The sequence below is a fragment of the Sorangium sp. So ce128 genome (assembly GCF_051525245.1).
Classification (GTDB): Bacteria; Myxococcota_A; Polyangia; order Polyangiales; family Polyangiaceae; genus Sorangium; species Sorangium cellulosum_B.
Map to the genome: position 1 here is coordinate 5231958 of NZ_CP150313.1, position 57671 is coordinate 5289628.

Sequence of the window (57671 nt, forward strand, 5' to 3'; positions counted from 1 at the left end):
TGCTCCCGGCCGTCGACGCCCACCGCGCCTACCTGAAGGGGCTCATCGAGCAGGGACTGGTGCTCGTGTCAGGGCCGCTCGATCCCCGCTACGGCGGGGCGCTCCTGCTCCGGGTGCCCGACGAGGCGGCCGCGGCGACGCTGGATCGGATCCGGGACGGCGATCCCTTCACGGCGAAGGGGCTGGCGCAGTACGAGCTCCTGCCCTGGGCGCCGGTGTTCGGAAAGGAGGAGCTCGACAGGGTGTTCGCCTCGAAGCCCTGACGGGAGCGCCGCGCCGTTCATCGCACCGGCGCCGTCCGCGCCGCCGACCGCGCCGCCCGCTACGGCGTGTCGAACGAGAGCACGCCCGAGTCGTCCGTCGTGTAGCGCCCGCCCGGCGTGATGCGCATCGCGAGCTCCGGCTCCCGGGAGACGACGGCCACGTCGTATCCGCCCTTCGGCACGAGACCGGTGATCACGTGCCTGCGCGTCGCGCGAGGCACCTGATAGGACAGCGACCCCGAGCTCGGTCGCGGTTCCGAGCGCAGATCCGAGCGGAAGAGGACGACCGTGCCCGCCACGAGCGCGCCGTCGAAGCCGGAGCCCTGCGCGCTGTCGATCCGCGTCGCCGCATCCATCGCCGCGCCCGCGTCCGCGCCTTGCAGTACGTGCAGGAAGCGGACGTCCGTCGGAGCGGCCTGATCCTCCACGACGAGGCGGTGGGTCGTCGGCTCCATCGCCGCCGGCTTGTCGACGTTCTCGATCGGCACGGCCGCCATGCGGGCGCTCCGCGGCAAGAGGCTCTGGATGAACAGCGTCTGCCCCCGCGGGGTCACGGCGCTGGCCGTCCGGCCGGCGATCCGCGGCGCCGAGGTGGTCATCAGGTTGAACCGCTTGAACCGACCGGCGGTGCGGGACGTCGCGCGGTCGTAGACGACCACGTGATCCGGCTGCAGCCAGACGACCGACCGGCTCGCATGGACCATGTCGCGGGCGGCGTCCGTGGGCACCCAGACGTTCTCGCGGGTGTTGTACAGATCCGTCGCTATCCCCTCGGCGAACACGTAGCCGGCGCCGCGGGTCATGCGCGTGATCGGATCGCCGGCAGCGCGCCCCTCGCGCCACTGGCCGCCTCGCGCGACGATCTCCTTCTCGTACCAGCGGATATTCGACGGCTTGTCGTTCTGCAGGGAGAGGGTGTTGTGGTAGTCGGTCGTGGCCCCGATCAGGTTGTTCGAGTAACTCGTGTGCTCCTTCGTCAACCACTCTCCCTTCCGGTAGAGCTCGATCTGATTGCAATCGCCGATCTGGTGGTTGATGGTGACCCAGCCGCACCGCCAGGTGAACCACGTCGCGCCCGCCGTCCAGTCCGAGCGCGCGCGGAGGGAGCCGCGTCCCTGCGCCCGCTCGAAGAAGGCTGTGGGCATCACCGGGCGAGGATCCGCCGGGAGCGGCGCGGCCGGGTCGAAGAGCATGAAGCTCAGGATCGCCCGGCTCGGGGCGGGTGAGCCCCAGATCTTGGACGTGCGCGCGTAGAGCTCGGGCGCGCCGCCCGCGATCGTGTTGGCCACGATCCAGCGCGATCTCTGCAAGCGCGCGGTGTTGCCCGTGAGCTGGTCGTAGACGCCAAGCGAGCCGAACAGCTCCGCGAAGCGCGGCTCGACCCAGACCTGCAGCGTGTCGCCGTAGTTCGCCATCTCGTAGACCGGCCCGAGGTCGCGCCTCGACGGGTACGTGACCGGGCCCGGCGCGATCGAGTGCAGGAACCCGTCCGTGAAGCGGTCCCAGTATCCGCTGCGCAGCAGCCCGATCTGAGGTCCTGACTGGGCCTGGGTGCCGTAGCCGGCCGTGTAGAGCCCGAGCAGCGCGTGGTGGAGGGTCGCGACGCCGCCGCCGTAGAGAAAGCCCTCCACGGGCAGGCCGCCGCTGGCCACGCCGAGCCCGTCGGACGGGACCCCGAGCTGCTTGGCCGCGGTCTCGGAGGCCTCGAAGATGGCAAAGGCCTGGTAGAGCCACGCGCCCGTCGCGTCCGCGCGATAGCTGCGCAGCGTGTTGCCGAGCGTCCCCGCCGGCGCGCTCGGATCGAGCGGAGGGTCGTCCGCGTCGTCCATCGAGAGCGACATCAGCGTGACCTGGCGCAGATGGCCGAGATAGTAGTTGTTCGCAGCCCACCTGAGCTGGAGCGGATCGCGGAGCAGCGCCGGATCGTTCATGACGCCGACGGGGTGGGGGTGCTCGTTGCCCGCCGTCGAGGCGTGGAGGTTGTCGTCAATCCACCTGAGAAAGACCTGCCGTATCTTGGCCTTGTCGCCGGCGGAGAGCACCGGGCGGCCGCCGCTGTCGGTCGCGTTATAGATCCAATCGACCGTCAGCGGGAACCCTTCACCCCACCAGCGCGAACGATCGCCGGTCGCGAACCCCGGGCGGCGGAAGGGCTGGCCGTCGGCTCTCCCCTTGCTCGCCTCCTCGATGGCGACCATCAAGAGATTGCGCGCCCTGACGGCGTGGGTGGGGCGGGCCGCGACGTCGGCATCGATGAGCGACATGAATGCGAAAAACTCGGCATACGCCTCGGTCGGATACTGCTCGTAGGCGTTGGTGCCGCCGTCCGGCCACGTCGGGTTCGGCCGCCCATTCGGGTAGAACCGGCCTTCGTAAGCTGCGATCGCACCCCGGAGCGCGGGCAACAGGGCTTCCCTGTACATGCGGTTTCGGCTGTCCGCGGCCCACCCGCGCAGCCTTGGGAGGTGTTCGTTCGTGAGCCAGAGTCGCGGGTGACCGGTGACAGGCTGCGCGGCGGCGCGCCCCGGCGCCCCGACAAGGCCCAGGGAGAGCACCGCGGCGGTGAGGATGTGGTGAATCGGTCGCATGCTGGTTCTCGGTATCGCTGGGCGCGAACAGCCGCGCCGGCCAGCGTTGACCCACGCTGAACAGCACGCGTCGTGCCGAGTATTTGCGTGCGCGTCGCGCGTCACGAGGAATGAGCAGTGTGCGTCCGTGTCACATGGCCAACATCGACGGCGCCGCCGAGCGGCTCGCGCGTGGCGACCTCATCAACCCTCGGGCGGAGACGCGCGCATCATCCCTGTGCTCGACCGTCGGAGGACGGCGCCATGCACGTCGCGCAGGTGGTAATACTGCGTACCATTCACCTGGTAAGGCGACGCCATCGCGGCCGAGCTGGCGCTCGCGCTTCGCGGGGCAGGACGGCGGCGACGTAGAAATAGCGAGCGCAATCGAAATGCCGAGCGGAGTGAGCCCTCGCCTCCGCGCCCCTCCGCGGCCCCGGAAGACTCGGACACCTCGGAACGTCAGAACGTCGGAGGACACGCGCCTCGAGGCTCGAGGACACATGACGCGAATCCGCCGCACCTCCGCGCGGATCTGTCGCTATACTCGGCGAAGATAGGAGCGCTCTGCAGCATGCCGACGCCAGACTCCTCCCAGTTCCTTGGCGATCCTCGGGTCCTGCGCGAGGGGAATCTCGTGAAGGGCACCCTGATCGGCTCCCGCGCCGAGGCCCTGCGGCAGAGCTATGGCGATCGGGCCGTGGCGGATCTGAGCCGTCAGCTCTCGCCGCAGGCGGCCCGCTACCTCGACGATCCGCCGATGCCTCTGGCCTGGCACGACATGGCGCCGCTCCTCGAGATCGACTGCGCGCTCCTGCACGGGCTCTTCGGCGGCAGGATGGAGAAGATGCGCTTCTTCGGCGCGGAGATCGCCCGGAAGGACCTGACGACGACCTACAAGACGATGGCGGTGGTGGGCTCGCCGTCGGTGCTCTTCAAGCGCTTCGGCCTCATGTACAAGACCTACTTCAAGTACGGCGACTTCAGCGTGACGGCCACCAGCGACGCCGCGGGGAGGGCCACGCTCTCGGGCGGCGGCCTGCCGCTCTACATGTGCGGCCATGCCATCTTGGGCTGGGTCGAGGCGGGCCTCGCGCTCCTGGGCAGCAAGCGCAGCTCGGTCGAGCATACGGCGTGCAGGCACCGCGGGGCGCCGCGGTGCACCTGGTCGATCTACTGGTGATCCGCCGCTGGTTCCTCGGGGCTTCGCCCCGAACCCCTGCGTCCGCTTCGCGGCCGCGCCAGTTCCATGTCAGCAATCCCCGGCGGGATTTCTGACATGGAACTAGGCGGCGGCCCGCCCGTCGTCCCCGAACGCCGCCCGCGCGAGCAGCCGCTGCAGCGCCTCGGCGCTCTCCTCCCACGACGGGGGCGCCGCCTCGGCGAACGCGTCCTCGTCCCAGGTTCGCGCGAGCGCCTCGCGGAGCGCCCGGCCGAGCGCCCCGGCATCGCGCGACGGGACGAGAAGCCCGGTGCGCCCCGGCGTCACCACATCCGGGATGCCCCCGACGCGCGTGGCCACCACAGGCCGCGCAGCCGCGAGCGCCTCGAGCACCACGTTCGGCGTTCCTTCCGCCCAGCTCGGAAGCGCCAGAAGATCCGTCGCGGCGAGGTGGCGGGCAACCGCGGAGAGCGGCCTTGCCCCGACCGCGATGATCCGCCCGCGCCCCTCGCCCAGATCGGCGGGCTCGCGATCGCGCCGCGCGGCGGCCTGCTCGACCGCAGCCCGCTCCGGACCGTCGCCGACGATCACGAGATGGACAGGCTCGCTTCCGTCGTGGCCGTCCCTGCCGAGCGCCTCGAACGCGTGCAGCAGCTCGTGGATCCCTTTCTCCCGGCTGACGTGCCCGACGAAGGTGACGATGCGCCCGCGCGCCGGGAGCCCGAGCTCGCGCCGGGCAGCGCGCCGGTCGGCAGGGCGGAAGAGCGCGCGGTCGACCCCGTTGCGGACCAGGACCGCGCGCTCCTTCGGCGCGCCGAGGGCCACGAGCGCCTCGACCATCGGCCGGCTCACGCCGATGGCGCATGCGGCGGACCGGAGCGCGCTGCCGACGAGCGGCCGCACCGATCGCCAGCGCGCCACGACGTTCACGTCCGTGCCGTGGGCCTTCACCGCATAAGGGAGGCCGAGCATCCGGGCGAGCAGCGCCGCAGCGCAGGCGTCGGGGTAGAGCCACGCCCCCAGCACGACGTCGAACCGCCCCCGCAGCCGCGGGACGTACGGCAGGAGCCCCGCCAGGTAGAGCGGCGCGTTCACGGGCGCCAGCACCCGACCCGCCCCGGGGAGGTACGGCGCGCGCGCGTGGACCACGGGAACGCCGTCGATCTCGTCGCGCGCGGGCACCGCCACCAGCCGGCCCGGGCGTGTGCGATCGCCCAGGAGCGATACGCCCGGGTGGTACGGGATCGCCGCGAGCACCTCCACCGCGCACAGGCGCGACAGCGCCGCGAGCTGCTGCCGCTGGAACGCGCACGACAGCGGCTCAACCCGGTTCGGAAAGATGCGCGTCACCCAGAGGACGCGCAGCGGCCTCGGCCAGCCCGCCTCCTTCATGCCCACGTTCACACCCGACTTCATGATGTAATATTTGTTACATTCGATGGGTCCGCCCTCAGCGGGGCAGCGATGGACTCCGGGGTACGTCCTGCCCTGTCGGCGCACGTCCACACCGCGAGCGCACGCCTTGCACGGCCTGGCCCGCTCTCCGGAGTGTCCCCGGCGGCGCTGCGCAGCCCCTCGCCCGGCACGCCGTAGCACGCGCACGCCGAGGCCAGATTTGTAATGTTGCAAACATCATCGAACGTGGGACGCTCCGGGCGCCGGGCGTGCTGCCGGGGAGGGGAGGGCGGCCGATTCGGGTCGCTCCGTGCCGCGGGGCTTGCCGCTCGACAGCGAGGGGGCGCGTGTTCTCGTTCGTCTTGCCGATGTGGGACTCCGACGTGACGGCGCGGGCGGCGCTGGAGCAGAGCGTGGCGTCGAACGTCGGGGACGTGGGCTCGGGAGCGCTGATGGCTGGCGTCGTGGGCTCGCTCGAGGGGTCTCTCCGGGGCGAGGTGTCTCGTTATGGACTGAGCGTCGATGGAAGCTACGAGCGGGTATTTCAGGTCTCGCTCGACCCGGCTCGACTCACGCCCTCCGACAGCGCCTCGGCGCGGCTCGGCGGGGGAGCGGGCTGGGCGCTCTCGCCGCTCGCGGATCTCTCCATGGCCGCGGCCGGCTACCTCGCGACCCGCCTCGGCGTGCGCGCCGACGACGCGCTCGCCGCGCGCGATCCCTTCCTGTCCGGCGATCGCCTGCAATACACCCTCTCCGCCGCGCCGGCCCTCTCCATCACGGCGTCGCGGCGCTCCTCGGTGCGCGTCGGCGTCGGCTACGAGCAGGCGGGCGCGCTCTCGGCCGACGACCCTGCCGCGGTCGGGATCGACGCGCACACGGGGCGCGCCGAGGTGAGCACCTCGTTCGATCTCGGCGCGCTGGACACGCTGACACCCGAGCTCCGGTACGAGGTCACCCAGTACCATCACGCGCTGCTCGACACCGATCTCACGCGCGGCGCGGCCCGCGTCCACGCCGGCGCCGCGCTCCTCTCCGAGTCTCACGAGCTCACGCGGAACCTCTCGACGCGCGTCGCCGGCGGCGTGACCGTCGCGAGCCCGCCGCCCGTGCTGTCGTCGCGCGACGCGGTGCTCTCGCCGGCGGCGCGGATCGGGCTCACCTACGTGGAGGAGCGCTATCGGCTGACGGCGGGTTATGCCTATGCCTACACGTCGCTCGGGCCGAGGATCGGATTCGGACACGAGCACGAGGCGTCCCTCGAAGCGAGCTTTCGGCCCGCCCGGGGCGGCGCGACCCGCGACCTCATCGTGACCGGGGTCGCCCGCTTCTCGACCGGCAGCGCCCACGTCGCCGCCAATCCCCCGCTCCATCTCACCCCCGGCGCGGCGGCGCCCTCCAGGGAAGGGTCGCTGTCCACCACCACCGCGCTCGCGGGCGCGGAGATCTCCTATCCCCTCTGGCGCGGGCTCGCGCTGAGCGGCGGCGTCGATCTGGAGTACACGCGCGCCGCGCTCGATCCAGCCCCGAACGCAGGCGAGGCCGGCGGCTCGCTGAGGAGCATCGTCAGCGCCGGCATCTCGGGGACGCTATCGACGGATCGACACCGGACGCTCCGCCGCGATCCCGACGGCGCATGGGACGACGAGCGCCGCGGCGCGATGATCCAGGGGATGCCCTCCGGCCGCTGGCAGGCGCCCGAGCCAGGCCGCGAGCCCGACGACGGCGGCGACACCTCCGGCGAGGCCCCACCCGCGCGCGCCGCGCAAGCCGGCCCGCGCGCCACGCGCGACGCGCGATAAGCCCCTCGACACGCCAATCGCTCCCCCCGCAGGGAGCGGCGCGCCCACCCGCGCGACGGCTCAGCCGCAGGAGAGCCGGCGAGACAACCGTGCACCGGGCGGCGCACGCCTGGCGTGGCGCGTGGCGCGTGGCGCGCGGAGGCTCAGCCTCGGTCCACGGGACGCTAAGGACTCGACGTAGGCAATCCGTCGACGGCGTTCTCGCGCCGCGACTCCCCACGACAGCCCGCACGTCATCGGCGCGACCCGGCCGCGAAAGCGCCAATTTCGCCGCGCCCGACCTCGCGCACGGCGGCTCAGTCCGCCGTCATGAAATGAGATTCGTCGGAGGCATCTGGCAGTCTGCCCCGGTCTGCTCTAGTGTAGGTTCAACTACAACCGTAGGTGCCCCGTCAGAGGCGACGCGCCGTGATGTGCGACCGCCCGGGGCCGACGAGTGGAGGGAAGATGCTGGAGCTGTTCCGGTCGCCGCGCCGGGCCATGGTGTGGTTTGTCGAGGCCAGCCTGCTCTCGCTCCTGGTGTGCTGCGCGCCGGGCGTGATCGTGGGCTGGGAGCATACGCTCGATGGGGAGCGCTTCGGACGGACAGCGAGCATCTCGTTGGTGGCGCTGACGTCGCTCTACTATCACGGCCTGTACGGGCCCGAGCCTCCCAGGGCACGGGCGCTGGTCCTGACGACGTTCCGGGCGCTCGGCCTGGCGGCGGCTGTGCTGTGGCTCGCGTTCTGGCTCGTGCCGGACGCGCAGATCAGCGACCGGGTGCTCCTGACGTCGCTCGGGGCGGCGGCGCTCGTGCTCCCCGCGTGGCGCGCGGCGTGTGATCGGGTGATGAGGAGCGAGAGCTTCTCCAAGCGCGCGGTCGTGCTGGGCTCAGGCGAGCTCGCCCGCTCGTGCGCGGCCCTCATCCGGAAGGATGGACAGGTCCTCGGGCTGCGCCTCGCCGGCCGGCTCGTCAGAGACGAGGAGCCGATCGACGAGGCCGAGATCGCGGGGAGGTACCGCGACCTCCGCCGCCTCGTCGAGCAGCGCGGCGTCGCGGCGGTGATCGTGGCGACGTCCGATCGCCGCGCCGCCTTCCCGCTGGAAGAGTTGCTCGATCTGAAGCTCCGCGGCGTCGAGATCGAGGAGGGCATGGATTTCTACGAGCGGGTGACCGGCAAGATCTGCGTGCGCGAGCTGAGGCCGAGCCAGATCATCTTCTCTCACGGGTTCAGCGTGCGGCGGCGGACGCTGATCGCGAAGCGGATCTTCGACGTCGCGTGCGCGACCGCCGGGCTCGTCCTCGCGCTGCCGCTGATGGCGCTCACGGCCGCCCTCGTGAAGCTCGACTCCAGGGGGCCGGCGCTCTATTCGCAGATCCGGACAGGCGCTCTCGGGAAGCCGTTCAGGATCCACAAGTTCCGCTCGATGAGGACCGACGCCGAGAAGGACGGGGCGGCGTGGGCGACCGAGAACGATCCGCGCGTGACCCGCGTCGGGCGGTTCATCCGGAAGACGCGGCTCGACGAGCTGCCGCAGCTCTGGAATGTGCTCGTCGGCGAGATGAGCATGGTGGGGCCGCGGCCCGAGCGCCCCGAGTTCATCGACGCCCTGGAGAAGCAAATCCCCTTCTTCCGGCAGCGGCTCTTCGTGAAGCCGGGAGTGACGGGGCACGCACAGGTGCGCTGCCGTTACGGCGCGTCCGCCGAGGACGCGCTGGAGAAGCTCCAGTATGATCTCTATTATATGAAGAGCTTCTCGCTCTGGTTCGATATCTCCATCCTCATCGACACCGTGAAGGTCGTGCTCTGGCGCATCGGCGCACGGTGAATCGTCCAGCGGCCGCTCCGTGCAATGGCTGCGCTCTTTACCGCCGGGCTCGGTGGCGCGCCCTCTGCAGAGCACGCGCGAGAGATCGGCGGTCGTCGGTCTACGGGGGGTTCGGCGATGAAGACGTGGATGAGGGCGAGCGTCGTGAGCTCGGTGCTTCTGGTCCAGGGCTGCGCGGAGCTCGACCCGGCGCCGGGAGAGAGCGTCGCCGTCGCGGCGAGCAGCCTGAACGTCTCGGCCTTCCGCTTCATGGAAGGCGGAGAGCTGCCGTATGTGCTCGGCTTCTCGCCCGAGATCGGCCAGATCCTCGGCGGCGCGCACCAGCTCCTCATCCCGCGAGCCGGCGGCCGCGAGGCGCTCGACGGCGCCAACCTGCCCTCGCACCTGCACCCCGAGCTCCGGGGCTCCCTGCTCCAGCTCAACTCGACGCTCCGGGAAGGCGAGGCGCAGTCGACCGCGTTCGCCTCGAACTGGTGGCCGCAGCGGCAGAACGGCATCGCCGATCGCTGGAACTCGACCAACAAGAACTACTCCGACCGGATCTCCGACCCGGACAACATCTCTCCCGTCGAGAAATACGATGTCCTGTTCCACTCGGGGCAGATGGAGACGCTCGGGGCCATCGCCTCGTGGAGCATGGACGACCTCAGGAGGCCTCCCTACCTGCGCAATCCTCCGTATATCCAGCCGACGGTGGTCGTCGCCGGCCCGGCCACGCGCTGGGAGCTACAGCATCACGGGCTCTACCAGGGTGTCTACCCGGAGTACTGGTGGGGGCACTGCAACGGGTGGTCGGCCTACGTCGCCGCCGAGGGGGCCGGGCCGCGCCGCGACGTCCGGGTGAAGCTCTCCGGCGCGAAGGTGACCGAGTGCGCCGCGGCGGAGACCGGCTGCGTCCTGTTCCGCATGGCGGACATCGAGGCGCTGATGAGCGAGCTCTACTTCAGCGACTCGGTGACCTTCTCGGGACGTCGCTGCGAGACGCGGGCGGATCGGACGATGCGCGACGTCTACGGCAGGCCCATCGACCCCGCCTGCCGCGACCTGAACCCGGCCACGATGCACGTGGCCATGACCGGGCTGCTCGGGGTCGGAGCAAAGCCGCTCCACGGCGACTCGACCCAGCGACAGAAGCTCATGTTCGTCGTCGACCACACCTGGGACGTCGAGGTGTGGAGCTTCCCCGTCAAGCAGTTCTCGATCGATGTCATCGAGCAGGTGGACGTCCGGCAGGCCGCGCGGCTCCTGTGCGGCGGCGCGTATGCGGGCGCCGACTGCTACAATTACAGGTTCAACCCGGGCGCGACGCGCTTCGTCCGCGTCGCCGCGCGCTTCTGGATGATCTCCGATTCGGTCACCGGCGAGACGCTGCTCACGCCGCCCGAGCAGCGCACCGTGCCGCTCTCCGTGTCGGAGCTGCACTACGTGCTCGAGCTCGACGAGAACCTCACCATCCTGGGCGGCGAGTGGATCAAGAACCCCTCGATCGTGAACGGGGTCAACGGCAAGGAGCTCCACCCGGATTATCTCTGGATCCCGGTGCGGGCCCAGGGCGCGGGCGAGGACGCCGACGATCTCGGGGGCGCCGAGGACAACCCCTACATCTCGTACGCGAAGGTCAAGGCGCTGCTCACGCTCTCGCAGCGCGACGACTGAGGCGCAATGCCGTGCGCGCCGCGCGCGCCGCGCCCGAAGCGCCCGGCCTGTCAGAAGAGCGACGGCGGGCGGCGGCGCGGCGGAGATTCAAGAAGCGTTGGCGGGGTGGACGGGACTCGAACCCGCGGCCTCCGGCGTGACAGGCCGGCGTTATAACCAACTTAACTACCACCCCAGACGTCAGGGATACGACCGCTCGGCGAGCGCCGAGCCAGCTCGGCTTTGCTTCCCATGAGCAAGCTCGCCATGAGCCAGACCTCCTCGCCTGGCCTGCACCGAGCGATGCAAGCCAACCGAGGGAGGCTCAGGCGAGCATCGACTCAGATGACAGGGAAGAAAGCTGGCGGGGTGGACGGGACTCGAACCCGCGGCCTCCGGCGTGACAGGCCGGCGTTATAACCAACTTAACTACCACCCCAGACTGACATCACTACAGATCACCCAGGCCCCTAGACCCAGGAAGTGGGCGGGACAGGGGTCGAACCTGCGACCATCGGCTTGTAAGGCCGACGCTCTGCCGCTGAGCTACCCGCCCCGTCGGAGAGGTGCGCGACTGTACTCGCCGAACGGAGTCCGTCAAGATTTATTTCTCGCGGCCTCCGTCCCTGGCTGATCGAGCCCGCGCCTGCCCTTCGATCTCCGTGGCTTTCGCCGCGCGCCGCCGCACGCGCCCGCACCGGTCCCGCCGCCACCCTCGCGATCCGCGTCCGCGCCTCGCGTCGCTCGTTTGCTGCGATTGCAAGCGCTGTCACGAACGCGCCGGGCGGACGTGCGAACAGAGCTGTTGGATCGTGTGACAACCTGACTCATCGACACACTTCCAGCGTAAATTTCCCATGTGTCCGCGCTACGCTGTGCGTCAGCGGCGCCAGCCGCGTGTACGCGTAGTGGAGGAGCAAGCAACGTATGGCGGAGAAGATCGGCATCCTCGTCGGCTGGGAACAGTCGTTCCCCCAGGCCTTCCTCGAGAGGTGCAACAAGGTGCCGGGCATCCGGGCGGAGATCGCGAAGCTCGGCGGGACGCCCGAGCGGTTCGAGAGCCCGTACCGGGTGCTCATCGACCGGATCAGCCAGGAGGTGAAGCACTACCGCTTCTACTTGAAGGCCGCCGCGCTCGGCGGGGCGTTCGTGATCAACGACCCGTTCTGGTGGAGCGCGGACGACAAGTTCTTCGGCTACTCGCTGGCGTCGCAGATCGGCATCGCGACGCCGCGCACCGTCATGCTGCCCCAGCGCGACTACATCCCGGCGATCGTCAAGGAGCGCAGCCTCCGCAACCTCGAGTATCCGCTCAACTGGGAGGCGATCATCGACTACGTGCGCTTCCCGGCCATCCTCAAGCCCGCGGACGGCGGCGGGTGGAAGGACGTGTCGGTGGTGCGGAGCCAGGAGGAGCTGCTCGCCGCCTACAACGCCTCGGGGCAGAACGTCATGACCCTGCAGGAGTTCATCGACTTCGACGACTACGTCCGCTGCATCTGCGTCGGGAAGGATCGCATCCTCCCGATCCAGTACGACCCCAGGGCGATCGGCCCCACGGGGCTCCGCGGCTGCTACGTGCAGCATGAGAACGAGCGGTGGCTCCCGAAGGCGCTGCACGACCGGGTCATCGAGGACGCGATCAAGATCAACAAGGCGCTCGGCTACGACATGAACTCGATCGAGTTCGCGATCCGCGACGGCGTCCCGTACGCGATCGATTTCACGAACCCGGCGCCGGACATGCACATCGAGCACCTGCGGGAGCGGTACTTCAACATCGCCGTCGACTGGATGGTCGCGTTCGCCGTGGAGTGCTCGAGAGGCGACCGGCGGACGAGGGACGGCTACGCGTGGTCGAGGCTCGTCCGGCCCTCCGTGGGCAAGGTTCGGCTCGGGGCCTCGTCATGACCGCCGTCGAGGGGCTCCTCGACGGCCAGTTCACGCTGGGCATCGAGGAGGAGTTCCAGATCGTCGACGCGGAGACGCGCGAGCTGCGCTCGTACGTGAGCCAGCTGCTCGAGGGGGGGCAGGGCCACGAGCTGCTGCGCGGCCGGGCCCGCCCGGAGATGCACCAGTCGGTCGTGGAGACGGGCACCGGCGTCTGCCGGGACATCCGGCAGGCGAGGGGAGAGCTCGCCGAGCTGCGCGGCAGCCTGAACGCGCTCGCGCGGCGAGGGGGGATGCGGATCGTCGCGGCCGGGACGCACCCGTTCAGCGACTGGAAGAAGCAGGACATCACCGACGGCGAGCGCTACCGGTGCATCGTGGAGGACCTGCAGGACGTCGCCCGCGCCAACCTCATCTTCGGGCTGCACGTCCACGTCGGCGTCAAGGACCGCGAGGTGGCGATGGCCCTCGCGAACCAGGTCCGCTACTTCCTCCCGCACATCCTCGCGCTCTCCACGAGCTCGCCGTTCTGGCTCGGCCGCCCCTCGGGGCTGAAGAGCACGCGCAGCGAGATCTTCAAGCGCTTCCCGCGCACCGGGATCCCGGGGCTCTTCGAGTCGTACGGCCACTTCCAGCGCTTCGTCGATCTGCTCGTGAAGACGGGCTGCATCGACAACGCGAAGAAGATCTGGTGGGACGTCCGCCCGCACCCGTTCTTCGACACGGTCGAGGTGAGGATCTGCGACATGACCACGCGCCTCGACGACACCGTGGCGCTGGCCGCACTCGTCCAGGCCGTCATGGGCAAGCTCTACCTCCTCTACCGGCGCAACCTCGGGTTCCGCGAGTACCGGCAGGAGCTCATCGAGGAGAACAAGTGGCGCGCCGTCCGCTACGGCCTCGACGGGCAGCTCATCGACTTCGGGAAGCAGGAGCAGGTCCCCGTCCGCCACCTCGTCGACGAGCTCCTCGAGTTCGTGCAGGAGTCGGCGGAGATCTTCGGATCGCAGGGCGAGCTCGAGCGGGTCCGGAGGATCCTCCACGAAGGGACGAGCGCGGATCGCCAGCTCACGGTCTACGCCCGGACGAAGAGCTTCCACGCCGTGGTCGACGACCTGATCGAGCAGTCGAGCCTCGGCCTGTGAGGCCCCGAGCTGCCCGGCGGCGGAGGCCGCCGTGGGGAGGCAGCGCGCCGGGAGGAGCCCTCCTCCCGGCGCGCGGGCGGCTCCCGCGGAGGCGCTCGGCGGGGCAGGGGCGGCGGGGCGGCGGGGTGCATCGAGAGGCGGCCGCCGGCCGAGGCGCGCCTCCGTGCGAGAATTTCTGCTCGCGCTCCGGCTCTGCTACCGTGCGGCCGTGGGAAACGCTCCGCATCGCTGCGTCGCAGCTCTCTCGGTGGGCTGGCTGCTCGCGCTGTCCGTCACCGCGGGCGCCGCGGGTTGCGCGTCGACCGAGTACGTCAACGAAGGTCCCGGGCAGCCGACGCCGCGGGCATCCGGCTCGCTGCCTCCCGGATCGGTGGGCGTCTGCAAGCAGCCGCTCACGAAGCGGCCGCCCATCGTGAGCGAGGAGCTCTGGGCGCACGCGAAGCCGTGCACGTCGCGCACGCCGCCCTCGACCATCCGGCTCGGCTACGCGAAGGACGGCTCCGCGGGCGCCGATCCGGAGACGGAGCAGCTGGTCGAGAAGGTGCTGGCGGCGCTCGCCGAAGGGACGAAGCCCGACGGCGGGAACAACCAGGTCACGGGCGCGATCCGCGCGGTCCGCTCCTACGCGGCGAGGAAGGACGAGCTGCGCGCCCGGATCGCGCGGGACTCGGCCTCGGATCAGGCGTGCGACGTGACCTACCTGCTCAACACGATGTCCGCCGCGCGGGGCAAGCTGTCCGGAGGCGACGCCTGCACCGCGGAGGTGTTCGACCCGGAGACGCGCGCCGACGCGTGCCTCTTCGACACGAAGCGGCCCGAGGGGCTCTGGCTGTCGAGCGGCTGGTCCTGCATGACGTTCACCGGGGCGCTCGGGAACGAGGCGTCCTGCCATCAGCTCTGCGGTTACGACGACTACTGCGCGCGGCAGGTGTACTGCGCCGCAGGCGACGTCAACCTGCTGCTCTGCGCGCTCGGCGTCTGCCTGCCGGAGCCGTCCGCCGGCATCAAGTGACGGCCGCGCGGAGCTAGTCCGCGCTAGTCCGCGAGAAGCGCGCTCAGCCGCTCGAGGACGCCGCGGAGCAGCTCGCGCGCGCCGCGAAGGAGCGCGCGCACGTCGCGAAGGGCGTCATGGACCTCGCCGGGCACGGGCAGAAGGCCCGCGCGGGCGGCGAGCGCCGCCCCCGAGACGAGCAGCAGGACCACGACCAAGGCGAGGAAGATGCGGCGGGGCCACCGCCGCCGTCGGCGGGGCGCCGGCGTCATCAGGGCCGGAGGCGCGGACTTGACCGGCAGCTTGCGGCTGGAGGGCGGCGGGAAGGAGGACTTGGGCGGCGGCTCGTCGAGAGAGACGGGGAGGATGCCGGCGAACGTGGCCGGCAGCGGCGTGTTCCCGGCGGGCGGCCGCTTGCTGCTGCGCGGCTCGCCTCGCCGCCCGGACGTGGAGCGGAGCTCCCCCCGCGACGACAAGCGGCTGTCCGCGAGCTGGATCGCCGTCGCGAGCTTCTTCCGGCGCTCGGTCACGGCGTCCCCGAGCGTCTCGCGGACGAAGCGACCGACGTCGCCGTCCGTGACCGAGGCGCCGAGAGAGATCGCGATCTGGTCGAGCGTTCGCTGGAACGACGCGCAGTCGCTCCAGCGGTCCGCCGGATCCTTGGCCAGCGCGCGCTCGATCGCCAGCGCGAGATCGAAGGGGACGTCCGGCACGAGCTCGCGGATGGGGACGGGGGCGAAGCGAATGATGTTCTCCATCGTCTTCGCGTCCGTCTTGCCGCGGAACGGGTGGTAGCCGCTGAGGGTCGTGTAGAGGAGGACCCCGAGCGAGAAGATGTCGGCGCGCCGATCGACCTTGCCCGACGTGAGCTGCTCCGGCGAGAGGTACGGGATCTTGCCCTTGAGCTGGCCGGCGACGTGCGTCTCGTGCAGGCGGCCCGTGGCCTTGGCGACGCCGAAGTCGACGATCTTCACGATGCCGTCGAACGACACCATCACGTTCTGCGGGGAGATGTCGCGGTGCACGAGGTCGACGAGCCTGCCCTCGTCGTCGCGCAGCTCGTGCGCGGCGTGCAGGCCGGCGCAGATGCTCGAGGCGATGCGCAGGAGGATCGGCAGGGGGACGCCGCCGGTCGATTTCACCTGCTTGTTCAGCGAGGCGATCGTGTCGCCGTCGACCCACTCCATGACGATGTAGAGCACGCCGTTCTCGTCGCCGAGCTCGACGATCTCGACCGCGTGGGGGTGCCGGATGCGGGACGCGAGGCGCGCCTCGTCGAGGAACATCGCCTCGAAGGCCGGGTCGTCGCCGAACTCCGGCAGCATCGTCTTGATGGCGACGATCTTCTGGAAGCCGCGGGATCCCACGAGGCGCGCCGCCCAGACGGCCGCCATCCCTCCACGGGCGACCGGCATGAGGAGCTCGTAGCGGCCCAGCGTGTCTCCAGGCTTGAGGTCCGACAGGATCTGCACGCGGTGGTCCTACTAGATGGGGAGGCGGAGTTTGGAGGGGTAGGGCTCGAGTGCCACCGTTACGTTCGTGGAGGCCCGTAGCCTCGACGTCTGCCGGAGCGACGCAGCGCCATCGCGCCTGCACGTCACGAAGGAGGTCCCGCAAAGCCAGGGTGCCACGAAGCGTATACGGACCTCAAGCTCGGGGGCGAAGGCGCTTCGGAGGGACGCATCGCTGCGGAGGGTAGGCGAGCGCGGCCCGAAGAGAGGGCGCGGCGAGCGCGGCCGGGGCGATCGATGTGGCGCGCGAGGAGATCGGAACGGATGCGAACCGATGGGAACCGACGGGAACCGCGTGCGGCGAAAGGGAATGATTCGTTGCGTGTAAAGACGCGTGTAAAAGTGCGCGTAAAGGTGCGAAAAGTGCGCCAGCTCGCGTTGAAGACGCGGGCGCTGGAGTCGTGATACACGGTGAGCGACCTGCTCGACGAGGCCTCATGGAAGCCAATTTGCGCCCGATCCCGCCGCCGCACGACGAAGACAACGAAGACGTGCACTGGGCGCTGTCGACCGCGACCGCGCTGTGGGGGCGCGGGGAGCGCGATGAGGCCCTGAAATGGCTGCGCCGCGCCGCGGAGCAGGCCTCGGATGCCAACGCCGACCTGCGCGCCCTCGAGCTCTTCAAGGCCGCCGCGGAGGTGGCGCAGAAGATCGCGGCGCTCGAGGCGGATACGGCCACGGCCTCGCAGCCCACGACCGCGAGCGCGCCGCCGAATGCGGCCGCGAGCGCGCCTCCCCAGGCGTCCGGCGCGCCTCCCGCGATGGCGAGCGCGGCGCCGCCCAGGCCGAGCGCGCCGGGGGCATTGGCGCGACCGTCGCATCCGCCGGGCGTGGAGGCAGGACGAGCCGAGCGCGGCGGCGCGGGCACGAGCGCGCCGCCCGCCGCGATGCGGGCGCCTTCGGTCCGCGCGCCTGCCGGCGATGCGCCGACAGGGCCGATCACGTCCGCGGCGGCGACGTTCCGCGACGGCGCCGTGCCCAGGCCCGCGACGGGGCTGGGCCGGCCGGCGTCGGTGGTGCCGGGGCGCGCCCCTGGGCCGGTGAGCGCAGCGGCCCTGCGCGAGGTGACCCCGACCCAGCTGTCGCCGGCGGCGCGCACGCCAAGCCACGCGCCAGGGCTCCCGGCGCGCCCTGCCGCGGCGACGAAGACCGGCGCCCCGCCTGGCGCGGCCGCCTCGGCGGCCGGATCGCCTGGCCGCCCTGTCCCGGCGAACGCGCGTGCGATCACCGGCTTCGCGGCGTCGCCCCACGGGAGGGTGTCGTCGACCACCGCGGTGACCGAGGAGGTCCCAGCGGTCAAGCTCCCGGCGGCGGGTGCGCTCGCTGGCCAGGAGCCGGGGCAGGGCGCGTCGGACGCCGCGCGCGAGAGTGCCAGCGGGGAGCAGCAGCTGGCCGACGCAGATCCTCCGGCCGATCAGCGCGCGACGGTGCCGACGCCGACGGCCATGGCCGCGGCGTTGGCGCGGCGGCCGGCGGTCCCGCTCGGCGCGGGCTCTTCGCAGGAGGCGACAGAGCGGCGCCCGGGGCTCTGGCCGAGCACGGACGATGAGGGCACCGCGCGCCGCCCCCTGACCCCGCAGGAGCAGCGGGTGCTGATGGAGCTCCGGATCGAGGATCTGGACGAGGAGACGCCGATGCTCGCCCTGGAGCAGCTGGCGGGCGACGGCAAGCCGCCCGCTGCCGCACCGGAGGCGGGCGACGCGTCCGACGATCGCGCCGACTGGACCGAGGCCGAGCCGGATGAAGCCGACGCTGGCATCGCCTCTGCGGATCACCAGGGAGATCCGACCTTGGCGGGGAAGCCCTCGGACGCGATGCAGGGCCAGGGCGCGGAGGAGGCGGCGTCCTGGTCGCAGGGAGCCCTCACGGACGATCGTGGGGGCTCGTCGGAGGACTCGCCGTGGAACGATTCGCCGTACGAAGGGGAATGGCAGGCGCCTCCGCCGCGGCTTCCCGCGTCGCAGATCGAGCCGCTGCCGGCGCTGCGGATCGCGGTGATCGGCATCTCGAGCGCCGGGGAGCTCCGGCTCGTCCCGATGGACGGAAGGAACGCTCCGCCACGGGGCGCGGCGCTCGGGATCCTCGTCCCGCTGAGCCCCGGGGACGGCGAGACGATCGCGCGGCTGCTCCAGCTGCGCAGCTGAGCTGCCGCGGCGCCGCGGGGACACGTTCGGCAAGAAGTGGGGCATCCCGCGCATCGACGGTAGCCTCGGGGGATGCATGACGAACGGACAGCCCCGAAGCGGATCCGCGTGACAGGACTGCAGGAGGCCCAGCTGCCGGCGCTCGTAGCGCTCGAGCAGGCCTGTACGGCGTCGCACCGCGAGGCTGGCGCTGGGGTTGGGGTCTCGGAGATCGAGGCGCGGACGCTCGCCGATCTCGCCGCGCTGACGCGGCGGCACGACGTGCGCGTGGCAGAAGCGGACGACGAGGTAGCCGGCTACCTGGCGTGGCGTGACGAGGCGCCTGGGGTCGCAGTCCTGGAGGAGCTCTCGGTGCACCCGGACCACCAGCGATGCGGCATCGGGACGCGGCTGCTCGCGGACCTCCAGGATCGAGCGCGCGAGCTCGGCATGGATCAGGTCGTCGTACGCTCCAGGGAGAAGGCGGGCTGGGCCCAGGCTTTCTACGAGAAGAAGGGCTTCGAGCCGCTCGGCGAGGGCGCGCCCGCGAAGGTCCACGCGTGGTGGAGCGAGCAGGAGGCCTCCGGGAGCCCGCCGGCCCGAGCCGGCGAGGTCATCCTGTGGGCGGCCATTCCGCCGCAACGCCCTGAAGCGCCGGACGAGGGCGACGAGCGCAGCGAGAGCTGAACCCGGCCGGGCGGACCGTTCGCTCGGGGCCGTCGTGGGCCGGCGGGCGCCCGGGCGAAGGAGCGCGGTTGCCGAAGCGCGCGACGGCTCGGCCGGGGTTCGCCTGGCTGCGCTCGCGCCAGCCGTGGGGCCCGGAAAACCGACAGGGGGCGCGAGTTGACATAATGTTTCTTATGCGATCCAAGGCCGGTGCTGCGGGCAGGGGAGATCGGCTCGATTTCACGAGCAAATTCATGCACCTGAGGGCCGATCGGGGCCGCGGCGGTCGCCGCCATCGCCGCAACCTGGGTCAGTCGGCTTCGCCCGCGGCAACCTGGGTCGGCTGCGCCGGTCGCCGCCGTCGGTCGCCGCAACCTGGGTCGGTCGGCCTGCCGCCGTCGCCGCAACCTGGGTCGGTCGGCCTCGCCCGCGGTCGCCGCCACCCCTGGCTCTGCCCGCCACGAGACCTGGCCGGAGGCACCACTCCGGAGCCCCGCAACGCGCCTCAAGGCGTCACGTCGTCCGCAACGCCCCTCGCGCCCTTCGGCCCGCCAGCATCGAGCCGCCGCGCCTCAGTCTGTACGTGTGTTCAGCCCTTCGGAACCGGGGGCGTCTCGACGTCGAGGCTCAGCAGCGAGCCGCCGTTCGTCAGGACGAACGCACGCCGCCCGTACGCCGCCGGCGTCATCGCGATGCCGCCGCCGGTCTCGATGCCGTCGATCACGGCCCCGTCCAGCGGAGAGAACAGGAAGATCCCGTAGCGCGTGGTCGTCACCAGCAGCGCCCCCGAGAACGGCACGGGGGCCGAGATGCCGCCGTCAGGCAGGTCCCGGCGCCAGATCGTGCGGCCATCCTCCGGATCGAGCGCCCACAGGCCGGTCATGCCGGAGGACGCAAGCAGCACCTTCCGCGCGGGCACGATCGGACCGCCTCCGCTCCGGGGCTGGTGCGCAGGCTGCTCCCACAGGAGAAGCTCGGTCACGCCGACCGCCGTCTCGTTCATCCAGGCCCGGGTCCCGTTCTCTGCGTCGAGCGCGAAGACCCCGCCCGCGTAACCCGCCACGAAGACCACATCGCCCGAGGCGATCTTCCCGAGGACCGGCGTGGTGTCCGTGTCGAGGTACTTCGGCGTCTGGCCGCCAGCGCTCTGCTCGGCCTCGGCAGCCAGGTCGACGAGCGCCCACTGCTCGGACCCGTCCTTGAGGTCGTAGGCCATCACGACCCCGTCCGAGAACGCGGTGTAGACCTTGTCCCGGCCGAGCGCCGGCCCCGCGTGCCCGGAGATCTCCATCCCGCCCGCCGGCGTCCTGTGCTGGTGCCAGCGCATCGCCCCCGTCGCCGCGTCGAGCGCGATCAGCGTGTCGTTCGAGTTCGTCACGTAGAGCACGCCGTCGCGCAACACCGGCCGCCGCGCGACCTTCGCGTTGGTCATGAAGCGGTAGAGCAGCGCGCCGTCGGACGCGCGCACCTTGTAGAGCGCGCCATCGTCCGAGCCGAAATAGACCGTGTCCGACGCGGCGTCGTAGAGCGGCTCGCACTGCACCGGGCCGAGCGTCTCGAAGCGCCAGAGGACGTCGCTCGTGTCCGCGCGCAGCGCATACAGCCCGTGATCGCTCGATCCGACGAAGACGCGCCGGTGCGCCACGTCGATCTCGGGGCGGCCGCGCTCGTAGGCCTCGCCGACCTTGCGCGTCTCGGCGGTGAGCTCGCGGCGCATGGTGATGCCGAGTGCGCCGCCCGGGTGGTGCAGCCAGAGCGGCGCATCGGGCGCCGCAGCGACGCCCAGGTTGCCGCAGCCGCTCAGCGGCGCGAGCCCCAGCCAGACGAGCGCGACGCCCGCTGCGCGGCTAGTGCGGCGCATCGCCCGCCTTCTTCTCCGCGTTCTCACGCGCCCGGCGGAGCAGCTGCTCGATCTCCTCCGGCGTCATCGACTGGCCCTTCGGACCTCCGAACGCGGCGCGCGGCGGCACGGCGGCCGGATCGATCTTGCGCAGCATCTCCTCGACGACCGCCTCGAGGAACTGGAACGGGCGGCCCTCCGTCGACGGCGCCTGGAGCTTCTCGTGCGCGCTCTTGAGCAGCTCCTTCGCCTTGTCGGTGTCGCCCTTGGCCAGGTGGAGCCGCGCCTGGTGGTACAGCGCGAGCTCCTTGTAGCCCTTCATGTCGATCGCCTCGAGCTCCTTGAACGACGCGAGCGCGCCGTCGAGATCACCCTTGCCCTCGCGGGCGAAGGCGATGCCCTCGATGGCGCGCCCCTTCACGTCGGGATCGGCCCCGGCCAGCGGCGACGAGACCACGACGCTGTACGCGTCCAGCGCGTGCGCGTAGTCCTTCTTGTCGAGCAGCACCCCGGCCTGCCCGAGCTTCGCCAGCGTCGCCGCCCCGGTGCCGGCGTGCTCGTCGATGACCTTGTTGTACTCGGCGAGCGCGGTGGCCGACCGCTCGTCCGCGGTCTTGAAGGTCCTCGTGACGTCGAGCTCCTTCTCCTCCTCGGTGCGCGTGTCCTCGGCGAGCACCCTGCCCCGATCCGCGGCGACGGCCGAGACGAGCGCCGACGAAGAGACGGCGTCCTTCTTCTCGACCCGCGACAGGTAGAACAGCACGCCGCCGGTCGCGACGAGCGCCGCCAGCACGCCCCACTGGAGGATGTGGAAGTTCGCCTTGATCCACCGGCCAGCGCCGCTGCTCATCCGGCTGAGCGCGTCCTCGACCATCTCGCCCGGCAGCAGCTGGACCGGGCGGCGCCCCTCGGCCTGCTCCCTGCGGCGAGCGAGCAGCTCCTTCGCGCGGGCGTTCTTGTCCCTGGGCAGCTCCTCGCCGATCGCCTTCTTCTTGCGACGGCGCGCCGTGGCCTCGTCGCGGCGGCGGGCCGCGCGGTTCGGCGCCGCCTCGGCCGCCTCTTCGCCCGCCGCCTCCGGCGCGGGAGCCTCCTCCGCCTCGCCGACGCCGAGCGCGTCGGCCACGCGCTGCGCGGCCTCGTCGTTGCCGTCGCCGCCGCCGGCGTCCTTCACCGGAGCGCCGCGCGGCGGCCTCGCCGGGGCCGCCTCCGCGGCCCCGTCCTCGTCGCCATCGCTCCGCGTGGCGACATCGCCGTCGCTCCGCGCGGATTTCTCTTCGGCCTGCTCTCGGTCCTTGTCCGACACGCGGCGGACTCTAGTCTCGCGGCCTGCGGCGTCAATCTGGCCGGTGAGCGGCGGGCGCTTCGTCGTCCGAGCGCGGCGGCGCCCCGGCCTCCCCGGGCGACCAGGGCGCAGGCGGCGGGGGCGGGATCTCGTCGCTCAGCGGGACGACCGCGCACGCGGACACCTCGACGTTCTGGGTCGCGTACACCACGAAATCGCCGTAATTGCCGGCCTGCGCGCCCGCCGCGGGCGGCAGCGTCGCGAACGCCTCGGTCGGCTCGCTCCCCGGCGGGATCGCGAGCGTGACCGCGCGCTGCGGATCGAGCTCCGGCGCGCTGGCCGGGACGAGCGACGCGCCGTCCCGCTTCGGCGGGCGCCAGCCACGCGTGGGCCTGCCGAACCGCACCTCGCCGGGGCGGCCGTCGTCGGTCCGCGCGCGGCAGAGGACGCGCACGCCCTTGCCGTTGCCGGCCTTCGGGATCACGACGCCGAGGCCCACCCCGCTCTTCGCGAAGCGGCGCAGGCGGCCGAGATCGCGCTCGCGCGGCCCGCCGAGGAGGTCGAGGATGTCGGCCCGGAGCGCGAGCCCGAGCCCCCCCGGCAGCGGATCGGGCGTGCCGAGCATGCGCAGGAGCGGCGCCCGGAGCTCGGGGCCGGCGCCGAGCTTCACGAGGGCCTCCGCGATCGCGACCCGCGCGGTCTGGTACGGCTCCTGGCTCAGCCGCTCCGCGAGCGCCGGCCGCGCGGCGTCCTCGCCGATCGCCGCGAGCGCGGCCGCGGCGTACGGGCGGAGCCGCACGTCGCCGAGCGCCGCGATGAGCGGCGGCAGCGCCGCCTTCACCCGGATCTTGGCGAGCGCGTCCACGATCTCGCGCGCCCGCTCGAACGAGGTCACCTCGCCCGCGTCGGCGCCGCTGTCCTGCTCGGGGCCGCGGACCACCTGCCGCAGCCACGCCACGAGCACGTCGTCGCCGCGGCGATCGCCCGACTCCGCCAGCGCGAGCGCCGCGAGGCGCCGCCACTTGCGATCGCGATCGACGACGAGATCGCGGGTGAGCGGCGCGCCCTCGCCGAGCCGCGTGAGCGAGAGCGCCGCCCAGCGCCGCACCTCGTCGTCCTCGTCGCGCACGAGCGCGAGGCGCAGCGAGGGCGCCGCCTCGGAGCGGCGCAGATCGAACAGCACCTCGCCCGCCTTGCGCCGGATGGCCACGTCCGCGTCGTCGAGCAGCGCCGCGACCTCGACGACCGCGTCGGCGTCGCCCGCGATGCCGCGGCGGAGCGCGTCGGGCCAGCCCTTGCCCTCCTGCCGGAGGCCGCGGACCTCGTAACGCCCGTGCGACGCCTCGATCGCGCGCAGCTCCGACCGCATCGCGGCGAGCTCCGCCGGGCGCAGCGCGGAGATGTCTTCCTGCTGGCGCGGATCGGTCGCCACGTCGTAGAGCGCGCACGCGCCGATCTTGCGCGCGCAGACGAGCCGCAGCGTGCCCTTGGCGAGCAGCGTCTGCGTGTCCGTCTCGGCGAACGCGAAGCCCGGGAGCGAGGGCGGCCCGCCCGGCGGGGCCGCCTTGCCCTGCTCCGCCGCCTCGTCGCCGGAGGCGAGCAGCGGCCCGAGGTCGGCGCCGCGCACGCGCGCCGGCCTCGGGATGCCGAGCCCCGCGAGCACCGTTGGCAGGAGATCGACGAGCTGCACCGGCGCCCGGACCACGCGCGGCGAGAGCAGGCCGGGCGCGCTCACGAGGAGCGGCACGCGCGCCTGCTCCTCGTACACGGTCGTGCCGTGGTAGCGACCGCCGTGCTCGCCGAACTCCTCGCCGTGATCGGCCGTGACGATCACGACGGCGTCCGGGCGCCCCTTGCGGACCTCGTCCACGATCGCGCCCACCCCCGCGTCCGCCACGGCGATCTCCGCGTCGTAGCGGTCGATGTCGCGGTCGCCGAGCGGGTGCTCCGGGTGCGCCTCGTACGGCTCGTGCGGCTCGAAGAGGTGCACCCACATGAACGCGCGCTGCTCCGGCCCGAGCCCGGCGAGGTAGCCCCGCACCTGCTCCAGCCGGAGCTCTGCGCTCGCGAACTCGACCTTCCGGTACTCGAAGTCGAGCGCCCGATCGCGCAGCGCGCCGAAGCGCTCGCCGTCGATGAAGAACACCGCCGGCGGATAGAAGCCCGCCGTCTTGTAGCCGTAGCGGCGGAGGTGTTGCGCGAAGGTCTCGGAGTCGTCCCCGAGCCCTTGCAGCACGAGCGGGCGGATGTACTTGCCCGTCATGAGCGACGACACCGCGTACGACGTGTGCGGCGTCGGCGTGTACGCCGCGTCGAAGCGCACGCCCTCGGCCGCGAGGCGATCGAGGTTCGGGGTGATCTTCCTGTCGTAGCCGTACGCCCCCACGTGGTCGGCGCGCAGGGCGTCGACGCTGATCAGCACGATGTCGCGCCCCCGCAGATCGATGGCGTGCCCGCTCGCGCGCTCGTCGAGCGGCGCGGCGTCGAGCGGCTCGGGCGGCGACAGCACGGCGGCGAGCTCGACCACGTGGCCGAGCAGCGGGCTGTGCGTCGCGTAGATCAGCCGGATGTTGTCCGCCAGCGCGAGCCTGTCCGCGGCGCCGGGCGCGAGCGCCGCGCCGAACGCGAAGAGGACGAGCGCGAGCGCCGCGCGCACCAGCCTGGGCGAGCGCCGCCCGTGCAGGTCCCCCAGGCGAGCCGCGCGCGCAGGCAGCGCCGGCGTCGCGAAGGTCGCCGCCGCGAGGGTGAGCGCCGCGAGCCCCAGGTGGAAGGCGGCGTAGAGGCGCGGCAAGACGCGCACGTTCGCGACCTCGAGCAGGACGATCGCGCAGATCGCCGCAAGGAGGAGCCACCTGCCGGAGGCCGCGGCGCGCGCTCGCTTCAGGGCGCGCGCGGCGCGCGGCGCCGCAGCGAACGTCGCCGCGGCGGCGACGAGCGCGAGCGCCGCGATGAAGGGCGCGCGCCGGCCGCCCTCGAGCATGCGCCCCGTCGAGACCCCGAAGGCCACCGCGCCGCCGAACGCGCCCGCGATCAGCGCGGCCGCGGCGCGGAACGCCTTGCGCTCGGCGCGCATGACGATCTCGAGCACCGCGCCGAGGACGGCGGCGCACGGCGCCGCGGCCGAGAGCGCGAGCGGCAGGAGGTCGCGCAGGGCGCGGCCGAGCTCGTAGGGCCCGAGGAGCTCTCGCCACCGCCAGACGCCGACGACCAGGAGCTCGGCGAGCGCGAGCGCCGCGATCGCGAGGTAGGCGTCCGCCATGCGCCACCCGATCTCCGTCTCCAGCTTCCTCGGAGGCGCGTCGGAGTTCCCGCTCGGGAACGTGGCGCGGCTCGGCGCGGGCGCCGGCGTGGACGGGCGCGCCGGCCCGGCCTGCGGGCGCGGCGCCGCCGGGGCCCGGTGGCCGGCCGGCCCCGGCATGACGCCGGCGATCCCCTCCCCGGCGGCCGTCGTGTCAGGCCGGCTCCCCAGGAGGGGCCGCCCGGAGGGCGCGGGCCCCCCAGGAGGCCGGCTGGCGCCCCCATGGCCCCGCGGGCGCATCGGAGCGGCCCCGTTGCGCTCGGTCATGCGTAGGAGACTTCGAGGATCTCGTACGTGCGCGGCCCGGCGGGCATGTTCACGCGGACCTCCTCGCCGACCTCATGGCCGAGCAGCGCGCGCGCGAGCGGCGAGGCGATGGAGATGCGCCCGACCTTGAGATCGGCCTCCTCGGGCCCGACGATCTGGAAGCTCTGCTCCTCGTCCGTGTCCACGTTCGCGAGCTTGACCTTGGCGCCGAACTGGACCTTGCTGCCGCTCAGCTTCGACGGATCGATCACCTCGGCGCGCGAGAGCGTCTGCTCGAGGTAGCTGATGCGGGCGACGATCATGCCCTGCCGCTCCTTGGCGGCGTGGTACTCGGCGTTCTCGGAGAGATCGCCGTGCTCCCGGGCCGTCCCGATGTCCTTGACGACCTGCGGCAGGTCGATCTCTTTCAGCCGTCGCATCTCTTCGCGGAGCCGCGCTTGTCCCTCGGGCGTCATCGGTACTTTCTCGGACATGGTGGGACGCTTTTAGCATGGCTCCCGGCCGGGAGACGACGGCCCTAGGCGCGCCAATCGCCCGAGGCGCCAGGCGCCCGGACCGCAGCGCGTGCCCCGCCGCCTTCGCCTAGCCGCGCCAGCGAACGATCTTCCGCGGCGGCCGCCGCGCATGGGCGTCCGCTGACTTGGTCGCGCTCCGGACGAGGGCCGCCGCCGTCCTGGAGAGCTCCTCGGGATGCGGTCCGCCGTGCGGGACGGCCGCGGCGTCCACCGTCGCCGTGGCCGCGCCGGTCGCCTCGGCGATCCGCACCTCGACCGGGACGTCCGCGTCCGGGAGCCGCACGAGGCCCCGGTACACGAACTCCCCTGGCGCATCTCCGGCGTCGGCCTGCTCCAGCACGTAGCGAGCGCCGGAGGACGGCCGTCCGACGGCCTGCGTCACAGCTGCGGCCCCGCGGGGGCGCGGCCCGACGCCGCCTTCTTGGCAGGCGTGCCGCGCGGCCCGCCCATCTCGTCGAGGAACCGGCGCGCGGTCACGGCGAACGGGCCGCCCCAGTCCCGGATGACCGACTCGAACACGGCGCGCGCCTCGTCGGGCTTCTTCATCTTGAGGAGCGTCTCGCCCTTGAGGACGAGCGCCTCCGGATCGAGCCCGGAGCCCGGGAAGGTCCGCAGCGCGTAGTCGATCCGGGCGAGGGCCGCGTCGAACGCGTCTTCCTTGAGGTAGTAGCGCGCGACGTAGAGCTCGTGGCGCACGAGCCGCCCCGTCACGACCTCGAGCATGTAAGCCGCGTCCTCGCGGTACCGGCTGCGCGGGTACTGCCGGAGGAACGTCCGGATCTCCTTGTAGGCCTCGAGCGTGGTCGCCTGATCGCGCTCCTCGGCCGGCGGCAGGAACACCGTGTCGTCGATGTCCAGGTAGAGCGCCTTCGCCATCCGGTACTTCGCGTACTCGACATTCCGGTCCGTCCGGTGCTCCTGGATGAACGCGCGGTACTCCGAGATCGCCTCCGGGTACTTTCCCTGCTCGAAATCGAGGTCCGCGATCCTGAGATCGGCGAGCCGGGCGTAGCGGCTGTAAGGGAAGAGCCGCTTCACCTCGCCGAAGAGGGCGCGAGCGTCCTCCCAGTCCTTGGCCTGGAAGGCGGCCATCGCCTCGTTGTACGCGGCGCGCGCGTCCTCGGTGTACGTGAGGGTCGCGGTGCGGCCGTCGTTGAGCTCGAAATCGCAGCCCGCGAGCGCGCCGAGGACAGCGAGGCACCCGGCGAGGGCGAGGACAGCGGCGGAGGGTCTCATCGAGCAGGCCTCGTACCCAATCCGGCGCCGGCGCGCCAGGGCTTCCGCCGTGGGGCCGGGCCTGTGCTCCTTCGCTCCCCGCATCGTGGCGCACGGCTGAGCTGGGGTATGGTCGGCCCATGCCCGCTTCCTCTCCGCCGCCCGCCCCAGCGGCCACCGCCCCGCCCGGAGGCGCCGCCGCGCCCACCGTGCTCGTGGTGGACGACGAGCGCAACATCCGCCGCACCCTCGCGCTGGTGCTGCAGGGCGAGGGCTACCAGGTCGCGGAGGCCCCGAGCGCCGAGGCGGCGCTGGAGCTGCTCGCGCACGGCGACAGCCCCGTCGACCTCGCCCTTGTCGACCTGCTCCTGCCCGGCATGAACGGCCTCGACCTCCTCCAGCGCGTGCGCCAGGACGACGCCACCCGCGAGCTCCCGGTGATCGTGATCAGCGGCCACGCGACCGTCAACGACGCGGTGAAGGCGATCAAGCTCGGCGCCAGCGACTTCTTCGAGAAGCCGCTGAACCGCGAGCGCGTCCTCGTGGGCGTGAAGAACGCGCTGCAGAACTCACGGCTCGCTCGCGAGGTCGAGGATCTCAAGGCGCAGGTGCAGGCGCGCTACGAGATGATCGGCCAGAGCGCGGCGATGCAGCGGCTGTTCAAGGAGATCGACCGCGTCGCGCCCACGAAGGCGAGCGTGCTCATCACGGGCGAGAGCGGCACGGGCAAGGAGCTCGTCAGCCGCGCCATCCACCGGCTGTCGCCGCGGGCGCGGGGCCCCTTCGTCCGGGTCAACTGCGCCGCGATCCCGCGCGAGCTCATCGAGAGCGAGCTCTTCGGCCACGAGCGCGGCGCGTTCACCGGGGCGAGCGGACCGAAGCGGGGCTTCTTCGAGCAGGCCCACGGCGGCACGCTGTTCCTCGACGAGATCGGCGACATGGACCTCGCCGCCCAGGCCAAGGTGCTGCGCGCGCTGCAGTCGGGCGAGATCTGCCGCGTCGGCAGCGAGCACAGCCGGTACGTCGACGTCCGCGTGCTCGCCGCGACGAACAAGGACCTCTCTCGCGAGGTCGCCGCGCTGCGCTTCCGCGAGGACCTCTTCTTCCGCCTCGCCGTGTTCCCCATCAAGAGCCCGGCGCTGCGCGACCGCATGGAGGACCTGCGCGCGCTCGCCGACGCGTTCATGGCGGCGTTCTGCAACGAGAACGGCCTCAAGCAGAAGGCCATCGATCCGGTGGTCTACGCCGCGCTCGAGCGCCGGAGCTGGCCGGGCAACGTCCGCGAGCTCAAGAACGTGATCGAGCGCGCCGCGATCCTCTCGGGCGATGTCGTCACGATCGCCGATCTCCCGGAGGATCCGCACGAGAACCCGTTCGAGGACGACGCGCAGGGGGCCGCCGGTGACAGCGCGGCGGCGCCCCACGCCCCCGTCGCGGCCGAGCCGCCCGCGGGCGCGGCCCGCCACGAGCCGGAGCGCCCTCGCCTCACGCTCCGCGAGTTCCGCGATCGGGCCGAGCGCCGGTACATCGTCGAGGTGCTGGCCAGCCTCGACTGGAACATCTCGCGCGCGGCCGTTCTGCTCGGCGTCGAGCGCACGAACCTCCACAAGAAGATCCGCACGTACGGCATCAAGCGAGGTGAGGCGCCGTAGGCGAGGCCTGCACGTCCCGCCTACGCGGCCCCCTCGAGCGCCCTGCGGACGGCGCGGAGGAGCGACTCGGCCGTGAAGGGCTTCCCCAGCACCGCGGCGCCTGGCCGGACGGCAAGCGGGCCGTCGAGGGCGTCGCCCGTGTAGCCGGACATGAAGAGCACCTTCATGTCCGGCCTGAGCTTCACGAGGCGAGCGGCGAGCTCGCCGCCGGACATCTCGGGCATCAGCACGTCGGTGAGCAGGAGGTCGACGCGCCCGCGCTGCGCCTCGCAGACGCGCAGCGCCTCGCGCGGCCCGCGCGCCGTCAGCGTCGTGTAGCCGTTCTGCCCCAGGATCCGGCTCGCGAGCGTGACCACCGCGTCCTCGTCGTCGGTGACGAGCACCGTCCCGCCCTCGCCCGGGCGCGGCGCGGCGCGGCGCGGATGTATCGCGCGCGCTCGCCGCGAGGACGCCCCGCGCGCGGAGAGCGGCAGGTAGATCTCGACGCGCGTGCCCTGCCCGGGCCGGGAGGCGAGCTCGATGTGGCCGTGCCACTGCTTGACGATCCCGTACACGGTGGCGAGCCCGAGGCCGGTCCCCTTCCCCCTCGGCTTCGTCGTGAAGAACGGCTCGAAGGCGCGCGTCCGCACGTCGTCGCACATCCCGCTGCCGGTGTCGCTCACGACGAGGCGCGCGTACCGGCCGGGCGGGACCGCCGGGTGCGCGTCGCGCAGGCTCCCCGCAGCGCCGACGCGGACCGCGCGCGCCTCGATCGACAGCCGGCCGCCGCCTTGCATCGCGTCGCGCGCGTTCAGCGCGAGGTTCATCACCACCTGCTCGAGCTGCCCCGCGTCCGCCAGCACCCGGCAGGCCGACGGACCGAGCGCGATCGCGAGATCGATGCTGTCGCCGACGGCGGCGCGGAGCGCGCCGTCCATGCCGCGCACGACGTCCCGCAGATCCAGCACGACCGGCTGCGCGAGCCCCCGCCGGCTCACCGTGAGCAGCTGCCGCGTCAGCGACGCGGCCCGCTGCGCGGCGCGCTTGATCTCGGCGAGATCCTTCTGCACCGGGCTCTGCTCGTCGAGCTCCTCTATCACCAGGCTCGTGTAGTTCAGGATGATCGCGAGCAGGTTGTTGTAGTCGTGGGCGATCCCGCCCGCGAGCCGCCCCACCGCTTCCATCTTCTGCGCCTGGCCGAGCCCTTCCGAGAGCTCGCGCCGGCGCTCGTCGGTGCAGCGCGCGGAGGAGAGATCGACGATGGCCCCGACCACGAGCCGCTCGCCGCGCGCTTCCGCGATGGTCTCGGTCCTCATCACCCGGACCGCCGATCCATCGCGGCGGGTGAGGAAGCCCTCGACCGCGCCGGCCGACGGCGGCGTCGCGCCGGCCTCGCCCCCGCCGAGGTGGAGATCGCCCGCCGCGAGCGCCTCCTCCCGCGAGCCATAGCCGAGCAGCCGGGCGAGCACCTCGTTGCAGTCGACGAGGCGGCCGTCGGGCGCGGCGACGTAGAGCCCCGCCGGCGAGCAAGCCGCGAGCAGCGGGCTGTGCGCCACCGGATCCCTCGACGATCGTCCGCTGCTCATCGACGCATGGCCGTGGAGAAACGTTCCGTCGGAGGGACATCTCCGACAACCAGAACTGAAGCGCGGACTCTCCGTCTTTGCAACGTCGTTCACACCGGCCGCACCGCGAACGTCACTGCAGGGCGGCGCGGCGAGCCGCGCAGCGTGGACGGTGTCTCGTTCTCCACTTCTCTCTTCTCCCCTTCTCCCGTTCGCTATTCCCCTTCGCTATCCCCCTTCGCTATCCCCCTTCTCTATTGCATCGAACTGGCCTAGACCGCGCCGGGGCTCGAGCGAGCCCGCTGGAGCGCTCCATGTTCTTCCTCGACAGCTCGAACCCGGCCGAGATCAAGGAGCTCTTCTCCTGGGGCGTGCTCGCCGGCGTGACCACGAACCCGCTCATCCTCGCGCGCGACGCGGGCTGCGTCGATCTCGAGCGGCGCATCCGCGAGGTGCTCGCGGCGTCGGCGGGGCCCGTGTCGGTCGAGCTGACGAGCGAGGACGAGGCGGCGATGCTCGACGAGGCCCGCGGCTATCACGCGTGGGCGCCCGAGCGGATCTGCGTCAAGGTGCCGTTCAGCGACGTCGGCCTCAAGGTGACGCACGCCCTCGCGAAGCGCGGCGTGCGCACCAACGTCACGTGCGTGATGAGCTTCAACCAGGCGTACCTCGCGGCGCTCGCCGGCGGCGCGTACGTCTCGATCTTCAGCGGGCGCATCCGCGACATGGGCTACGCCGCGACCCCGGTCATCGAGCGCACGCGCGCGAGGCTCGAGCGCGAGCGGCTGGGCGCCGAGATCATCGTCGGCTCGATCCGCCACCTCATGGACGTGAACGAGGCGCTCGACGCCGGCGCGCACATCGTGACCGTGCCTCCCGCCATCTTGCGGAAGATGCTCCACAACCCGAAGACCGAGGAGACGATCCGCGAATTCAACGCCGCCTGGGAGAAGCGTGCTAAGTAGCCGCGCGTGAACGCCGAGCCCGGCCACGCGCGAGGAGACGGGGAAGACGGGGAGGGCCGCGAAGACCGCGGGCCGCGCCCTCTCGGTAACGGGGACGCCCCGGGTCGACGCTCGCCGCCCCGCGCCGCGCCGGAGGCCTTCGCCGGGCGCAAGTACGCGGTCGAAGAGGTGAACCGGGCCCTCGTCGCCGTCGCCGGCCGGCCGCGGACGGTGCTCGACGTCGGCTGCGGGATCGGGCTCAACGGCGCCGCCGTCAAGCGCACGGGCGCGCGCGTGACAGGGATCGATATCGCGCCCGGCTCGCTCGCGCGCGCCGGCGCGGCGCTCGACGAGGTCCTCGCCGCCGACATCACGAGCGACGCCGCCGTGCGCGAGGCGCTCGGCGACCGGCGCTTCGACCTGCTCCTGTTCGCCGACGTCCTCGAGCACACGACCGACCCGCTCGCCGTGCTCTGCCGCTTCCTGCCCCACCTCGAGGAGGACGGCCACGTCATCATCTCGCTCCCCAACGTCGCGGCCTGGCCGGTGCGCCTCGGCCTGCTCGCCGGCCGGTTCGACTACGAGCCGAGCGGCATCCTGGACGACACGCACCTCCGCTTCTTCACCCGCGCGTCGGCGGTCCGGCTCATCGAGCGCGCCGGGCTCGAGGTGCTCCGCGTCGAGCAGAACCCGATGCTCGTCCGGGCCGCCAAGGGGCTCATCCTCCGCGGCCTCGGCGCAGGAGACGACCCCGGCGATCTCGCGAGCTCGCTCCCCTACAAGGCGTATCACGCGCTCGTCCGCCCGCTGGAGGACGTGGTCGCCGATCGCGCGCCCGGCCTCCTCGCGTTCCAGCACGTGATCGTCGCCAGGAAGCCGCCGCGCCCGCGCCGGATGCGGCTCACCGTCGGCATGCTGACCATGGATGAAGAGGAGAGCGTCGGCGCCATGATCGGCGAGATCAGGAAGGCGGCGCCCGACGCGGAGATCCTCTGCGTCGACAGCTCCACGCGGGACAGGACCCCCGAGATCGCGGCCGGCCTCGGCGCGCGCGTGCTCCGGCAGGTGCCGCCCCGCGGCCACGGGCCGGCCATGGAGCTCCTCATGTACAGCGCCGCCGCCCGGAGCGATCTGCTCATCTACCTCGATTGCGACTTCACCTATCCGGCCGAGAACATCCCCGTGCTCAGGCGCCTCATCGAGGAGGAGGGCGCCGACGTGGTGAACTGCGCGCGCACCCGCACGAGGCCGGCGGCCATGCCGGTCCCGAACTACATCGCCAACCGCGCCTTTGCCGCCATGACACACGCGATGCATGGCATCCCGACATCTGACGTCCACAGCGGAATGCGCGCCTACCGCTGCTCGGTGATTCGCGCGTTCGATTTCGACGGTGAGGGCGACGCGTTGCCCATCGACACGCTGCTGTTCCCTGCGAAGTGCGGCTATCGCGTGGTGGAGCTGCCCATCGAGTACAACGAGCGCGTCGGCACCTCGAAGCTGCGCAAGCTGGCCGGCACGGTGTGGACCATGATTCGCCTGCTGCGCGCGCTCCCCGTCGGCGCCCGGCTCGGCGACCGCTACGAGCGCCGCTAGGCGTCACGCCGCGCGGCGACGCGAACGAAGCGCGCCGGGCTCATCGGCGTGTGACGTGAATGTGGCGTTAGCGACGCGGCGCGGCGTCACCTCGACCGCGTGGTCATCGCATTGCCGCCGCTTATACTCCGCACCTTGCGACACCAGAGGAGGCAAGAGATGCGGTTTCTGAAGGGTTTTTGCGTATTAGGTGTGTCCGCGCTGATGGGCGCGGCGGCGGGCGCTGGGTGCGGGGGTGACGACGCCGGCGAGACGAGCTCGAGCTCGAGCTCGAGCTCAGCGGGAGGGACCGGCGGCGGGGCTCCAGGCGACTGCTCGCCGACGAACCCGGTCTGCACGGCTGTCGCTTCCGAGTGCATTGCCGTCCACGACAATCAGGGCGCGACGAAGTTCGGTCTGCGGATGGCGCAGCTGACGATCACGAAGCCCGACGTACTCGCGGTCGGCTATATCGCCCGCCTCGTCGCCGAGGGCCTGACGATGAATCTGCCCGTGTGCAACTTGAATGGCACCGGGACCTTTTCCTGGTTGCTCGAGTTCGACACGGCGACCGGCAAGCTGCGCACCGGCGGCGCGATGCCCACCAGCGACCCGCTCGCGGGCTACTGCTTCGCCAACATGTCTGCTGGCGAGTTCGAGATCGCGCCGAAGGAGCTCGACGCCCCCCTGACCGACGGCGCGTGGAGCGGCGCGTCCGACATCCTGAACGTCCCGATCTTCCTGGACACGGGCGCGGGAGACGCGGCCGCCGAGCCGATCGTCCTGCCCATGCACCAGGTGCAGCTCACCGACGCGAAGGTGTCGGCGGACAACAACTGCATCGGACGGTACAACCGCGAGGGGCTCAACCCGATGGAGGCCTGCCTCCCCGGCCCGGACGGCGATCCCCCTGCGTTCATCAACGGCGGCAAGCTCACCGCGTTCATCACGCTGGAGGAGGTCGACCGGGTGATCATCCCCGGGATCGAGCAGAGCCTCTGTGTCGTGCTCTCGGGCGATATTGGAGAGTACGGCACCGGTGAGACGCCCAATACGTGCAAGCGCGACGAGAACGGCGAGATCGTGCTGAAGGGCGACTGGTGCAGCGCGACGAACTCGGCCGCGACGGACGAGTGCGCCGACGCCTATGCGCTCGGCGGCGAGTATGCCGCGAGCGCCGTCAAGATTACCGGTCTCTGTCCCCAGTAGCGCTTGCGGGCGGCTCTCCGGGGAGCGTACGATCTGTCGTGGCGTCCTGAAGCCCGCGCCCAGCGGGCGCGGCGCTGCGGGTCGTGCTCCCCCGGAGGGTTCCTTATGCCCCGCGTCATCACGCATTTCTCCGCCATCCTTGTTCTCCTCGTCATCGCCGGATGTGCCGCTTCGGGAGGCGGGTGCGCCGGCTGTGGAATGACCCCCCTCCCCGCCGGCTTCAAGCCCGCGGACCGCATCGAGAACGCCGGCGCGGCGCGGCTCACGCAGTCGGGCGTCGAGTTCCTCGAGCAGAACCTGGGTGTCCTCGGGCGCGCGCTCCTCGGGGGTGGGGACGGTGGAATCATCACCTTCCCGATCCCCCGGTCCTCCGGGTCCGCGCTGGTCGACTACACGGTCTGTCCTGGTGGAGCCGACCCGAACGCGAGCCCGCCGAGGTGCGCAGCGGAGATCGACGTGGGGAGCGCGGCGCTTCACCTCGAACCGCGGACCCCGCACAACCTGCGAATCCGGGGGTCTCTGCCGGTGCGCCTGCAGAACCTCCCGATCCTGATCGACTTCCTCGTCACGGACAGCACGGTCATCGCCACCCTCAACGGCAACGACGCGTGCCCGCCCGACGACCAGACCTTCACGAACATCAACCTCGACGTCGAGCTCTCGGTCGAGATCGACGTGAATCCGCAGCACTCGCGGCAGGGCTACTCCCGCGTCAAGATCGTCCGGCTCGGCATCGACGAGGATCAGCTCGAGTCGAGGCTGCAGCTCGACTGCGGCGACTCCGTCGCCGGCGATATCCTCGATTTCTTGAGCCCAATCGTCCTCCCCCTCCTGACCGGCTCGCTCGCTGACACGCTGAAGGCCCAGCTCGACCAGCAGCTCTGTCTGAAGGCGGATCCGACGCAGGACCCGGCCTGCCCCGACGGCACGAACGACATCGGCGGCGTCTGCCGCTACGGCACGCACGCGAACGACGAGTGCGCCTCGATCCTGCTCGGCGTCGAGGGCCACATCGATCTCGGCCGGCTGCTCGCGAGCATCTCCCCGGGCACGCAGGGCGGGTTCGACCTCCTGCTCGCCGGCGGCGGCACGAGCGAGCGGGACGACGGCTCCGATCTCGCGTGGGGCGACCTCAACCCGGTCGGCAACGGGCTCACCCTTGGCCTCTACGGCGGCGCCGAGCCGGTGCCGACATCGAAATGTGTGCCGCTGTCGAACATGGCGCTCCCGGCGGGCATCCCGATTCCCGATGAGCTCGTCGCCAACACCGTCTCCGACTGGCCAGCGGACCTTCCCGGCCCCCACGTCGGTCTCGCGATCTCCGAGCGCTTCGCGAATTATGCCATGAACGGTCTCTACAACAGCGGCCTGCTCTGTCTCGGGATCTCCACGGAGACCGTGCCTCTCCTCAACTCTGGCACGCTGGGGCTGCTGGCCCCCTCCGCAAAGGATCTCGCGCTGCAGCGAGAGTCGCAGCAAGTCGCGGTCGTCATCCGCCCGCAGGCGCCGCCTCGGCTCACCTTTGGCAATGGCACGAACGGAAGCGACGACCCGCTCATCCGCGTCCAGCTGGACCGGGCGAGCTTCGATTTCTACGTCTGGTCGCTCGACAGGTTCATTCGGTTCATGACGGCGACGTTCGACGTGGATGTGCCCATGAACCTCTCGGTCACCCCAGAGGGGCTCACGCCGGTGATCGAGGCGCTCAGGGTCGAGAACGGCGAGGTGACGAACAACGGACTGCTCCGGGAGAACCCCGACAACATCGCGGAGGCGCTGGGCGGCCTCCTCAGCGGTCAGCTCGGGCAGCTGATCGGCGGCGGCATCCCGGCGATCGATCTCGACGGGCCGCTCTCCGCGCTCGGGCTCTCGCTGGTGATCCCGGAGTCGGCCGAGGGCGCGGGCTCCCCCGGCCTGCGGAAGCTCACGAAGGGGCAGGACAACTATCTCGGCATCTTCGCGGCGTTCGGAACGACGGCGCAGCAGCGCTCGCCAAGCAGCGACACCCAGGCCGAGCTGAGCCGCAAGGAGGTGCGCGCCGAGGGGCTCCGCCTGCCCACGATGACCCGCGACAACGGGCCGACGGCGCGGCTCGTCATGCGCTCGCCGCTCGACGACGGCACGCGGGCCGTCGAGTACTCGTACCGCATCGACAGCGGCGTGTGGCGCCCGTTCACGCGCGAGCGCATCGTCGAGCTGCGCGACGACTGGCTGCGGCTCCCGGGGCGTCACGTGATCTCGGTGCGATCGCGGATCGCGGGCGCTCCCCTGTCGCTGGATCCCACGCCGGCGACCGTCGAGATGGTGGTCGACGTCGATCCGCCGATCATCGCCGTCGGCGCCGCGGTGGACGGCCGGGCGCCGCTCGAGGTGCGCGATCGGGTCTCGGACGCCGCGCGCGCGAAGGTGCGCGTGCGGCTCGACGACGGCGCGTGGTCCCCGTGGTCGACGGCGGCGGAGACGACGTCGGTGGACGTCGGTGACGCCGTCGACATCGAGGTCGAGGCCGTGGACGAGGAGGGGAACCTCGGCACGGCGCGGCAGGCGATCCTCCGCGGCCGGGTCCCCGTCGACCCGTCGGCGGGCTGCGGCTGCGTCATGGCTGGCGGCGCCGGCGAGACGCCCTCGGGCGTCCGCTGGCTCGGCCTCGCCGTCGCGGCGGCGGCCTTGCGGCTCGCGCGGCGCGGCGACCGGGGCCCGTCGCCTCGGCGCCCCGCGCAGCGCGGCGCGCGGGGCGTGAAGGGCGCGCTGGCCGGGGTCGCCGTCATGGCGCTCCTCGGCTCGCACGCCGGATGCTCGTGCAGCGAAGAGCCGGAGGAGGTGGAGCCGGGGTGCGTCGCGCCCGACTGCATGACGCTGGAGCACGGGCTCATCGGCGCGTACACCTCGGTCGCGGTCGCCGCCGACAAGCGCACGGTCTGGGTCGCCGGCTACGCGGAGGCCGACTGGCGGAACGCGTTCGCGTGGGGCGACCTCGTGGTCGGCACGTGGGACGGCGAGGCGGTCGCGTGGGAGGCGATCGACGGCGTGCCCGCGGAGCCCCCGGTCGACCCAGCCCGGTTCGACGTGAGCGGGTTCCGCGGGGGCCAGACCGACCCCGGCGACGACGTCGGCCTCTGGACGTCGATCGCGGTGGGACCGGACGGCGAGCCGGCGGTGGCCTACTACGACCGCACGAACCGCGCGCTCAAGTTCGCGCAGCGGCGGGGCGACACGTGGGCGGTGAGCTTCGTGCAGCAGGCGCCGAGCAGCGATCTCGGCCGTTACGCGAAGCTGCTCTTCGTGAAGGGGTCGCCCGTCATCGCTTACCTCGCGATGGAGCCGGGCGAGGGCGGCGCGGTCACGTCGAGCGTCCGGATCGCGACCGGCGAGAGCGCCACGCCGGGGGAGGGCGCGTGGCGGTTCGAGGACGTGGCGAAGGACGAGGCGACGCCGTGCCGCGCCTTCCTCTGCGGCGCCGGGGCGAAGTGCATCCGGAGCACGGGGCGCTGCGCGACGCCGCTCGCGGCCGGCGACTGCGAGCCGGGGTGCGCCTCCGGGCAGGCGTGCATCGACGACGGCGGCTCGCCGGCGTGCGCAGCGACCTCCGACGGCAACCGGATCGAGACGTACCCCGAGGCGATCGGCGACTACATCGCGATGGCGCCCGACAATGCCGGCGGGTTCGGCCTGGCGTTCTACGATCGCATCCACGGCGACGTGGTGATCGCGTCGAGGTCGATGGGCGCGTGGGAGACCCGCATCGTGGACGGCGCGGCGCCGGACGGGACGGACACGGGCGACGTGGGCATGGGGACGTCGCTGTTCATCGATCGCGCCGGCGACTGGCACCTCGCCTACGCGGACGGCCGCTCGGAGGGGCTGCGGTACGCTCGGGTGAAGGGAGGCACGGAGGTCGAGCCCTCCGAGGTGGCGGACGACGGGCTCGGGATCGAGGGCGCCCCCTTCGAGGACGGGCAGCACCTCATCGGCGACGACGCGAACGTGTTCGTGACGGCGGCCGGGGAGGTGCGCATCAGCTACCAGGACGCGACGAGCGGGACCCTGCGGCTCGCGATCGGGACGAAGAGCGGCGACGGCCACAGCTGGCTCATCCAGGAGATCGAGCAGGAGGGGCTCGCGGGCGCCTTCTCGCGCATCGTGGAGGTGGACGGGCGGCTGCTCATCGCGAACTGGTGGCGCGTCGGCGGACAGACCACGAAGGGAGACGTGGCGCTCGTCACCCCCTGAAGCGCGCGCCGGAGCGCGAGCGCCTGGGCCGCGAGACGACGGGATCACCGCGTGCAGCGTCCCCCTGGAGCACTCGGCCGACGGATCGCCGTTGAGCAGGCGATCCGCCGACTGGGTATGCTCCCGGGTCGGCGCGGCCAGGGCGCGGGTGCGTCTTCTGCGAGGATCTGCAGGCAGAGCGAAGCGTCACAGGAAAGGCTTGGGACGATGAGAGCGACGGAACGAACGAGCAGCAACGCGGTGAGCAACGCATCCCCTGCGCCGTCCGGTGGAGCGCAGGACCAGGCCGGCGCGCCCGCGCAGCGCGCCGCGCGGCGGCGGATCGGCGTCCCGTTCTCGCTGTGGCTGTTTCCCGCCGCGTCGGCCGTCGCGGCGCTGCACCTCGCCGGGTGCTGGCCGCTGTCCTACGCCGAGGATTGCAAGGAAGACTCGAGGTACTGCCCCCCCGAAACGACGGGCGGCGGCGAAGGCCCTGGCCCCACGTGCGAGCCGGACCCGACCCAGGATGCGAGCACGGTGGTGGACCGGTGCGCGGTGTTCGCGAGCGCGGGCGCGGCGTCCGGAGGAGATGGGACGAAGGCCAGGCCGTACGCGTCGCTCTCGGAGGCGCTCGCGAACGCGAACGGCAAGCGGGTGCTGGCGTGCTCGAGCGGAGTATTCGAGGAGAGCGTCACGGTCAGGGCGGCCGTCGAGGTGATCGGCGGCTTCGACTGCGGCGCGGGCTGGACGTGGAGCCCGGCGGCGCGGAGCGCCATCGGCGGGCCCGGGAACAAGGTGGCGCTCACGCTGACGGAGGACGCGGGCGGGACGCGGGTGCGGAGCTTCACGATCAGCGCGGCCAACGCGACGGCTCCGGGCGGATCGTCGATCGGCGTGGCGGTCGCGGACATCGACGCGCAGCTCGAGCAGGTCGACGTGATCGCTGGGAACGGGGTGAACGGCGCGAGCGGCGAGACGCCGGAGGTCGTGCAGGATGGCGCGGACGCGCTGGAGGACGTCTCGAGCGCGTGCCTCGTGGCGGTCTACAGCGGCCAGCCCGGCGTAACGACGTGCGCGGATGGCGAGACGAGCGGCGGCGCCGGCGGCCTGGGTGGACAGCCCGCTGTAGATGAAGGGCGCGGGCAGACCGGCAGCGACGGCGCGCCTGGTGCGGCCTCCCCGCCCGCATCCGGCATCGGCGGCATCGGACACGGGCAGACGGGAGAGACGGGAGAGACGGTGGAGTGCAGGGACGGCGCGAGCGGCGCGAGGGGCGCCTCTGGCGGCGCTGGCACAGCTGGCAACGGCACCACGCTGACGCTGGCCAGCATCACCGGAGGTGACGGCGGCACAGGCGTCGGCGGGACGCGCGGTCAAGGCGGAGGTGGAGGAGGCGGCGCGAAAGCAGGACGTTTCTGCATGTCCAGCGGGGGTAGCTACATCGACGGCGCGGGCGCCAGCGGCGGCGGCGGCGGGGCCGGCGGCTGCGGTGGAACGGGAGGCGGCGGTGGCAAGGCCGGCGGGTCGAGCATCGGGATCCTCAGCCTGGGGACCAAGCTGGCGCTGACCGATGTGACCATCGCCGTCGGCAAGGCGGGCCATGGAGGTGAGGGCGGAGGTGGAAGCCCCGGCGGCGAGGGCGGCATGGGGGGCAAAGGGGGGAGTCGCGTCTCCGGCGCTGGCTCGCTCGCGGGCTGCATGGGTGGCAAGGGCGGTGCGGGCGGCGATGGCGGCCCTGGCGGCGGCGGCCGAGGCGGCCACGCGGTGGGCATCGCCTACCAGGTCACGCCGAGCCCCACGGCCACCGAGGTGCCGTTCACTGGAGGCACGGCTGGCAACGGCGGTTCCGCCGGTCTCGGTGGCTCCCCCGGAAGCGACGGCGCGGCCGGGGTGAGCGGCGCCTGCTGGGATTTCGCCACGAACCAGAGCTGCCCGCAGCCGTGATCGGCGCCGCCGCGCCGTCAGGCGCTCAGCGACATCGCGCGGATCTCCGCCGTCGCCGGGCCGCTCACGCGCGCGCGCTCCGCGGCCACGAGATCGAGGAGCTCTTGCCGGGTCGCCTGCCCGCTGTCGAGCAGCGCGCGCATCGCGCCGTCGACGCAGCTCTTCACCCGCGCCAGGCGGGGAGCGCTCTCCCCGCCCTCCCGCGCGGTCAGCATGTCGTGCAGCATCCGCCTGAGCCCCGCCATCGCTTCGGTCTTCGAGCGCATCGCCATCACCTCGCCCGATCGGGCTAGCGGAGGCGGCGCGACCCGGCCAAGTTTCAGGCGCGCGGCAGCTTGCCCAGCGCGAGGTCCGCAGCGTCGCGCTCGATCCCCGCGAGCGCGACCCCAGGGCCCTTCCGTGGGACGAGCACCACGCGGCAGCGGCCGCGCGTCGCCGTCTCCAGGTGCGACAGCCCGAAGTCGAGCGCCGCGCCGAAGGCGAAGACGAGCGCGCCCATGCCGAGCAGCTCCGGGGAGCCCGCGCGCGCGCCGTCGACGAGCAGCGACACGCCCAGGTACGTCCCCAGCCCCAGCGCGACGAGCCCCGCGTAGAGGGCGAGCCGCGGGTAGCGCACCTCGCGCGTCGCCCGGAGGAGCGCCTCGACCGGGATGTACGTCTCCCGCTCCTTCAGCGTCCGGCCGAACAGCTCGGTCCGGCTCCGGACGGTCACGCCCTTCGGGCCGACCTCCAGCGCGGCGGGCCGGCGGTACCGCAGAAGGAACCGCCCGGCGAGCCGGAGGACGTGCATCACGAGCAGGATCCCCGTCGCCGCCAGCAGCACGAGCGCCACCGGCCCGCGCGGCGGCGGTGACAGCTCGCCCGCGAGCCGCGCCGTCACCCCGCCGTCGCGCTCCGGCGCCCATCTCTCGTCCCCGGTCGCCCCGGCGCCCTCCTGCGCGGCCCCGCTGGCGCTCGGCGCGCGGCTCGGCCGCCTGCCGGGCGACAGCGTGTCGCGCAGCAGCGAGCGCACGATCGGATCGCGCACGTCGTCCACCAGCGCCGCGGCCTCGGCGCGCGCGTCGGGCGAGGCGCTCCCCCGCAGCGCCGCCGCGGCGATGATCGCGCCCGCCCGGCCGAGCAGCGGCAGCGCTCCCTGGTCAGCGCGCCGGACCAGCGCGGCGATCGACCGCCAGAGGCCCGCGGCGCGGTCGCCCAGCGCGGCGTCCAGCGCCGTCAGCGCGTCGACGGAGGTGTACGTCGCCAGCCAGACGAGCGCCTCGGCGACGCGGCCCTCCGCCTCCGGCCCGTCGGGCGGCGAGAGCGCGACCCCGCGCGCGAGCAGCGTGGCCAGGAGCACACGGGTCGCGCTCCCCGCGCCCTCGCTCGTGCCGCGCTCGAGCGCCCGGACCACGTTGCCGAACCGGGTCTCCGCGTCGGCGACCGACAGGCCCGCCCGGTCGACGAGCTCCGCGAGGCCGCCCTCCAGGGTCGTCCGCCGCTCGTCCGCGGCGGCAAAGGCCGCGGTGTGGACGACCCGCGCGAGGTCGTCGCCGCGGGGGTGTCCGGCAAGCTCATCGAGCACGGCGTACGGAGAGTGTTCGGGCGTCATCGGCGCGGGCTGGTCGGATTAACTGAACGCCGCCGCTTTGGCTAGTGTTCCGCGCGGCCCGGGCCGCGCTCCGCCCCGGCACGGCCCCCCTGGCCCCGGCGCGGCCGCCTTCGCCCCGGCGCGGCCGCTCTCGCCCCGCGCGCTACGGCTTCCGCGCGCCGCCCTGCTCCAGGAGCGCCTTCTCCACGAAGCCCATGATCAGCTTGAGCTGCCGGTTCGTGACGTGGAGCTTCGACCAGATGACCTTCCCGTCGGTGTTGAAGGCGATCTCATCCACCACATCGATCCTCGTGATCCCCAGGTCGATGGTCCGGATCGCGTTCAAGGTCTTCGTGAGCTCCTGCGCGTGAACCAGCGCATCTTCAGCGGATTCATCGCCCGCCGTGAGGGCGAGGTCCGCGCCCCCGTCCTTGGTCGGCGTGACGGTGAGGCGCATCCAGGCGAGGCTGCGCGGGACCGCCTGGACCCCGCGGAACGCGTTCGCGGGCGTGAGCATCGAGATAACGATGCCCGCTGCTGAAGATTTGTTGAATCCTTTCATGGACTTCAACTTGGACAGCTGATCTTCTTCAGCAGCGGGAAGGACCACGAGCAGCCGCCGGTCCGGGACCATCGCGAAGATGCGCTTGCTGCGGTCGGCGGTGGCCCGGGCGGCGGGGACGGGGGCGTCTTCGATCCACGAGCCGTTCGACCGCTGCACGATGACATCGACGGCCGCGCGCATGGTCTCCTCGGGCGCCCGGTAGTCCATGACGGCGACGACCTTGCTGGAGTCGCGGAGCTGCGGCCCGGCGATGAGGAGGTGGTCGATGTCCCGGATCGGGTCGACGGCGGTGTCGCTGAAGAAGGACTGCCACTGGGGGATGGTCGTCAGGATCCGGCCGAACCACGCGCCGAGCTCGTGGTTGCGGAGCCGGTCGCCGGCGATGAGCACCTGGACGTTCGGGTCCTTCGACGCGAGCTTGCCCGGCGCGCCCGCCGCGCTCAGCGGGGTCCGCAGGTTCGGGTGGTCGCCGTCGTTCTCCGTGCCCCCATCGCCAGACGCGTCCGGGCCTGCGTCGCCCGGCGGCTTCCGGCGCGGCCGTTCAGGCGCGCCCGCGTCCGGCGCCTCCGGCGAGGCGCTCGCCGACGCGGCGGGCGGCGTCGCGGGCGACGGCGTCGCCGGCGCTGCGGCGCCCGCCCCGGAAGGCGCCCCCTCGCCGCCGCTCGCGGAGGGCGCCGCCGCGACCGCGCTGGGGTCGTCCGCGAGGAGATCGAGATCGATCGGCACGATCGTCTCGCCGGCGTCGTAGTCGGCCAGCTCGCCCCGGAGCGCGAACATCGCGTCGAGCCACGCGAACAGCGGGGTCGGGAGCAGGGGCAGGTGCAGGAGCGCCGCGACGACAGCCGCGGTGACGAGCGCCCGCCTGGATGCGGCGCGAACGAGCGGGACGACCGCGGTGCCACGGCCCACGCGCTGGACCTCCGTCGTGTTGTTCAAGCCACGCCCCGGGGTCCGTTCCGCCACGGCGGTACCCTAGCAGCAGCCGTCCGAACGGCATCCATGCCCCGGAGCGCGCCCGCGCCGCGCGTCGCGGCTTCGTGGCACGTCGTTCGCTCAAGCGATGGTCATGCGATGCCGCCTGCCCCGGCGTCCGCCGTCGTCAGCTCGAGGGGCGCGCGCTCCGCAGAGAAGTGGATCGACACGTGAGTGACCAGGTACTAAGACCGCCGAGCCGACCCGACCCTACGGGTCGATCATCAGACCGCGAGGATCGGGAAGGCCGGTCCTCGCCCAACGCTGTGGATGCGATGAACCGCTCTCAGGCGCCCCGCCCTCGCGGGCAGAAGGACCCCGCACGATCGCACGGCAGCGGCAACGTCCGCACCGACGACCTGCGGAACCCGCAACCGGCGCCGGACACCGGACGCCCCGGGGGCGGCGCGCGCACCTCGCTCGTGTCCAGCGCGCTCGGGTTCATCGCCGCGGCGGCCTTCGCCGGCACCGCGGCGTGGGCGAGCGGCTGCCAGGGCGAGGCCCCTCCCGGCCCCTCCACCGAAGGCGCCTCGCCGCCCGAGCGGACGTCGTCCCTCCCCCGCCCCGCGCCCTCGGCGCGCGCCGCCGCGTCCGCCGAGGCGCCCAAGGAGGCCCCGACCGCCGCGCCCTCGGAGGCCCCGGAGCCGCCCGCGCCCGACAAGCCGTACACGGGGCCGCTGCTCGGCTCGATCGTGCCGCAGGCGGCGGTCTATCCGACGATGGAGTTCTCCAAGCAGCGGCTCGGCTACATCCGGCTCGGCGGCAAGGTGCCGGTCGATCCGAAGCCGATCAAGGGCGGGAGCTGCGCCAAGGGCTGGTACCGCCTCCTCGACGGCGGCTACGTCTGCGGGAGGTCGGCCACGACGGACCTCTCGAACCCGCAGGTCCGCCTCGGCATCACGCCGCCGAACCTCGACGACGTCCTCCCGTACAAGTACGCCTTCAACACGACCCACGGCACGCCGCTCTACCGCTCCGTCCCCTCGAAGGACGAGATGACGCGCTACGAGCCGTACCTCGAGTCCTCGAAGCGCAAGCGGAAGGAAGAGGAGAAGCAGCGCGCCGAGGCGCTGTACGAGGAGACCGAGAAGGAGGTCGCCGCGGCGGCCGCCGCTCGCGCCGCGGCGAGCGCCGAGGCCGCCGCGAGCCCCGCGCCGGTGGCCGCCGTCGCCGCGGATCCGGCTGCAGTCGAGGACAAGGCGGCGGCCGTCGCCGCGGCCGCGTCGCTCGGCATCGCGCCGGCGCCGGTCGAGGAGGAGCCCGAGAAGCCCTGGTGGGAGAACGTCGACGAGAAGGGCAGGCCGCTCAACGTCACGCTCGCCGATCTCGACAAGGACGCCGACTCGACGGTCGCGAAGCGGATGGTCAAGGGCTTCTTCGTCGCGGTCGACAAGACCTTCGGCTGGAACGGCCGCAGCTGGTACAAGACGACCGCGGGCCTCGTCGCGCCGAGCGACCGCATGTACATCATCAAGCCGCCGGCCTCGCAGGGCATCGACTTCCCCGAGGGCGCGAAGTCGGTCGGCTTCATCCTCGCGAAGTCGGCGAGCAAGTACCAGTTCGACGCCGAGAAGAAGTCCGTCTCCGTGGCCGGCTCGCTCGATCGCTTCGCGGCGTTCGGCCTCACGGGCGAGAGCCACACCCACAAGTCGACGGTGTACCGGAAGACCACCGAGGGCTGGTGGATGAAGGGCGCCGACGGGACGTACACCGATCTCGGCGCCCCGCCGCCGGATCTCGCGCCGGGCGAGAAGTGGATCGACGTGAACCTGTCGCGCAAGACGCTGGTCGCGATCGAGGGCGACAAGCCCGTCTTCGCGGCGCTCATCTCGCCGGGGAGGCGCTCGAAGGACAAGAAGAAGGACCACCCCACGCACACGGGGGTGTTCCGCATCCGCGAGAAGCACGTCGCGACCACGATGGACGGCGACGGCACGGTCGCCGGCGATCTGCCGTACAGCATCGAGGACGTGCCGTTCGTCGCGTATTACGACGGCTCGTACGCCCTCCACGGCGCCTTCTGGCACGGAAACTTCGGCCGGGAGATGAGCCACGGCTGCGTGAACCTCTCGCCGCTCGACGCGAAGAAGGTCTTCTTCTGGAGCGAGCCCAGGCTCCCGCGCGGCTGGCACGGGGTCTGGGCCACGCCGGAGAACCGCGGCACGCTCGTGTCCATCCACGAGTGAGCGGGCCGCGCGGCGCGCGCGGCCGCGCGACGAGGACGCAGCAACACCGTGCGCTCCCCATCGAGCGGGCCGCGGGGGAGCGGCCGGACCGGGCTCGCCGCGACGCGTGGTACGAGAGCGCGCCGGAGCCGCGCCTCGCCTCGCCTGGACTCGCCAGCGGGCCTGCCGCCTGCCACCCTGCCTCCGCCGGTTGCTGGAAATCCGGGCGGGCCGTGCACGGAACAGCTTGAACGGTCGCTTTGACAGGGCTCCCTCTTGACTCGGGGCTCCCCTTCGCACACTTGTGGAGCCGCCATGGACCAGTTCTCGGCGCACCTCGACCGCGGGTGGGATCTCGTCCAGCGCGGGGACACGCGCGGAGCAGAGGCGTCGGCCCGGCGGGCGCTCGAGCTAGATCCGAACTCGCCGGAGGCTCACAACCTGCTCGGCTTCGTCGCGGCCCTCGAGGGCGAGGGCGAGGAGGCCATCGAGGCGTACCGCCAGGCGATCGCCCTCGATGACACCTACCTGGAGGCGATGCTCAACGCCGCCGAGGTCTACATCCACCCGCTCGGCGATTTCGACCAGGCGATCGAGATGTGCGACCAGGCGCTCGATCTGGCCGAGGTCGACGAGGAGATCATCGACGCGCTCCTCCTGAAGTTCGACGCGCTCCTCGGCAAGGGTGATCTCGACGAGGCGGCCCAGGTCGCGGCGAGGATCCCCGAGGGCCCCTACGACAACCCGAACCACACCTTCCTCGTGGGCCGCGCGTTCTACGAGATCGGCCAGGCCGACAAGGCCGCCGCCCTCATCGAGGAGGCAGCGCTCAAGGACCCGCGGCACGCCGAGGCCCACTACTACCTCGGCCTCATCCGCGACGAGCGGGGCGATGTCCGCGGGGCGACGCAGGCCTTCCTGCGCTCCCGTGAGCTCGACGTCGAGCTCGGCATGCCCCCCTGGGCGCCGAGCCGCGACGGCTTCGTGACGCTGGCCCAGAAGACGGTCGCCGCGCTCAACCCCGTGCTCCGGCGCTACGTCGAGGGCGCGGAGCTCTACATCTCCGACGTTCCCGGGATGGAGCTCGTGGCCGAAGGCGTCGATCCCCGCGCGCTGGTCCTCCTGGACGGCCTCAACGCCGACGAGCGCGAGCGGGGCCTCCGCGGCAGCGCCGAGGTCCACCCGTGCGCGCGGGTCTTCGTCTACGCCCTCAACGTCGCCCGCCTCGCGGGCAGCATCGAGGCGCTGGAGCGCGAGATCAACCTGGCGCTCGAGCGCGAGATCACCGCGACGTTCCTCGAAGCCGAGCAGAACGAGCGGACCGAGAAAGAGCTCAACTGATCGAGCGAGGGCGCTCCTCGCCACGACCGCCGCGCCGCGTGCGCGCGGCGCCGCTTACTTCCACTTGACGGCGATGATCTCTGTGCTGATGCCGGGTGACGAACGGATGATGACGGAGCTCATCAGCCGATGCACGGCGCCGAGCCCGACGCCGAGCCCCTGACCGGGCATCCTCGGCGTCAGCCGCGCAGAGCTCGACGAGGACGGGCCGCGATCGCTCTTCGGCCCGACGTCCTCGAGCAGCGCCAGCTTCGGGTCCAGGCCTGGGCCGGAGTCGCGCACGATCACCTCGACGCCCCACCGACCGCCGCCCGCCTGCGTGTCGTCGCGGATCGCGCGGATGCTGATGCTCCCGCCGCCGCCGTGGCGCACCGCGTTCGACACGAGCTCGGCGATCGCGATCGCGAGCTCGTGCTGGGCGCGCTCCGAGAGCCCTGCCCAGCGCGCGATGTGCGCGCCCTCGGCCGCGCAGGCGAAGCGATCCTCCTCGCGCGTGACGGGGATGCTGAACGCGGGCGGGGACCGCTGCGTCACGCCGCGCCCCTGTCGCGGACCACGGCGACGACGCACGTGGCGTCATCGAACGACTTCTTGTGGGCGTCGACGATCCGGCGCGCCATCTCCTCGGGATCGAAGTCGCGGAACGCGCCGAGATCGAAGCCGCTGGAGATCCCGTCGGAGTGGAGCAGGACGACATCGCCAGGCGATATGGGGAAGCGAAAGCTGCGGAGCCGCCGCACGCGCCGCCCGAGGATCCCCGCGGAGCAGAAGCTCGGCATGGCCGTCCGCGTGATCGCCTTCATCGCGATGTTGCCGACGCCCGAGAACTCGAGCTCGCCCACGCTCTCGTCGATGCGCAGGAGCGCAGCGGCGGCCCCGCGCGTCGACGCGAGCTGCTCCCCTGCCCCGGTCAAGAGATCCTCGATCGGCATCGACGCGTGGTCCTCCACGTAGCGGCAGAACGCGGAAGCCGCTTGCGCGGCGTGGGGACCGTGACCGAGCCCGTCGGCGAGGCCGATCAGCACCCACGGGGAATGTCGGACCACCACCACCTCGTCGCCGGCGATCTCCTCGCCGGCGGCGACGCAGCACGCGGTCCCGATGGCGACCGTCATCCGAGGTACTTCCTGACCGTCACGGTCGTCCCAGCGCCTGGCGCCGTCTTGACGTCGAACGCATCCATGAGCGCCTTCGTGCCGCGGAGGCCCGCGCCCATACCGTGACGCGAGCGGTACTTGCCGCTCAGGATCTCCGGCAGGTTCGTGATCCCAGGCCCGTTGTCCTGCGCGACGATCTCGATCGCGCGCATCGGCGAGGTGAGCGAGCGGACGACGACCTGTCCGCTGCCCGCGTACCTGACGATGTTGCGCCCGAGCTCGGAGATCGCCGTGACGATCTTCGTCTGCAGGACGTCGCTGACGAGGTGCTCGATGCAGAGCTCGCGGCCGGCTGACCGCGCGCGCAGCACGTCCTCCTCGTTGCGCACATCGATGGTGATCTCGCGCGGCGCAGGGGCAGCGTGGTCGAGCTCACCGAGCTCGGAGATGCACCGATCGAGCTGCGCCTGGTCGCGGACGAACAGCTTCACCCCGCGCTTGACCTCGACGAGGAGGCGCCGGAGATCACCCTCGCGCGCGACCAGCGGATCGACCTTCGCCTGCCGGATCCCGCAGTCGATGACGCTCTTCCTCACCGCAGGCGAGAGGAACTGCGCCAGCACCGTCTCGATCTGATCGGTGATCGAGCGGCCGACGATCTGCGGAGACGACGGCACGGGGCCGCGCGCCGACTGCGGCGTACCCGGCAAGCGCGTCGACACCGGTCCGCTGGACCGGCTCGACGGCGGCCCCGTGGCGCCGCCGCTGGAGGGCGGTCCGTCACGAGGAGGGATCTTCATGCGACACCTCGTTCGTGAGCTCCGGCGGCATCATGTCGTCCTCCGCGGACGGCGCGAGCATCTCGACGGCGCGCTCAAGGTTGAGCGCCGTCACCACGCCAGGGATCTCGAGATCCATCTCCACGAGCGCGATCGCGACCGCGGGGCGCAAGCCGCACACCGCCGTCCGGACGCCCATCAGCCGGGCCGTGAGCGCGATGTCACGGATGGCGCGGGTGAGATAGCTATCGAGAATCTCGACACCGGAGAGGTCGACGATGAGGCCGCGGGGCGATCGCGCTTCGATCGACCCGGTCACGTCGTCGCGCAGCTGCTCCACCTGGCCGTCGGTGAGCCCGCCCTGCACCGAGACGATTAAGTTCCCGAAGAGGCCCACGATGGGGACCCTACCCGCTTGCATCAAGTGGACGTCTCCTTCCTCGCGCTGAGCTGCAGCTGTGTCGTGGTCATTGCACCGCTGCCCGACGGATCGAAGGCGGCCCGCGGGCCGCCAGGTGTGAACGGTTGTCCTGTCTGCTTCTCGTTATCTTTGGCCGCGCCGCGGCGGGTCCCCATGAGGGACGCGGGCGTCGGCTTCTGGCCGGCGAGCGCCATGCTCTCGCGCAGCGCATGCTTGAGGTTGCGCGCGGCGCGCACGGTGCCGAGGTTGATGCCGAGCTCCACCATCGTCTGCGCGACGGCGGGCCTGACCCCGGTGATCCGACACCGCGCGCCGAGCAGCTCGACCGCCTTCATCAGCTTCATGAAATGGTCGGCCGTCCGCGTGTCGATCACCTCGACGCCCGTCACATCGATGATGACGTAGCGCGACTGGCGACGAACGATCTCGTCGAGCAGCCGCTCCATGATCTGGGCGCTCCTGCGCGAGTCGACGACGCCGATGATCGGCAGCGCGAGGACGTCGTCCCACAGCTCGAGGATGGGCGTCGAGATCTCGTCGATCGCGTAACGGAGCCGCTCGACGAGCTCGCTCTTGGCGCTCTCGCTCTCCACGAGGTCGCGGTTCTTCGCCTCGAGATCCTCGATGAGGCGCTTCTTCTCGGTCGCGTCGCGGAACACGGCGACGGCGCCGGAGATCGCCCCGTCCTTGCCCCGCATCGGGCTGGCGCTGACCGTCAGGAACAGGCCGGACACCGGGCCGGTCTCGATGCGCGGCTCGGAGAACACCGACGGCACGCGGACCGACCGCGGCTCGACGTCCTCCCCCTGCGGCCCCGCGGTGGGCGCGAGCGTCGGCATCGCGCCGCCCGCCATGCCGTTGGATCGGCGGGCGACCCGCACGTCCTGGTCGGCGGACTTCCTCGCGAAGAGCTCGATCTGATCGACCGTCTCGCCGCGCAGCGCGCGCGACAGCGGGTGCTCGGACATCGGCCAGGGGGTCGCGCGATCGGGGAAGAACAGCGTGGCGTCGCCGGGCCCCGCGTCGTCCCCCGAGGTGAGGTCGAGCGGCGCGCGGCCGAGCATGTGCTCCGCGGCCGGGTTGCGCATCAGGAGCTCGCCCCTGTCGTCAACGACGGCGACGCCGTCCGCCATGCTGTCGAGCACGAGCTTGAAGATGCCAGCCTGTCGCCGCAGCTCCTCGTCCGCTCGGGCCAGCTGCTCGCCGCGCTCGCGCGCCTCGCGCGTCGCCCGGTCGAGCTGCGCGGCCTGCTCCTTCGCCGCGCGCTCGTGCCCCTCGATCTGCTGCTCGAGCGTCGCGACGCGCTCCGTGAGCCTCGCAATCTCTTGCCGCAGAGCTTCTTCGCTCATCGCGAACTCCCCGTCGTAAGCCCGCGCGCGCCGTGCGTGGCGCCAGGCAGCGCGTCCCTCCGGTGCGCGGCGCGGAGCATCCCCGTGCAGGATTGCTCCAGATGCGCGCGCCGGGAGGATGAGCCGCGCGGGCGAAACGAGACGGCCGCGGAGAGCGCGTGGCTCTTCGCCGTCCTGTCCGTCCTTTGCACGCTCGTGACGCTCATTTCTTCTCCTCGCAGGGTGCCCTGTCCCAAGCGGGGACCGTGTCCAGCACCAGTCGAGAAACACAGCTTATCGCCAACCGGGCAACCCACCGTCAAGCTTCGCGTCAGCCATGCGTGTCGCTTGTGGCGACGGCATCCACCGTCGCCCAGCCGAGGTAGCCCGTGCCCGCACAACCGCTCCCGTGCCCCGCGTCACGATCGAGCACGCCAGCAGCAGCTTATGCCGCGCCGCAGCGCAGCCGAGCTCGGTTGGCGCGCACCTCCTGCTTCCGCTCCTCGGATGTGCGGATGGAGAGGGCCGGAGCTCACGTGAGGTTCCCCCCGTGCGACGCGCGCCGGTCACCAGCGCGGATTGCGTGATCACAGCCGCGCGCGGGTCGCTCAACCTCAATCGCCGAGGCTCTGACGCTCGCGAGCGCGCCGTCGCTTGGCCTTGCGCTTCGAGTCGGCCGGGCGCCGAGGGTCTGGGCCGCTCTCGCCCGTGGTCGGGGCACCCGCGTCGAGCCAGCGCCACAGCGCCATCTGGTCCGCGGTCGCCCCGTGACGGATGGCGCGCTTCAAGATCTTCTTGGCGAGCACCAGCTTGCCGCATCGGGCGAGCGCGTGCGCGTAACTCGCGGCGATGTCGGCCTCGCCTGTCTGCGCCTCGGTGGCCTGCGCCAGGAGCGGCAAGGCGTCGTGCGGGCGGTTCAGCGCGACGTCGTAGAGGTGCCCCAGGTTGTGCGCGTACCACGGATTCTCGGGCGCGATGGCCAGCGCGCGCTCGTAGGCGCGCGCGGCGTAGCGGTAGTTGCCGAGCAACGACTGCGCCAGGCCCAGCACCGCCCAGGCGCCGTCGTCCTCCTCGTGGAACTGCAGCACGCGGCGCGCGAAGAGCGCGGCGCGCCACGGATCGTGCTCCACGCCCATCTCCGCGAGGTGGCGGTGCGCGTAGAGCCACGGCTCGCTCCCGGGCGCCGTCGCGCGGGCCAGGCGCGCGAGCAGCGGGAGCACCCTGTCCGCATCGAGCTTGTCAGCAAGCGCTCGATCGATGTCCCGTCGAAGCCGGTCGATGTCCTCCGCTCCACTGCGCCCCATCCCTTCCGTGATACGACCAGTGGGCGAGCTTGGCTAGCGCGTTGCGCGCCGAGCGGCGACGCCTGGACGACGTCGCACGCAAGCCCCCACCGACGTACCATCGACCTGCGCCGCCAGGCGGTGTCGTGTGCCGCGCGGAACCGCTTGAAACGCCCGCGTGGAGCCCGCTCCGCCGCCATGGGGCAGCGGACAGACGCTCTTGCGTCGATCCGCGCGACCCGCGCTCAGGCGTCCTCCGCCACCTCTTCGGCGCTTGACGTGCGCTCCCGAGCCTGCTCCGCGCGCGCCTCCTTGCCCGCGATCGTCGCGCCGTTCAGCGTCGCCACGACCCGCGCGAGCTCGGCCTTCGGGACGCTGACGAACGCGTTGCGCTCGCGCACCCGGATGCGCCGGATGTCCCCCTTGGCCATCCCGCCCCGCTCGATGAGCGCGCGCTGGAAATCCGCCGCGCGCGCGCCGTCGCGGCGGCCGAGGTTGATGAAGACCTCGACGAACTCTCCGTCCGCCTCGTCGCGCGAGGGCTCGGCGCGCGGCGCTTCGCCGGCCTCGCCGCTCTCGATCTCGACCGCGGCCTCGCCGGTGGCCGACGGCAGGGCGCCGCTCGTGCGCTCGCGCTCGCCGCCGCGCGACACCGGCGAGCCGGGCGCTGGAGACGGAGGCTCGCCGAGGATCGGCTCGTCGTCGCCCTCCTCCTCGGGCGGCTGCCACATGGTGAAGTCGGCGTGGCGCGAGAACGGCTGTCCCGACGCGCCGCCCTGAGGCCTGCCCGGCGCGGCGCCGGCGGCGCCAGCGGCGCCAGCGCCGCGGCGCGCCGATAGCAGCGTCGCGGCGGGTCGATCGCGCAGGCGCTCCGCCGGGCCGCGGCCCGACCCGCCCTCGGCTCGCGGCGGCTCGATCCGCATCAGCGGCTCCGGCCGCGTGAGCGGCTCGACCGAGACGGGGCCGTCGTCGCGCGCCCGCGCCCCCTCGGGCCGGCGCGGCTCTTCCCCCCCGGGCGCGTCCGCGCCGCGAGGGCCTCGCCGCCCCTCGTCCCGGCGGAGGCGCAGCGATCGCCGATCGCGCTCCCGCCCGCGGTCCCGATCGCCCTCACGCGCCAGCTCGCGTTCGCGCTCGCTGCGCTCCGTCTCGGGCGAGCGCGGCTCGGCCGAGTCGGCCGCGCGGGGGATCGCCTCCCGCGCCGACCGCCCGCGCGCCGCGGGCTCGGGCTTCGTCGACGGATCCGTGCCGCGCCCCTCGCTCTCGCGCGCCGCCGCGCGCTGCGGCTGCTGGGCGCGCCGCGCGGCGCTCGCCTCCTCCTGCGCCGTCGGCCGCGCGCCGAGGTGATCGCGCAGGAGGCCCGCCACGATCGCCTCGGCCTGGTCATGCGTGAGCAGCCGGCGCGCGAGCGAGAGATCGTCGCGGTGCGTGCCCTTCGACAGGAACGCCTCGGCGAGCATCGCGACGAGATCGGCCTCGGCGCGCGTCTTGAGCTCCCCCTCCGTGGGGAGCTGCTTCTCGAGCGGGCGGATCTTGTACGTCAGCCGGAGGATGTAGAGCGGCCCGACGTCCTGCGGCGTGATCAGCGCGATCGCCGTGCCGGTGCGGCCCGCGCGGCCGGTGCGGCCGGTGCGGTGCACGTACGCCTCGGCGTCCTGCGGGAAATCGTAGTTGATGACGTGCGTGAGGTGCGAGATGTCGATGCCGCGCGCGGCCACGTCGGTGGCGACGAGGAAGCGCAGGCGCCCCTCGCGCGTCGCGCTCATCACCTTCTCGCGATCGGACTGCGGCAGATCGCCGTTCAGCCAGTCGGCGTCGTAGCCCTGGCGCTTCAGCGCCCCGGCGACCGCCTCGGTCTCGTCCTTCGTATTGCAGAAGACGACCGCGTTCTCGGGGTTCTCGACCTCGATGATGCGGACGAGGGAGGTCAGCTTGTCGCCCGTGATCAGGTAGACGTAGTGCTGGATCTGGAGCGCGCCGACGGCGTCGCCCGAGAGGGTGATGAACTCGGGCGAGCGCAGCTTGCTGCGCGCGATGCGCTCGATGTCGGGCGGGAGCGTCGCCGAGAACAGCAGCGTCTGCCGCTCCGGCGGCAGCTCGGCGAGGATCGCGGTGAGCTCGCGCTCGAAGCCCATCGAGAGCATCTCGTCGCACTCGTCGAGCACGAGCAGCCGGATGTGCTTGGCGACGATGGTCCCGCGGCGCAGGTGGTCGAGCACGCGGCCCGGCGTGCCGACGATGACCTGCGCGCCCGCGGCGAGCGCGTCGATCTGCCGCTGCATCGGCGCGCCGCCGTACACGGCGACCACCTTGATGCCCTTGCGCTTGCCGAGGCGCTCGACCTCCGCCGAGACCTGGAGCGCGAGCTCCCGCGTCGGGCACAGCGCGAGCACCTGCGCCTGCGCGAGCGAGCGCTTCACGGCATGATCGACGATCGGGAGCCCGAAGGCCGCCGTCTTGCCGGTGCCGGTGCGCGCCTGCACGACCGCGTCGCGCCCGCGCGTCACCGGCTCCCAGACGGCGAGCTGCACCGGCGTCGGGTGGACGTAGCCAATCTCCGCGAGGGTCTCGCGCAGCTCGGACGACAGAGGGAGCACATCGAAGGTAGGCGGCGGCTGGGGCTTGTCGCCGGTCTGCGCTTCACCCGCCACTGCGGCAGGGGGAGAAGGAACGGTCATGTCGGTCATATCGTCCTGCGTGATCGCCGCGTCGGGGTATTATCTCGGGGACGCGGGCCCAAGCTGGCCATCGACGATCGCCCGGACCCGCCGCCGCAGCGGAGCCAGATCGCCTGCCTCGCGCCGCGCTGCGTGCTCCTCCGCATAGCGGAGCCGCTCGATGGCGTCGAGAGCGCGCTCGTTGTCCTCCGAGCCCCGGCACGAGGCGGCCACTCCGTCCCGGTAGGTCCACGCCGGAGCGAGCGTGCTCCTGAAGCGGGCGAGGGCGGCGTCCTCCCCGTCGGTCCCGGGGGCGGCCTCCCTGGCGTGCTCGACGGCCCGGACGAGCGCCAGGAGGCCCTCCTCGCAGCTCGCGTAGGGCGACGGCGCGGCCGGCAGAAAGAAGACCTGCCGGATCAGCTGGAGGGTGCACGAGGCGATGATGAGCGCGGCGAAGCTGTAGTACGCGACCAGGGCGATGCGCCGGCCACGGGCGCGAGGCCCGCCAGGGCGGCGCCGCGCTCCAAGAGGGCGCGCTCGCGCCTCGGTCCCCGGCACGGCCGGGGCGGGAGCGATGGGCGCGGGAGCTTGAGCGGGCATGGGAGCTGCGATTCCTAGGGCGGGCAGGGGTGCGCGGCCGCCGACGGTCGGGCTCCGCTTCCACGGTCCCTTCCGTGCGGGCCAGTGCTATCACCTCGCCGCGGGCGCGACGAGATGCTGTTGGACGGGAGCAGCGCGAGGTGACCGACAGGACCGCGGCGCTCCGCATCATCGCCCGCCGATCCGCTGCGGCGCTCTCCGCGCTGGCCCTCGTCCTGGGCCCGCCCGGGGCCGCGCTGGCTCAGCCGCTCCAGGACAACGCCTACACCATCGACCTCTTCCAGGGGCCCATCCTGGCGCCGCTGCGCGTGACCGGGATCGCTGGCGCCTACGCCGGCTACGCCGAGGGGATCGCCGGCATGGTCGCCAACGCCGCGGCGCCCGCGCTCCGCGAGCCGTTCAGCATGCGCTGGCTCGAGTGGGACGTGGCCGCGTCGATCTCGCTGCCCATCGAGCTCTTCGAGAACAACGACTTCGACAACAGCGGCGACATCGATCTCGATTACTCGAATTTCGTGTACCTGACCCTCGGCGGCCAGCTCCAGGCGGGCGACTTCGGCGTCGGGGTCAACGCCGAGCTGCAACGGTACTCCCTGACGGACGAGGCCGGCGCCGAGACCACGGTCGTGATCGGCAAGTACCATTTCCTCGGCGGCGTCCGCCTGCTCGGCGACGCGCTCGTGCTGGGCGCCGGCGCGCGCGCGGTGACGCTCAACCTCGGCGCCGAGCAGACCGACCTGACCATCGCGGGCATCTCCCCGGAGCTCGGGGTGCTCGTGCGCCCCGACTGGGCGTCCTACCGGCTCGGGGCCACGTTCCGCTTCCCGGTGAACGGCGGCGGCTTGCTCGGCGAGGGCGTGGTGATGGACGGGCAGGTCCGCCGCGCCGGCGGGCTGATCCTGCCGAACGAGGTCGTCCTCCCCTGGGAGCTCGAGGTCGGCCTCGCCGTGCAGGTCGGACCGCGCCCGCTCAACCCGGCGTGGATCGACCCGCACGTCCAGGAGCGGGAGCTCCGCGAGGCGGTCGCGCGCAGGCAGGCCGCGCGGGAAGAGCGGAGGGAGCGCGAGCTCGGCGCCATCGACGACCCGGAGGAGCGCGCGCGGCGCGAGCGCGTCTTCGCGACAGAGAGGGCGCGCGAGCGCGCCGACGACGAGCGCGAGCTCGCCGCGGGGCCGGCCATCCTCGAGGCGGAGCGGCGCGCGCGCTACTGGAACTGGCCGCGCGAGCACCTGCTCATCACGGCGGAGCTCCTCGTCACGGGCCCGGTGTCGAACGGGGTGAGCCTGGAGCGCTTCCTCGCGCAGAAGCAGCCCGGGAGCGAGCACGGCCCGTCGGCGGTGGGCACCTCGGGCGCGCACGTGAGCTTCTCGCCGCGGTTCGGGATCGAGACGGAGCCGATCCCGGGCCGCGTGCACACGCGGTTCGGCAGCTACTACGAGCCGAACCGCTTCAGCCGCCTGGGGAGCGGGCGTGTCGGCCGGCAGCACTTCACGTTCGGCGCGGACGTCCGCGTGCTCTCGACGACCTTCTGGGGCCTGATCCCAGACACCGCCTTGACGCTGCAGGCGTCGATGGATTTCGCGCCTCGCTATGACAGCGTGAGCGCCGGCATCGGCGTCTGGCACTGAGCGCCGCGGCGCCGCTCACGCGCCGCTCACGCCAACGACGCGCGGCGGTGTTGCTCCGCGAGCAGCACGCGGAGGTGGTTCATCCGGGCGGGGTCGCGCTTGCCAAACTCGTCGAGCGCCGCGGCGACCGCGACCGGCGCGCCGCCGCGGGGCTCCTTCCGGAGCGCCCTCGCCGCCAGCGCGAGCGCGCGGGGGCACAGCACCTCCTCGATGCAGAGCCGCGCGGGCGGCGGCCGCCACGCGGCGTCGCGGTAGCCCCCCGGCGGCGAGGGCTCCGCGAGGAGCGCGAGGCCGTCCGCCTTGGCCTGCAGCGCCGAGAGGATCTCGCGCTCGATCGCGCTGCCCTCCTCGCGATCGCCGGAGCGCTCGATCGTGAAGATCGGCTCCGGCGCGCCGCGCCGCGCGGCGCCGAGCCAGCCCTTCCGCCAGCGCACCGCCGTGGCCCTGCTGATGGTCGCCTCGCCGCGCGCGACGAGGCCCGTGAAGGCGCTGAGCATCAGCACCTCGAACGGCGAGAACGCGTCGCCGCCCTTCGCCCCCGCGATGCGCGAGAGGTTCGCGGCGACGACGGGGAGCCCCGCCTCGATCGCGTCCGAGGAGCAGAAGAGCGTCGAGCCCGGGCTCGTCGGGTGGAACCCCGTCAGGCTCACGCCCTCGCCGGCGCCGTACCACCGGAGGAGCGTGCGCACGGTCCCCCGGCGGGCGCCGTCGGCCGAGCAGTAAGCCCACGTCGTGCCCCAGAGATCGAACAGCGACCGCACGATCCACCGCGCGAGCCTCGCGCCGAGCAGAACGCTCGCCGCGAACAGCGCGGCGGC

Annotated in this window: 41 protein-coding genes and 3 tRNA genes (2 of these 44 cut by a window edge); 19 read left to right on the top strand and 25 right to left on the bottom strand. The window is 72.4% G+C overall.

The window, feature by feature from the left end:
• Positions 1-263, top strand: the 3' portion of a protein-coding gene (locus WME82_RS19890; RefSeq protein WP_438044121.1) for a YciI family protein. The gene continues 46 nt to the left of window position 1, outside the view; 263 of the gene's 309 nt are visible here — the last part of the coding sequence; the start codon falls outside the window, past its left edge; its stop codon occupies positions 261-263.
• A 59-nt stretch (positions 264-322) separates the two neighbouring features.
• Here WME82_RS19890 and WME82_RS19895 read toward each other — a convergent pair whose 3' ends face one another.
• Positions 323-2851 (bottom strand): hypothetical protein, encoded by a 2529-nt coding sequence (locus WME82_RS19895; protein ID WP_438044122.1) that lies wholly within the window; start codon positions 2849-2851, stop codon positions 323-325.
• A gap of 553 nt (positions 2852-3404) precedes the next feature.
• Here WME82_RS19895 and WME82_RS19900 point away from each other — a divergent pair.
• Positions 3405-4013, top strand: coding sequence for a hypothetical protein (locus WME82_RS19900; protein ID WP_437916810.1), 609 nt, complete (start codon positions 3405-3407; stop codon positions 4011-4013).
• Positions 4014-4115: 102 nt separating this feature from the next.
• Here WME82_RS19900 and WME82_RS19905 read toward each other — a convergent pair whose 3' ends face one another.
• Positions 4116-5408 carry a glycosyltransferase family 4 protein gene (locus WME82_RS19905; RefSeq protein WP_438044123.1) on the bottom strand — a complete coding sequence of 431 codons (1293 nt, stop codon included), beginning with the start codon at positions 5406-5408 and terminating at the stop codon, positions 4116-4118.
• Between the two features lie 326 nt (positions 5409-5734).
• Here WME82_RS19905 and WME82_RS19910 point away from each other — a divergent pair, with 326 nt between their 5' ends.
• The 3 genes from WME82_RS19910 (at position 5735) to WME82_RS19920 (ending at position 10651) form a co-directional block, all read left to right on the top strand.
• A complete protein-coding gene (locus WME82_RS19910; protein ID WP_438044124.1) occupies positions 5735-7186 on the top strand; it encodes a hypothetical protein in 1452 nt (483 codons plus the stop codon).
• A gap of 447 nt (positions 7187-7633) precedes the next feature.
• On the top strand, positions 7634-8995 hold the full coding sequence (locus WME82_RS19915; RefSeq protein ID WP_438044125.1) for a sugar transferase: 1362 nt from the start codon (positions 7634-7636) through the stop codon (positions 8993-8995).
• 129 nt (positions 8996-9124) lie between these two features.
• Positions 9125-10651: a hypothetical protein gene (locus WME82_RS19920; protein ID WP_438044126.1), complete on the top strand. Its 1527-nt coding sequence runs from the start codon at positions 9125-9127 to the stop codon at positions 10649-10651.
• 98 nt (positions 10652-10749) lie between these two features.
• On the opposite strand, the gene WME82_RS19925 is transcribed toward WME82_RS19920, so the two are convergent.
• The 3 genes from WME82_RS19925 to WME82_RS19935 all read right to left on the bottom strand — a co-directional run bounded on the left by WME82_RS19925 (position 10750) and on the right by WME82_RS19935 (position 11186).
• Positions 10750-10826, bottom strand: a tRNA-Asp gene (locus WME82_RS19925).
• Between the two features lie 166 nt (positions 10827-10992).
• Positions 10993-11069: transfer RNA gene (locus WME82_RS19930), tRNA-Asp, on the bottom strand.
• A 45-nt stretch (positions 11070-11114) separates the two neighbouring features.
• A tRNA-Val gene (locus WME82_RS19935) sits at positions 11115-11186 on the bottom strand.
• 371 nt (positions 11187-11557) lie between these two features.
• On the opposite strand from WME82_RS19935, the gene WME82_RS19940 reads away from it, so the two are divergent.
• The 3 genes from WME82_RS19940 (at position 11558) to WME82_RS19950 (ending at position 14677) form a co-directional block, all read left to right on the top strand.
• Positions 11558-12541 (top strand): ATP-grasp domain-containing protein, encoded by a 984-nt coding sequence (locus tag WME82_RS19940; RefSeq protein WP_437873003.1) that lies wholly within the window; start codon positions 11558-11560, stop codon positions 12539-12541.
• The gene (locus WME82_RS19945; protein WP_438044127.1) at positions 12538-13665 is read left to right on the top strand and encodes a carboxylate-amine ligase; all 1128 of its coding nucleotides are present in this window, start codon (positions 12538-12540) and stop codon (positions 13663-13665) included. Before WME82_RS19940 ends, WME82_RS19945 begins: the two co-directional genes overlap by 4 nt.
• A 163-nt stretch (positions 13666-13828) precedes the next feature.
• The gene (locus WME82_RS19950) at positions 13829-14677 is read left to right on the top strand and encodes a hypothetical protein (RefSeq protein ID WP_012236218.1); all 849 of its coding nucleotides are present in this window, start codon (positions 13829-13831) and stop codon (positions 14675-14677) included.
• A gap of 23 nt (positions 14678-14700) precedes the next feature.
• On the opposite strand, the gene WME82_RS19955 is transcribed toward WME82_RS19950, so the two are convergent.
• Positions 14701-16128, bottom strand: coding sequence for a serine/threonine protein kinase (locus tag WME82_RS19955; RefSeq protein ID WP_437747088.1), 1428 nt, complete (start codon positions 16126-16128; stop codon positions 14701-14703).
• A 476-nt stretch (positions 16129-16604) separates the two neighbouring features.
• Between WME82_RS19955 and WME82_RS19960 the strand changes: the two genes are divergently transcribed.
• Both WME82_RS19960 and WME82_RS19965 read left to right on the top strand, forming a co-directional pair.
• Positions 16605-18311: a hypothetical protein gene (locus tag WME82_RS19960; RefSeq protein ID WP_438044128.1), complete on the top strand. Its 1707-nt coding sequence runs from the start codon at positions 16605-16607 to the stop codon at positions 18309-18311.
• A 72-nt stretch (positions 18312-18383) separates the two neighbouring features.
• Positions 18384-18977 carry a GNAT family N-acetyltransferase gene (locus tag WME82_RS19965; protein WP_438044129.1) on the top strand — a complete coding sequence of 198 codons (594 nt, stop codon included), beginning with the start codon at positions 18384-18386 and terminating at the stop codon, positions 18975-18977.
• Between the two features lie 568 nt (positions 18978-19545).
• Here the strand turns inward: WME82_RS19965 and WME82_RS19970 are convergent.
• From WME82_RS19970 to WME82_RS19995, 6 genes are all read right to left on the bottom strand, one after another.
• The gene (locus WME82_RS19970) at positions 19546-20817 is read right to left on the bottom strand and encodes an outer membrane protein assembly factor BamB family protein (protein WP_438044130.1); all 1272 of its coding nucleotides are present in this window, start codon (positions 20815-20817) and stop codon (positions 19546-19548) included.
• On the bottom strand, positions 20804-22099 hold the full coding sequence (locus tag WME82_RS19975) for a tetratricopeptide repeat protein (protein WP_438044131.1): 1296 nt from the start codon (positions 22097-22099) through the stop codon (positions 20804-20806). Before WME82_RS19975 ends, WME82_RS19970 begins: the two co-directional genes overlap by 14 nt.
• A gap of 31 nt (positions 22100-22130) precedes the next feature.
• Positions 22131-25496 carry a sulfatase-like hydrolase/transferase gene (locus WME82_RS19980; protein ID WP_438044132.1) on the bottom strand — a complete coding sequence of 1122 codons (3366 nt, stop codon included), beginning with the start codon at positions 25494-25496 and terminating at the stop codon, positions 22131-22133.
• A 143-nt stretch (positions 25497-25639) separates the two neighbouring features.
• Positions 25640-26116, bottom strand: coding sequence for a transcription elongation factor GreA (greA, locus tag WME82_RS19985; protein WP_012236225.1), 477 nt, complete (start codon positions 26114-26116; stop codon positions 25640-25642).
• A gap of 109 nt (positions 26117-26225) precedes the next feature.
• Positions 26226-26540: a hypothetical protein gene (locus tag WME82_RS19990; RefSeq protein WP_438044133.1), complete on the bottom strand. Its 315-nt coding sequence runs from the start codon at positions 26538-26540 to the stop codon at positions 26226-26228.
• Positions 26537-27394 (bottom strand): outer membrane protein assembly factor BamD, encoded by an 858-nt coding sequence (locus WME82_RS19995; protein ID WP_438044134.1) that lies wholly within the window; start codon positions 27392-27394, stop codon positions 26537-26539. The genes WME82_RS19990 and WME82_RS19995 overlap by 4 nt, the downstream gene beginning before the upstream one ends.
• A 119-nt stretch (positions 27395-27513) precedes the next feature.
• On the opposite strand from WME82_RS19995, the gene WME82_RS20000 reads away from it, so the two are divergent.
• The gene (locus WME82_RS20000; protein ID WP_438044135.1) at positions 27514-29025 is read left to right on the top strand and encodes a sigma-54-dependent transcriptional regulator; all 1512 of its coding nucleotides are present in this window, start codon (positions 27514-27516) and stop codon (positions 29023-29025) included.
• Positions 29026-29045: 20 nt separating this feature from the next.
• On the opposite strand, the gene WME82_RS20005 is transcribed toward WME82_RS20000, so the two are convergent.
• The gene (locus WME82_RS20005) at positions 29046-30590 is read right to left on the bottom strand and encodes an ATP-binding protein (RefSeq protein WP_438044136.1); all 1545 of its coding nucleotides are present in this window, start codon (positions 30588-30590) and stop codon (positions 29046-29048) included.
• 293 nt (positions 30591-30883) lie between these two features.
• Between WME82_RS20005 and WME82_RS20010 the strand changes: the two genes are divergently transcribed.
• From WME82_RS20010 to WME82_RS20030, 5 genes are all read left to right on the top strand, one after another.
• The gene (locus WME82_RS20010; RefSeq protein WP_437747098.1) at positions 30884-31534 is read left to right on the top strand and encodes a transaldolase family protein; all 651 of its coding nucleotides are present in this window, start codon (positions 30884-30886) and stop codon (positions 31532-31534) included.
• Positions 31535-31540: 6 nt separating this feature from the next.
• Positions 31541-33109 carry a methyltransferase domain-containing protein gene (locus WME82_RS20015; RefSeq protein ID WP_437747099.1) on the top strand — a complete coding sequence of 523 codons (1569 nt, stop codon included), beginning with the start codon at positions 31541-31543 and terminating at the stop codon, positions 33107-33109.
• A gap of 159 nt (positions 33110-33268) precedes the next feature.
• On the top strand, positions 33269-34297 hold the full coding sequence (locus WME82_RS20020; RefSeq protein WP_438044137.1) for a hypothetical protein: 1029 nt from the start codon (positions 33269-33271) through the stop codon (positions 34295-34297).
• Positions 34298-34495: 198 nt separating this feature from the next.
• Positions 34496-38527, top strand: coding sequence for a hypothetical protein (locus WME82_RS20025; protein ID WP_438044138.1), 4032 nt, complete (start codon positions 34496-34498; stop codon positions 38525-38527).
• 207 nt (positions 38528-38734) lie between these two features.
• The gene (locus tag WME82_RS20030) at positions 38735-40450 is read left to right on the top strand and encodes a hypothetical protein (protein ID WP_438044139.1); all 1716 of its coding nucleotides are present in this window, start codon (positions 38735-38737) and stop codon (positions 40448-40450) included.
• Positions 40451-40467: 17 nt separating this feature from the next.
• On the opposite strand, the gene WME82_RS20035 is transcribed toward WME82_RS20030, so the two are convergent.
• The 3 genes from WME82_RS20035 to WME82_RS20045 all read right to left on the bottom strand — a co-directional run bounded on the left by WME82_RS20035 (position 40468) and on the right by WME82_RS20045 (position 43548).
• Positions 40468-40716 carry a hypothetical protein gene (locus WME82_RS20035; RefSeq protein WP_438044140.1) on the bottom strand — a complete coding sequence of 83 codons (249 nt, stop codon included), beginning with the start codon at positions 40714-40716 and terminating at the stop codon, positions 40468-40470.
• A gap of 53 nt (positions 40717-40769) precedes the next feature.
• Entirely contained in the window at positions 40770-42041 is a 1272-nt protein-coding gene (locus WME82_RS20040) for a hypothetical protein (RefSeq protein ID WP_438044141.1), read from the bottom strand.
• A gap of 142 nt (positions 42042-42183) precedes the next feature.
• Positions 42184-43548: a hypothetical protein gene (locus tag WME82_RS20045; protein WP_437873018.1), complete on the bottom strand. Its 1365-nt coding sequence runs from the start codon at positions 43546-43548 to the stop codon at positions 42184-42186.
• A 284-nt stretch (positions 43549-43832) separates the two neighbouring features.
• Here WME82_RS20045 and WME82_RS20050 point away from each other — a divergent pair, with 284 nt between their 5' ends.
• Together WME82_RS20050 and WME82_RS20055 are read left to right on the top strand one after the other, a co-directional pair.
• Positions 43833-45743, top strand: a complete 1911-nt coding sequence (locus WME82_RS20050) for a L,D-transpeptidase (protein WP_438044142.1) — start codon at positions 43833-43835, stop codon at positions 45741-45743.
• A gap of 294 nt (positions 45744-46037) precedes the next feature.
• Complete coding sequence (locus WME82_RS20055) at positions 46038-47063, top strand: tetratricopeptide repeat protein (protein WP_437747107.1); 1026 nt, start codon at positions 46038-46040, stop codon at positions 47061-47063.
• A gap of 54 nt (positions 47064-47117) precedes the next feature.
• Here WME82_RS20055 and WME82_RS20060 read toward each other — a convergent pair whose 3' ends face one another.
• The 8 genes from WME82_RS20060 to WME82_RS20095 form a co-directional block, all read right to left on the bottom strand.
• Positions 47118-47597 carry an ATP-binding protein gene (locus WME82_RS20060; RefSeq protein ID WP_437747108.1) on the bottom strand — a complete coding sequence of 160 codons (480 nt, stop codon included), beginning with the start codon at positions 47595-47597 and terminating at the stop codon, positions 47118-47120.
• Positions 47594-48178 (bottom strand): SpoIIE family protein phosphatase, encoded by a 585-nt coding sequence (locus WME82_RS20065; RefSeq protein WP_437747109.1) that lies wholly within the window; start codon positions 48176-48178, stop codon positions 47594-47596. The genes WME82_RS20060 and WME82_RS20065 overlap by 4 nt, the downstream gene beginning before the upstream one ends.
• Positions 48175-48960, bottom strand: a complete 786-nt coding sequence (locus WME82_RS20070) for an anti-sigma regulatory factor (RefSeq protein WP_437747110.1) — start codon at positions 48958-48960, stop codon at positions 48175-48177. Before WME82_RS20070 ends, WME82_RS20065 begins: the two co-directional genes overlap by 4 nt.
• A complete protein-coding gene (locus WME82_RS20075; protein WP_157906757.1) occupies positions 48941-49336 on the bottom strand; it encodes an STAS domain-containing protein in 396 nt (131 codons plus the stop codon). The genes WME82_RS20070 and WME82_RS20075 overlap by 20 nt, the downstream gene beginning before the upstream one ends.
• Positions 49337-49359: 23 nt before the next feature.
• Positions 49360-50709: an STAS domain-containing protein gene (locus tag WME82_RS20080; protein WP_438044143.1), complete on the bottom strand. Its 1350-nt coding sequence runs from the start codon at positions 50707-50709 to the stop codon at positions 49360-49362.
• Between the two features lie 593 nt (positions 50710-51302).
• Positions 51303-51992 (bottom strand): hypothetical protein, encoded by a 690-nt coding sequence (locus WME82_RS20085; protein WP_437747112.1) that lies wholly within the window; start codon positions 51990-51992, stop codon positions 51303-51305.
• Positions 51993-52216: 224 nt separating this feature from the next.
• Positions 52217-54646 carry a DEAD/DEAH box helicase gene (locus WME82_RS20090; protein WP_438044144.1) on the bottom strand — a complete coding sequence of 810 codons (2430 nt, stop codon included), beginning with the start codon at positions 54644-54646 and terminating at the stop codon, positions 52217-52219.
• A gap of 39 nt (positions 54647-54685) precedes the next feature.
• Entirely contained in the window at positions 54686-55225 is a 540-nt protein-coding gene (locus WME82_RS20095; protein ID WP_437747114.1) for a hypothetical protein, read from the bottom strand.
• A gap of 140 nt (positions 55226-55365) precedes the next feature.
• Here WME82_RS20095 and WME82_RS20100 point away from each other — a divergent pair, with 140 nt between their 5' ends.
• Positions 55366-56853, top strand: coding sequence for a hypothetical protein (locus WME82_RS20100; protein WP_437873022.1), 1488 nt, complete (start codon positions 55366-55368; stop codon positions 56851-56853).
• 26 nt (positions 56854-56879) lie between these two features.
• Here the strand turns inward: WME82_RS20100 and WME82_RS20105 are convergent, their stop codons facing one another.
• Positions 56880-57671: the 3' portion of a hypothetical protein gene (locus WME82_RS20105; RefSeq protein WP_438044145.1), read on the bottom strand. Its footprint extends 147 nt past the window's final position; 792 of the gene's 939 nt are visible here — the last part of the coding sequence; the start codon falls outside the window, past its right edge; the stop codon is at positions 56880-56882.

What these genes read in the sequence shown, in the direction of transcription:
- WME82_RS19895 (WP_438044122.1), bottom strand. Translation starts at nt 2,851, where the DNA reads ATGCGACCGATTCACCACATCCTCACCGCCGCGGTGCTCTCCCTGGGC.
- WME82_RS19900 (WP_437916810.1), top strand. Translation starts at nt 3,405, where the DNA reads ATGCCGACGCCAGACTCCTCCCAGTTCCTTGGCGATCCTCGGGTCCTG.
- WME82_RS19905 (WP_438044123.1), bottom strand. Translation starts at nt 5,408, where the DNA reads ATGAAGTCGGGTGTGAACGTGGGCATGAAGGAGGCGGGCTGGCCGAGG.
- WME82_RS19915 (WP_438044125.1), top strand. Translation starts at nt 7,634, where the DNA reads ATGCTGGAGCTGTTCCGGTCGCCGCGCCGGGCCATGGTGTGGTTTGTC.
- WME82_RS19920 (WP_438044126.1), top strand. Translation starts at nt 9,125, where the DNA reads ATGAGGGCGAGCGTCGTGAGCTCGGTGCTTCTGGTCCAGGGCTGCGCG.
- WME82_RS19940 (WP_437873003.1), top strand. Translation starts at nt 11,558, where the DNA reads ATGGCGGAGAAGATCGGCATCCTCGTCGGCTGGGAACAGTCGTTCCCC.
- WME82_RS19945 (WP_438044127.1), top strand. Translation starts at nt 12,538, where the DNA reads ATGACCGCCGTCGAGGGGCTCCTCGACGGCCAGTTCACGCTGGGCATC.
- WME82_RS19960 (WP_438044128.1), top strand. Translation starts at nt 16,605, where the DNA reads ATGGAAGCCAATTTGCGCCCGATCCCGCCGCCGCACGACGAAGACAAC.
- WME82_RS19965 (WP_438044129.1), top strand. Translation starts at nt 18,384, where the DNA reads ATGCATGACGAACGGACAGCCCCGAAGCGGATCCGCGTGACAGGACTG.
- WME82_RS19970 (WP_438044130.1), bottom strand. Translation starts at nt 20,817, where the DNA reads ATGCGCCGCACTAGCCGCGCAGCGGGCGTCGCGCTCGTCTGGCTGGGG.
- WME82_RS19980 (WP_438044132.1), bottom strand. Translation starts at nt 25,496, where the DNA reads ATGCCGGGGCCGGCCGGCCACCGGGCCCCGGCGGCGCCGCGCCCGCAG.
- greA (WP_012236225.1), bottom strand. Translation starts at nt 26,116, where the DNA reads ATGTCCGAGAAAGTACCGATGACGCCCGAGGGACAAGCGCGGCTCCGC.
- WME82_RS19995 (WP_438044134.1), bottom strand. Translation starts at nt 27,394, where the DNA reads ATGAGACCCTCCGCCGCTGTCCTCGCCCTCGCCGGGTGCCTCGCTGTC.
- WME82_RS20000 (WP_438044135.1), top strand. Translation starts at nt 27,514, where the DNA reads ATGCCCGCTTCCTCTCCGCCGCCCGCCCCAGCGGCCACCGCCCCGCCC.
- WME82_RS20005 (WP_438044136.1), bottom strand. Translation starts at nt 30,590, where the DNA reads ATGAGCAGCGGACGATCGTCGAGGGATCCGGTGGCGCACAGCCCGCTG.
- WME82_RS20010 (WP_437747098.1), top strand. Translation starts at nt 30,884, where the DNA reads ATGTTCTTCCTCGACAGCTCGAACCCGGCCGAGATCAAGGAGCTCTTC.
- WME82_RS20020 (WP_438044137.1), top strand. Translation starts at nt 33,269, where the DNA reads ATGCGGTTTCTGAAGGGTTTTTGCGTATTAGGTGTGTCCGCGCTGATG.
- WME82_RS20025 (WP_438044138.1), top strand. Translation starts at nt 34,496, where the DNA reads ATGACCCCCCTCCCCGCCGGCTTCAAGCCCGCGGACCGCATCGAGAAC.
- WME82_RS20030 (WP_438044139.1), top strand. Translation starts at nt 38,735, where the DNA reads ATGAGAGCGACGGAACGAACGAGCAGCAACGCGGTGAGCAACGCATCC.
- WME82_RS20035 (WP_438044140.1), bottom strand. Translation starts at nt 40,716, where the DNA reads ATGCGCTCGAAGACCGAAGCGATGGCGGGGCTCAGGCGGATGCTGCAC.
- WME82_RS20040 (WP_438044141.1), bottom strand. Translation starts at nt 42,041, where the DNA reads ATGACGCCCGAACACTCTCCGTACGCCGTGCTCGATGAGCTTGCCGGA.
- WME82_RS20050 (WP_438044142.1), top strand. Translation starts at nt 43,833, where the DNA reads ATGAACCGCTCTCAGGCGCCCCGCCCTCGCGGGCAGAAGGACCCCGCA.
- WME82_RS20055 (WP_437747107.1), top strand. Translation starts at nt 46,038, where the DNA reads ATGGACCAGTTCTCGGCGCACCTCGACCGCGGGTGGGATCTCGTCCAG.
- WME82_RS20065 (WP_437747109.1), bottom strand. Translation starts at nt 48,178, where the DNA reads ATGACGGTCGCCATCGGGACCGCGTGCTGCGTCGCCGCCGGCGAGGAG.
- WME82_RS20070 (WP_437747110.1), bottom strand. Translation starts at nt 48,960, where the DNA reads ATGAAGATCCCTCCTCGTGACGGACCGCCCTCCAGCGGCGGCGCCACG.
- WME82_RS20080 (WP_438044143.1), bottom strand. Translation starts at nt 50,709, where the DNA reads ATGAGCGAAGAAGCTCTGCGGCAAGAGATTGCGAGGCTCACGGAGCGC.
- WME82_RS20085 (WP_437747112.1), bottom strand. Translation starts at nt 51,992, where the DNA reads ATGGGGCGCAGTGGAGCGGAGGACATCGACCGGCTTCGACGGGACATC.
- WME82_RS20090 (WP_438044144.1), bottom strand. Translation starts at nt 54,646, where the DNA reads ATGACCGTTCCTTCTCCCCCTGCCGCAGTGGCGGGTGAAGCGCAGACC.
- WME82_RS20095 (WP_437747114.1), bottom strand. Translation starts at nt 55,225, where the DNA reads ATGCCCGCTCAAGCTCCCGCGCCCATCGCTCCCGCCCCGGCCGTGCCG.